The organism is Mycobacterium sp. IDUB_37, assembly GCF_055419245.1.
Map to the genome: position 1 here is coordinate 1 of NZ_JBVAXG010000016.1, position 56,726 is coordinate 56,726.

General features: G+C 64.4%; 54 protein-coding genes and 2 pseudogenes (1 of these 56 running past the window's edge). 32 read left to right on the top strand and 24 right to left on the bottom strand.

Annotation, left to right across the window (positions count from 1 at the left end):
• Positions 1-203 precede the first annotated feature (203 nt).
• Complete coding sequence (locus ACZY1I_RS31125) at positions 204-497, top strand: hypothetical protein (RefSeq protein ID WP_463761420.1); 294 nt, start codon at positions 204-206, stop codon at positions 495-497.
• A 6-nt stretch (positions 498-503) separates the two neighbouring features.
• On the opposite strand, the gene ACZY1I_RS31130 is transcribed toward ACZY1I_RS31125, so the two are convergent.
• Entirely contained in the window at positions 504-1,718 is a 1,215-nt protein-coding gene (locus tag ACZY1I_RS31130; protein WP_463761531.1) for a CaiB/BaiF CoA transferase family protein, read from the bottom strand.
• A 515-nt stretch (positions 1,719-2,233) separates the two neighbouring features.
• Between ACZY1I_RS31130 and ACZY1I_RS31135 the strand changes: the two genes are divergently transcribed.
• The 9 genes from ACZY1I_RS31135 (at position 2,234) to ACZY1I_RS31175 (ending at position 11,004) form a co-directional block, all read left to right on the top strand.
• Positions 2,234-3,091 (top strand): enoyl-CoA hydratase, encoded by an 858-nt coding sequence (locus ACZY1I_RS31135; protein ID WP_463761421.1) that lies wholly within the window; start codon positions 2,234-2,236, stop codon positions 3,089-3,091.
• Positions 3,088-4,299 carry an amidohydrolase family protein gene (locus ACZY1I_RS31140; protein ID WP_463761423.1) on the top strand — a complete coding sequence of 404 codons (1,212 nt, stop codon included), beginning with the start codon at positions 3,088-3,090 and terminating at the stop codon, positions 4,297-4,299. The genes ACZY1I_RS31135 and ACZY1I_RS31140 overlap by 4 nt, the downstream gene beginning before the upstream one ends.
• An 8-nt stretch (positions 4,300-4,307) precedes the next feature.
• Positions 4,308-5,936: an acyl-CoA synthetase gene (locus ACZY1I_RS31145; protein ID WP_463761424.1), complete on the top strand. Its 1,629-nt coding sequence runs from the start codon at positions 4,308-4,310 to the stop codon at positions 5,934-5,936.
• A complete protein-coding gene (locus tag ACZY1I_RS31150; RefSeq protein WP_463761426.1) occupies positions 5,936-6,772 on the top strand; it encodes an amidohydrolase family protein in 837 nt (278 codons plus the stop codon). The genes ACZY1I_RS31145 and ACZY1I_RS31150 overlap by 1 nt, the downstream gene beginning before the upstream one ends.
• On the top strand, positions 6,759-7,796 hold the full coding sequence (locus ACZY1I_RS31155; protein ID WP_463761427.1) for an acyl-CoA dehydrogenase family protein: 1,038 nt from the start codon (positions 6,759-6,761) through the stop codon (positions 7,794-7,796). Before ACZY1I_RS31150 ends, ACZY1I_RS31155 begins: the two co-directional genes overlap by 14 nt.
• A gap of 4 nt (positions 7,797-7,800) precedes the next feature.
• A complete protein-coding gene (locus tag ACZY1I_RS31160) occupies positions 7,801-8,994 on the top strand; it encodes an acyl-CoA dehydrogenase family protein (protein WP_463761429.1) in 1,194 nt (397 codons plus the stop codon).
• A 162-nt stretch (positions 8,995-9,156) separates the two neighbouring features.
• On the top strand, positions 9,157-9,720 hold the full coding sequence (locus ACZY1I_RS31165; RefSeq protein ID WP_463761430.1) for a hypothetical protein: 564 nt from the start codon (positions 9,157-9,159) through the stop codon (positions 9,718-9,720).
• Between the two features lie 72 nt (positions 9,721-9,792).
• Positions 9,793-9,987, top strand: coding sequence for a hypothetical protein (locus tag ACZY1I_RS31170; protein ID WP_463761532.1), 195 nt, complete (start codon positions 9,793-9,795; stop codon positions 9,985-9,987).
• Positions 9,988-10,197: 210 nt separating this feature from the next.
• Positions 10,198-11,004, top strand: coding sequence for a YoaK family protein (locus ACZY1I_RS31175; protein ID WP_463761431.1), 807 nt, complete (start codon positions 10,198-10,200; stop codon positions 11,002-11,004).
• On the opposite strand, the gene ACZY1I_RS31180 is transcribed toward ACZY1I_RS31175, so the two are convergent.
• The gene (locus tag ACZY1I_RS31180) at positions 10,959-12,104 is read right to left on the bottom strand and encodes a thiolase family protein (protein ID WP_463761432.1); all 1,146 of its coding nucleotides are present in this window, start codon (positions 12,102-12,104) and stop codon (positions 10,959-10,961) included. The two genes, ACZY1I_RS31175 and ACZY1I_RS31180, sit on opposite strands and share 46 nt — an antisense overlap.
• Before the next feature lie 185 nt (positions 12,105-12,289).
• On the opposite strand from ACZY1I_RS31180, the gene ACZY1I_RS31185 reads away from it, so the two are divergent.
• Positions 12,290-13,738: a coniferyl aldehyde dehydrogenase gene (locus ACZY1I_RS31185; protein ID WP_463761533.1), complete on the top strand. Its 1,449-nt coding sequence runs from the start codon at positions 12,290-12,292 to the stop codon at positions 13,736-13,738.
• Positions 13,735-14,940: a cytochrome P450 gene (locus ACZY1I_RS31190; protein ID WP_463761434.1), complete on the top strand. Its 1,206-nt coding sequence runs from the start codon at positions 13,735-13,737 to the stop codon at positions 14,938-14,940. Before ACZY1I_RS31185 ends, ACZY1I_RS31190 begins: the two co-directional genes overlap by 4 nt.
• Here ACZY1I_RS31190 and ACZY1I_RS31195 read toward each other — a convergent pair.
• On the bottom strand, positions 14,937-15,326 hold the full coding sequence (locus ACZY1I_RS31195) for a lipocalin-like domain-containing protein (RefSeq protein ID WP_463761435.1): 390 nt from the start codon (positions 15,324-15,326) through the stop codon (positions 14,937-14,939). The two genes, ACZY1I_RS31190 and ACZY1I_RS31195, sit on opposite strands and share 4 nt — an antisense overlap.
• Positions 15,327-15,369: 43 nt before the next feature.
• On the opposite strand from ACZY1I_RS31195, the gene ACZY1I_RS31200 reads away from it, so the two are divergent.
• On the top strand, positions 15,370-16,395 hold the full coding sequence (locus ACZY1I_RS31200; protein ID WP_463761436.1) for an LLM class F420-dependent oxidoreductase: 1,026 nt from the start codon (positions 15,370-15,372) through the stop codon (positions 16,393-16,395).
• Positions 16,396-16,455: 60 nt separating this feature from the next.
• Here ACZY1I_RS31200 and ACZY1I_RS31205 read toward each other — a convergent pair whose 3' ends face one another.
• The 3 genes from ACZY1I_RS31205 to ACZY1I_RS31215 all read right to left on the bottom strand — a co-directional run bounded on the left by ACZY1I_RS31205 (position 16,456) and on the right by ACZY1I_RS31215 (position 19,834).
• A complete protein-coding gene (locus ACZY1I_RS31205) occupies positions 16,456-18,099 on the bottom strand; it encodes an acyl-CoA synthetase (protein ID WP_463761437.1) in 1,644 nt (547 codons plus the stop codon).
• Positions 18,100-18,119: 20 nt separating this feature from the next.
• Entirely contained in the window at positions 18,120-18,746 is a 627-nt protein-coding gene (locus ACZY1I_RS31210) for a PaaI family thioesterase (protein WP_463761439.1), read from the bottom strand.
• A 77-nt stretch (positions 18,747-18,823) separates the two neighbouring features.
• A complete protein-coding gene (locus tag ACZY1I_RS31215) occupies positions 18,824-19,834 on the bottom strand; it encodes a Rieske 2Fe-2S domain-containing protein (RefSeq protein ID WP_463761441.1) in 1,011 nt (336 codons plus the stop codon).
• 132 nt (positions 19,835-19,966) lie between these two features.
• Between ACZY1I_RS31215 and ACZY1I_RS31220 the strand changes: the two are divergent.
• A pseudogene (locus tag ACZY1I_RS31220) lies at positions 19,967-20,077 on the top strand (nuclear transport factor 2 family protein); the annotation flags it as partial.
• 41 nt (positions 20,078-20,118) lie between these two features.
• Positions 20,119-21,267 carry an alpha/beta hydrolase gene (locus ACZY1I_RS31225; RefSeq protein WP_463761442.1) on the top strand — a complete coding sequence of 383 codons (1,149 nt, stop codon included), beginning with the start codon at positions 20,119-20,121 and terminating at the stop codon, positions 21,265-21,267.
• Here ACZY1I_RS31225 and ACZY1I_RS31230 read toward each other — a convergent pair.
• Positions 21,254-22,750: an acyl-CoA carboxylase subunit beta gene (locus ACZY1I_RS31230; RefSeq protein ID WP_463761443.1), complete on the bottom strand. Its 1,497-nt coding sequence runs from the start codon at positions 22,748-22,750 to the stop codon at positions 21,254-21,256. The genes ACZY1I_RS31225 and ACZY1I_RS31230 overlap by 14 nt on opposite strands.
• An 87-nt stretch (positions 22,751-22,837) precedes the next feature.
• Here ACZY1I_RS31230 and ACZY1I_RS31235 point away from each other — a divergent pair, with 87 nt between their 5' ends.
• From ACZY1I_RS31235 to ACZY1I_RS31245, 3 genes are read left to right on the top strand one after another with little or no spacing between them, the layout of a single operon-like run.
• Positions 22,838-23,881, top strand: coding sequence for an LLM class F420-dependent oxidoreductase (locus ACZY1I_RS31235; RefSeq protein WP_463761445.1), 1,044 nt, complete (start codon positions 22,838-22,840; stop codon positions 23,879-23,881).
• Positions 23,878-25,113: a cytochrome P450 gene (locus ACZY1I_RS31240; RefSeq protein ID WP_463761446.1), complete on the top strand. Its 1,236-nt coding sequence runs from the start codon at positions 23,878-23,880 to the stop codon at positions 25,111-25,113. Before ACZY1I_RS31235 ends, ACZY1I_RS31240 begins: the two co-directional genes overlap by 4 nt.
• 54 nt (positions 25,114-25,167) lie before the next feature.
• Positions 25,168-25,998, top strand: coding sequence for an SDR family NAD(P)-dependent oxidoreductase (locus tag ACZY1I_RS31245; protein ID WP_463761447.1), 831 nt, complete (start codon positions 25,168-25,170; stop codon positions 25,996-25,998).
• Here the strand turns inward: ACZY1I_RS31245 and pdxR are convergent.
• Entirely contained in the window at positions 25,995-27,425 is a 1,431-nt protein-coding gene (gene pdxR / locus ACZY1I_RS31250) for a MocR-like pyridoxine biosynthesis transcription factor PdxR (RefSeq protein ID WP_463761448.1), read from the bottom strand. The genes ACZY1I_RS31245 and pdxR overlap by 4 nt on opposite strands.
• Before the next feature lie 48 nt (positions 27,426-27,473).
• Here pdxR and ACZY1I_RS31255 point away from each other — a divergent pair, with 48 nt between their 5' ends.
• From ACZY1I_RS31255 to ACZY1I_RS31275, 5 genes are read left to right on the top strand one after another with little or no spacing between them, the layout of a single operon-like run.
• On the top strand, positions 27,474-27,944 hold the full coding sequence (locus ACZY1I_RS31255; RefSeq protein ID WP_463761449.1) for a carboxymuconolactone decarboxylase family protein: 471 nt from the start codon (positions 27,474-27,476) through the stop codon (positions 27,942-27,944).
• Positions 27,896-28,414 carry a VOC family protein gene (locus ACZY1I_RS31260; protein ID WP_463761450.1) on the top strand — a complete coding sequence of 173 codons (519 nt, stop codon included), beginning with the start codon at positions 27,896-27,898 and terminating at the stop codon, positions 28,412-28,414. Before ACZY1I_RS31255 ends, ACZY1I_RS31260 begins: the two co-directional genes overlap by 49 nt.
• Positions 28,411-29,196, top strand: a complete 786-nt coding sequence (locus ACZY1I_RS31265) for an SDR family NAD(P)-dependent oxidoreductase (RefSeq protein ID WP_463761451.1) — start codon at positions 28,411-28,413, stop codon at positions 29,194-29,196. Before ACZY1I_RS31260 ends, ACZY1I_RS31265 begins: the two co-directional genes overlap by 4 nt.
• Positions 29,196-29,663, top strand: coding sequence for a MarR family winged helix-turn-helix transcriptional regulator (locus ACZY1I_RS31270; RefSeq protein ID WP_463761453.1), 468 nt, complete (start codon positions 29,196-29,198; stop codon positions 29,661-29,663). Before ACZY1I_RS31265 ends, ACZY1I_RS31270 begins: the two co-directional genes overlap by 1 nt.
• Positions 29,664-29,712: 49 nt before the next feature.
• Positions 29,713-30,267, top strand: coding sequence for an NADPH-dependent FMN reductase (locus ACZY1I_RS31275; protein ID WP_463761455.1), 555 nt, complete (start codon positions 29,713-29,715; stop codon positions 30,265-30,267).
• On the opposite strand, the gene ACZY1I_RS31280 is transcribed toward ACZY1I_RS31275, so the two are convergent.
• Together ACZY1I_RS31280 and ACZY1I_RS31285 are read right to left on the bottom strand one after the other, a co-directional pair.
• The gene (locus ACZY1I_RS31280) at positions 30,264-31,421 is read right to left on the bottom strand and encodes a Zn-dependent alcohol dehydrogenase (protein ID WP_463761456.1); all 1,158 of its coding nucleotides are present in this window, start codon (positions 31,419-31,421) and stop codon (positions 30,264-30,266) included. The genes ACZY1I_RS31275 and ACZY1I_RS31280 overlap by 4 nt on opposite strands.
• Positions 31,418-32,644: a cytochrome P450 gene (locus ACZY1I_RS31285; protein ID WP_463761457.1), complete on the bottom strand. Its 1,227-nt coding sequence runs from the start codon at positions 32,642-32,644 to the stop codon at positions 31,418-31,420. Before ACZY1I_RS31285 ends, ACZY1I_RS31280 begins: the two co-directional genes overlap by 4 nt.
• A gap of 148 nt (positions 32,645-32,792) precedes the next feature.
• On the opposite strand from ACZY1I_RS31285, the gene ACZY1I_RS31290 reads away from it, so the two are divergent.
• From ACZY1I_RS31290 to ACZY1I_RS31310, 5 genes are read left to right on the top strand one after another with little or no spacing between them, the layout of a single operon-like run.
• Positions 32,793-33,134 carry a Rieske (2Fe-2S) protein gene (locus ACZY1I_RS31290; protein ID WP_463761459.1) on the top strand — a complete coding sequence of 114 codons (342 nt, stop codon included), beginning with the start codon at positions 32,793-32,795 and terminating at the stop codon, positions 33,132-33,134.
• Complete coding sequence (locus ACZY1I_RS31295; RefSeq protein ID WP_463761460.1) at positions 33,131-34,183, top strand: amidohydrolase family protein; 1,053 nt, start codon at positions 33,131-33,133, stop codon at positions 34,181-34,183. Before ACZY1I_RS31290 ends, ACZY1I_RS31295 begins: the two co-directional genes overlap by 4 nt.
• On the top strand, positions 34,180-35,352 hold the full coding sequence (locus ACZY1I_RS31300) for an amidohydrolase family protein (protein WP_463761461.1): 1,173 nt from the start codon (positions 34,180-34,182) through the stop codon (positions 35,350-35,352). The genes ACZY1I_RS31295 and ACZY1I_RS31300 overlap by 4 nt, the downstream gene beginning before the upstream one ends.
• Positions 35,333-35,782 (top strand): hypothetical protein, encoded by a 450-nt coding sequence (locus tag ACZY1I_RS31305; RefSeq protein ID WP_463761463.1) that lies wholly within the window; start codon positions 35,333-35,335, stop codon positions 35,780-35,782. Before ACZY1I_RS31300 ends, ACZY1I_RS31305 begins: the two co-directional genes overlap by 20 nt.
• Complete coding sequence (locus tag ACZY1I_RS31310) at positions 35,779-36,741, top strand: alpha/beta hydrolase (protein ID WP_463761465.1); 963 nt, start codon at positions 35,779-35,781, stop codon at positions 36,739-36,741. The genes ACZY1I_RS31305 and ACZY1I_RS31310 overlap by 4 nt, the downstream gene beginning before the upstream one ends.
• Before the next feature lie 32 nt (positions 36,742-36,773).
• Here the strand turns inward: ACZY1I_RS31310 and ACZY1I_RS31315 are convergent, their stop codons facing one another.
• Together ACZY1I_RS31315 and ACZY1I_RS31320 are read right to left on the bottom strand one after the other, a co-directional pair.
• Entirely contained in the window at positions 36,774-37,502 is a 729-nt protein-coding gene (locus tag ACZY1I_RS31315; RefSeq protein WP_463761466.1) for a hypothetical protein, read from the bottom strand.
• A complete protein-coding gene (locus ACZY1I_RS31320; protein WP_463761467.1) occupies positions 37,499-38,371 on the bottom strand; it encodes a hypothetical protein in 873 nt (290 codons plus the stop codon). The genes ACZY1I_RS31315 and ACZY1I_RS31320 overlap by 4 nt, the downstream gene beginning before the upstream one ends.
• 184 nt (positions 38,372-38,555) lie before the next feature.
• On the opposite strand from ACZY1I_RS31320, the gene ACZY1I_RS31325 reads away from it, so the two are divergent.
• Complete coding sequence (locus ACZY1I_RS31325) at positions 38,556-39,683, top strand: acyl-CoA dehydrogenase family protein (protein ID WP_463761534.1); 1,128 nt, start codon at positions 38,556-38,558, stop codon at positions 39,681-39,683.
• Positions 39,680-40,915 carry an acyl-CoA dehydrogenase family protein gene (locus ACZY1I_RS31330; RefSeq protein WP_463761469.1) on the top strand — a complete coding sequence of 412 codons (1,236 nt, stop codon included), beginning with the start codon at positions 39,680-39,682 and terminating at the stop codon, positions 40,913-40,915. Before ACZY1I_RS31325 ends, ACZY1I_RS31330 begins: the two co-directional genes overlap by 4 nt.
• A gap of 2 nt (positions 40,916-40,917) precedes the next feature.
• Here the strand turns inward: ACZY1I_RS31330 and ACZY1I_RS31335 are convergent, their stop codons facing one another.
• The 7 genes and pseudogenes from ACZY1I_RS31335 to ACZY1I_RS31365 form a co-directional block, all read right to left on the bottom strand.
• On the bottom strand, positions 40,918-42,885 hold the full coding sequence (locus tag ACZY1I_RS31335) for a SpoIIE family protein phosphatase (RefSeq protein WP_463761470.1): 1,968 nt from the start codon (positions 42,883-42,885) through the stop codon (positions 40,918-40,920).
• Between the two features lie 350 nt (positions 42,886-43,235).
• Positions 43,236-43,658 carry an anti-sigma factor antagonist gene (locus ACZY1I_RS31340; RefSeq protein ID WP_463761471.1) on the bottom strand — a complete coding sequence of 141 codons (423 nt, stop codon included), beginning with the start codon at positions 43,656-43,658 and terminating at the stop codon, positions 43,236-43,238.
• A 152-nt stretch (positions 43,659-43,810) separates the two neighbouring features.
• Positions 43,811-43,945, bottom strand: a pseudogene (locus tag ACZY1I_RS31345) (amidohydrolase family protein); the annotation flags it as partial.
• Positions 43,946-44,005: 60 nt separating this feature from the next.
• Entirely contained in the window at positions 44,006-45,052 is a 1,047-nt protein-coding gene (locus ACZY1I_RS31350; RefSeq protein WP_463761472.1) for a hotdog fold thioesterase, read from the bottom strand.
• 75 nt (positions 45,053-45,127) lie between these two features.
• On the bottom strand, positions 45,128-45,886 hold the full coding sequence (locus ACZY1I_RS31355) for an ESX secretion-associated protein EspG (protein ID WP_463761473.1): 759 nt from the start codon (positions 45,884-45,886) through the stop codon (positions 45,128-45,130).
• A 7-nt stretch (positions 45,887-45,893) separates the two neighbouring features.
• On the bottom strand, positions 45,894-47,432 hold the full coding sequence (locus tag ACZY1I_RS31360) for a hypothetical protein (RefSeq protein ID WP_463761474.1): 1,539 nt from the start codon (positions 47,430-47,432) through the stop codon (positions 45,894-45,896).
• Between the two features lie 26 nt (positions 47,433-47,458).
• Positions 47,459-47,818 carry a hypothetical protein gene (locus tag ACZY1I_RS31365; protein ID WP_463761475.1) on the bottom strand — a complete coding sequence of 120 codons (360 nt, stop codon included), beginning with the start codon at positions 47,816-47,818 and terminating at the stop codon, positions 47,459-47,461.
• 91 nt (positions 47,819-47,909) lie between these two features.
• Between ACZY1I_RS31365 and ACZY1I_RS31370 the strand changes: the two genes are divergently transcribed.
• Positions 47,910-49,355, top strand: a complete 1,446-nt coding sequence (locus ACZY1I_RS31370; protein WP_463761476.1) for a hypothetical protein — start codon at positions 47,910-47,912, stop codon at positions 49,353-49,355.
• A gap of 13 nt (positions 49,356-49,368) precedes the next feature.
• Here ACZY1I_RS31370 and ACZY1I_RS31375 read toward each other — a convergent pair whose 3' ends face one another.
• From ACZY1I_RS31375 to ACZY1I_RS31395, 5 genes are read right to left on the bottom strand one after another with little or no spacing between them, the layout of a single operon-like run.
• Positions 49,369-50,412: an Imm61 family immunity protein gene (locus tag ACZY1I_RS31375; protein ID WP_463761535.1), complete on the bottom strand. Its 1,044-nt coding sequence runs from the start codon at positions 50,410-50,412 to the stop codon at positions 49,369-49,371.
• Positions 50,402-54,832, bottom strand: a complete 4,431-nt coding sequence (locus ACZY1I_RS31380) for a toxin glutamine deamidase domain-containing protein (RefSeq protein ID WP_463761477.1) — start codon at positions 54,830-54,832, stop codon at positions 50,402-50,404. The genes ACZY1I_RS31375 and ACZY1I_RS31380 overlap by 11 nt, the downstream gene beginning before the upstream one ends.
• Before the next feature lie 47 nt (positions 54,833-54,879).
• Complete coding sequence (locus ACZY1I_RS31385; RefSeq protein ID WP_463761479.1) at positions 54,880-55,167, bottom strand: hypothetical protein; 288 nt, start codon at positions 55,165-55,167, stop codon at positions 54,880-54,882.
• A gap of 38 nt (positions 55,168-55,205) precedes the next feature.
• Positions 55,206-55,784, bottom strand: a complete 579-nt coding sequence (locus ACZY1I_RS31390; protein WP_463761481.1) for a YbaB/EbfC family nucleoid-associated protein — start codon at positions 55,782-55,784, stop codon at positions 55,206-55,208.
• 19 nt (positions 55,785-55,803) lie between these two features.
• Positions 55,804-56,121 (bottom strand): WhiB family transcriptional regulator, encoded by a 318-nt coding sequence (locus ACZY1I_RS31395; protein WP_463761482.1) that lies wholly within the window; start codon positions 56,119-56,121, stop codon positions 55,804-55,806.
• 351 nt (positions 56,122-56,472) lie between these two features.
• Between ACZY1I_RS31395 and ACZY1I_RS31400 the strand changes: the two genes are divergently transcribed.
• On the top strand, positions 56,473-56,726 hold the 5' portion of the coding sequence (locus ACZY1I_RS31400) for an FHA domain-containing protein (protein ID WP_463761484.1). The gene runs 880 nt beyond the window's last position; only the first 254 of its 1,134 coding nucleotides appear in the window; the start codon lies at positions 56,473-56,475; the stop codon falls past the right edge of the window.

The following is a 56,726-nucleotide window of genomic DNA, read 5'->3' on the forward strand; positions in this document are numbered from 1 at the left end:
ATCACCAACTGCGCCGCGGTGGCCTGATTCTCTAACCGCGCCGCCGCACGAATCCGCGCCTTCCGATCCGCGGGAAATAATTCTTCGAACATATGTTCGATTATGCCATGGCAGGCTGACAACTCTCGGACCTGCGCAGAAGCAAAAATTGTCCAAGAGGTTCAGTGCACGCTGTGGTCACCGACCAACAGAGGGACACCAACGTGAACCGACGAATCGCCGCCCTGGCAGCTGCCGTATTGACCACGAGCACAATGGGATTGGTGGCAGTGGAGCTTTCCGCGGGCGTCGCAAACGCCGGACTCCCGTCATGGTGCCCAGGCCAGCCTTTGCCGGATCCCGGTGTCACCTGGGACATGACGCTCTGCCACAACTACGAATTTCTCCCGGGCGGTGGAGTGCAGGTGCTCGGCACCTTCTTTCCGCCCGGGTACGAACGACCCCCGGTCGACCCAAACTGGTGCGCGAACAACCCGATTCCCTGCCACGCGCCGTGAGACGCGCTAAGCGATCGCGCCCGAATCTTTGAGTTCGGCGATGCGGTCCCAGTCCATGCCGAGTTCCATGAGAACGAGTTCGGTGTGCTCGGAGGCCTGCGGCGCTCGCGTCGTCTCCAGTGGTTCGTGATTGAACTGAACCGGTCCGCGCACCACCTTGAACGGTGCCCCGCCGCTGACCACCTCGACCTCGGCGATCATGTCGTTGGCAATCGCCTGTTCGTCGCTGGTCAAGTCGATGAGGCTCTGGAACGGTGCCCACTGCCCCTTGAGCGTCTTGAGGTGTTGACGCCAATACTCAAATGGCTTGCCGGCGAAAGCTTTCGTGATCAATTCACTTGCGGCGTTGGCGTTCTGGATCAGCGGCAGCACCTCGGCGAAACGGGGGTCGTCGGCCGCCTCGGGGATACCTAGGTGCTCGAAGGTGTCGCGGATCAGCCCGGTCGGGCTGATGATGCACAGGTTGATGGTGCCACCGTCGGACGTTGCGTAGTTACCCATGAACGGATTCACTGACGGAGCCAGGGAGCCTGGCATCGGCGTGCGCATAACCTCGCCCGTTTCCATGCCCTGTGTGACGCTTGCGCCCGCCGCCCACCAGGCGGTGCTCAGCAACGACACATCGAGCTCAAGCGCTTCGCCGGTGCGTTCGCGATGCAGCAGTGCGGCCGAGATGCCGCCGGCGATGAACATGCCGCCGATGGAGTCGCCGAACGCCGGAATTCCTTGTCCCAGTGCACCACCCAGTTCTTCTGGGGTGAACGCGTAGCCCACGCCACTGCGTGTCCAGAACGCGGTGCCGTCATAGCCGCCAGTATTGCGTTCGGGGCCCTTGTCGCCGTAGGCCGAACCGCGGGCGTAGACGATGTTGGGATTGGCGGCGCGAATGTGCTCGACGTCGAACTTATTCTTCTGCCGCTGCGCCGGCATGTAATTGGTGAGGAACACATCGGAGGATTTGGCCAGTTCATAGATCACTTCCTGACCGCCGGGTGTGGAGACGTCGATTCCGACGCTGCGCTTGCCCCGGTTCGGATGTTCCATCAATGGATGCCTGTCCGGATTGACCTGTATGCCGCCCATATTGAGGAAACCCCGCTGGGTGTCGCCGCGCACCGGGTGCTCGACCTTAATGACATCCGCGCCCCAGTCGGCGAGGATCGCACCCGCGGCAGGTACGAACGTGAACTGTGCAACCTCGAGGACCCGAATGCCCTCCATGACTCTGATCATCACATCGCCTTTGCGTCGAATGTCACCGGGATAGCGGTTAGCGAACCGAACGGGTGCACCGCCGAGTGCTCGCACTCGGGCCGGAATGCTTCGGGCACTCCCGGCGCTTCCGCGCGAAACACCGGTAAGGATCGCGCAGGTCAACGGCCTGCGCGACGGCGGCCTCGATGGTGGCGTTGTGAACCCGGCTGGTCACCTAAGTGAGCCTACTGTAATTACTACAGTAGAGAAACGTCCGGGCGGTCTCCGAGGCGTCGGGGCGCGTCGGCTCACAGACGCCGGCTGGCCGCAGGGCGCGCACCGCGGCATCGCAGGCCCTCGGGCCGGTCGTCATTGATGGAAAGCCTTCCCCAACAGTCAGTTTGGCGGGCCGCTCGACCCAGTCGCGATGCGCGCGGTCCGCATTGCAGAAAGCAGTACCGATAGGTATACAGTATGTACTACACGGCCCCGCTGAGGCGGTTGCCGCCCAAGGCTGTCACACGACGAGGGGACAGGGTTCGATGAGCACCGACGGCAGTGCGGTCGCCGAGCGGCCCACCGCATCGAGCGAGCCAGTGCTCTATCGAGTCTCTGAGGCCGGGGTAGCGCTGATAACCCTCAACCGCCCGGACCGCAGGAACGCCTGGGGCGGGGCGCTGACGTCGACGTTCTTCCGTCGGCTGGAGGCAGCCGAGGCCGATAGTCACGTGCGGGTCATCGTGATCACCGGCAGTGGCCGTGCATTCTGTGTGGGTGCGGACATGGGCGACCTCGGCACGATCTCGTCGACGACGGTTGAGTCCGCCAGCGAGACCGACGTGACTTCGCTGGTGGCGGAGAAGCATCCGTACTTCTTGACGCAGCTGCGCAAGCCGGTTATCGCCGCGATCAACGGGTCGATCGCGGGCATCGGGCTGTCGCTGGCATTGATGGCCGACATCCGCTTCGCGGCCGCCGGAGCAAAGTTCACCACGTCATTCGCCCGACGGGGACTCGTCGCCGAATATGGCATCTCCTGGATCCTGCCCCGCCTGGCCGGCTGGGGCGCCGCCGCTGACCTGCTGCTCTCCGGTCGCACCTTCCTCGCCGAGGAGGCATTCGACCTTGGTCTGGTGAAGCAGGTGCTGCCCGGCGACGAGCTGTTGGACCACACGCTGGCGTACGCCGAGGACATCGCGCGGAACTGCGCGCCGAGTTCGCTGGCCGTGATGAAGCGGCAGCTGTACGCCGATGCCGGACTCCCGATCGTCGAGACGAGCAGTAGGGCCGAAGAGCTGATGCACGAATCCATGACGCGATCCGATTTCATCGAAGGCATCACTGCGTTCTTCGAGAAGCGTCCACCAAAGTTTCCACCGCTGAGAGGAGGTCCACGATGACGACGCTGGGCTACCGGGCGATTGACGTCGACAACCACTACTACGAGCCGATCGATTCGTTCACTCGTTACCTGCCAAAGGAGTTCAAGCGCCGCGGCGTGCAGATGCTGCGTGACGGCAGGCGCACCTGGGCGGTGATCGGCGAGCGGATCAATCAGTTCATCCCGAACCCCACCTTCGACCCGATCATCGAACCGGGCTGCCTGGATCTGCTGTTCCGCGGCGAGATTCCCGAGGGCGTCGATCCGGCCTCGCTGATGAAGGTCGACCGGATGGAGAACCATCCCGAGTATCAGAATCGGGAAGCCCGGGTGAAGGTCATGGACACTCAAAATCTGGAGACGGTGTTCATGTTGCCGACCTTCGCCTGCGGCGTCGAGGAGGCCCTTAAACACGACATCGACGCCACGATGGTCTCGGTGCACGCCTTCAACGAATGGCTTGACGACGACTGGGGTTTCGACCGGCCCGACCACCGGATCATCGCGGCGCCGATCATCTCGTTGGCCGACCCGGACAGGGCGGTCGAGGAAGTCGAGTTCGTGCTCGGCAGGGGCGCCAAGATGGTGTTGGTTCGTCCGGCCCCGGTGCCCGGCAAGGTCAAGCCGCGCTCGCTGGGTGACCCGTTGCACGATCCGGTCTGGGCGCGACTTGCCGAAGCCGGTGTGCCCGTTGGGTTTCACCTCAGCGACAGCGGCTACCTGGCTATCAACGCGCTGTGGGGTGGCACGGACACCTTCCAGGGATTCGGTAAGAAGGATCCGCTAGACCAGGTCCTCCTCGACGACAGGGCGATCCACGACACGATGGCATCGATGATCGTGCATCAGGTCTTCACCCGTCACCCGAAGTTGAAGGTCGCCAGCATCGAGAACGGTTCGTATTTCGTCTACCGGTTGATCAAGCGGCTCAAGAAGGCCGCCAATACCGCGCCCTACCACTTCAAAGAGGACCCGGTCGAACAGCTGCGGAACCACGTCTGGATCGCGCCCTACTACGAGGACGACGTCAAGGTGCTTGCCGCGACAATCGGCGTGGACAAGATCCTGTTCGGCTCGGACTGGCCGCACGGCGAGGGTCTCGCCGATCCGATGTCTTTCACCGCCGACATTCCGCAATTCCCCGAGTTCAGTGCCGAAGACACCCGGAAAGTCATGCGGGACAACGCACTTGAGCTGCTCGGTGCAAACGTCACCGCGTCGGCCTAGTACGACCGATGAGCCAGTGGACGATCGGAGCGGTCCTGGATGCGGTCGCCGACGCCGTGCCTGACCGGGTGATGACGATCTGCGGTACCCGCCGCAGCACTTTCGCCGAGTCCGCGGACCGCACCCGCCGACTGGCTAACTATCTGGCGGACAAGGGTTTCGGGGCACACGACGAACGGCGTACGCTCGGCAACTGGGAGTGCGGCCAGGATCGTGTGGCGCTGATCATGTACAACGACCTGTATCCCGACATGGTCATCGCCTGCCTCAAGGCGCGGGTGGTGCCGGTCAACGTCAACCACTACTACACGCCGCGGGAAGTGGCCGACTTGCTGGCCTACGTCAAGCCGCGCGCCGTCGTCTACCACCGTTCTCTGGGCGCAAAATTCGCCGACATCCTGCCCTGTGAAGGCGCCGATTGCTTGATCTCGGTCGACGACGGCAGCGACCTTCCCGAGCTCCCGGGTGCTGTCACGCTCGAAGATGCTCTGGCGCAAGGCGAATCCGATCACGCCAACACCCCGTCGCCCGATGACTTGATAATGATCTGCACGGGTGGCACGACCGGGCGGCCCAAAGGCGTGCTGTGGCGCCAAGCCGACATGTATGTGGCGTCGATGAACGGCGACGACCACAGCAGCGTCGAGGAGATCCACCTGCGTGTGCAACATGCCGGTGCGCCCTGGTATGCCGTGTCACCGCTGATGCACGCCGCGGGCATGTGGACCGCGTTCTCCGCCATTCTGTCCGGACAGACGGCGGTGCTGTACAACACCCAGCAGAAATTCGACCCGCCGGCGGTGCTCGAGATCGCCGAACGTGAGAAGGTCGGCCTGATGACGATGGTGGGCGACGCTTATGCGGCGCCACTGGCGGACGAACTCGGTAGGCGCAAGTACGACCTGTCGGCATTGTTCGCGATCGGCACCGGTGGAGCGGCCACCAACGTCAAACACCAGCAGGCGCTGCTGAAGCACCTGCCCCACATCACGGTGATCAACGGCTACGGATCCTCGGAGACGGGCAACATGGGGTTCGGGCACAGCCGGCAGGGCACGCAGTCCGAAACCTTCACCTTTCGGGCCGGTGGCCTGGTGCTGTCGGAGGATTACAGCAGGTTCCTCGACCCGGGCGAATCCGAGGTCGGCTGGGTGGCCCGGACGGGACGTATTCCGTTGGGCTACTTCGAGGATGAGGCTGCCACCGCCAAGACGTTCCCGGTGGTGGACGGGCTGCGGGTGGTCATATCCGGCGACCGGGCCGCGGTGGATGCCGACGGTACGCTGCGGCTGTTCGGCCGGGATTCGTTGGTAGTCAACACCGGTGGGGAGAAGGTGTTCGTCGAAGAGGTCGAAGAGGTGTTGCGCGCACACCCGGCAATCCGCGATGCCCTGGTGGTTGGCCGGGACAGCGAGCGATGGGGACAGGAAGTCGTGGCGCTCATCGAACCGCGCGACGGTGCCGAACCAGACACCGAAGCCTTGCGGGTGCACTGCGCGGCCGAGTTGGCCAGGTTCAAGGTGCCCAAGGCGTTTATCGTGGTAGATCGGGTGCGTCGGTTGGGTAACGGCAAGGCCGACTATCGCTGGGCCAAGAGGGAAGCTGAAACGCTAAGTAGCGCAAGGACAACCGAGTAATGCGACGAGCCATCGACTGTCTGGTCAACGTGCACTTCGGGGAGACCGAGGCGCAACCCGAGTTCATGAAGCGAGTCCGCGACGATTACTTCAAGGGCCCCAAGTCGATGTTCGACGCGGTCGACCTCTCCGAACTGCTCGACGAGATGGACGAGCACGGGGTTCAGAAGGCGATCCTGATGGACAATCTGGTCAAGCCTTCTGTCACGGCACGCAAGTTCGTCGAGGCGCGGCCGGATCGATTCGCGCTGGCTGTGGGTGGCGTCAACCTGCTGCGCCCGGTGGCGGCGCTGCGGGAATTGGCCGCGACCGTCGCAGATCTACCGGTGGCCTACACCGCGGTCGGCCCGAGCTTTTGGGCTGACGGCATGTACCCGCCCAGCGACGCCGTGTACTACCCGCTATACGCCAAGTGCGCCGAGATCGAGCTGCCACTGTGCGTCAACACCGGCCTTCCCGGGCCGCCGATTCCCGGTGAGGTGCAGAACCCGATTCACCTGGACCGGGTGTGCGTGCGATTCCCGGAATTGAAGCTGTGCATGATTCACGGCGCAGATCCCTGGTGGGACATCGCGATCCGGATGCTGATCAAGTACCGCAACCTGCGCTTGATGACGTCGGCTTGGTCGCCGAAACGTTTGCCGGAGAGCCTGATTCACTATATGCGCACCCGCGGGCCCAAGAAGGTGATCTTCGCTTCGGACTGGCCGGTGCTGCGCCAGCATCGCGTGGTACCCGAGGCCAACGCACTCGACCTGCCGGCAGATGTCCTGGACAACTACCTCTACAACAATGCCAACGAGTTCTTTTTCGGGAGTGATGATGGATCGTTATGAGCTGCGCCGAGTCGACTACAGCCTGACCGAGGACCACAAAGCTCTGCAGGCCGCGTACCGCCAGCTGCTCGAGACCCACTGCTCGATCGAGATGGTATGGGCCGCACAGGAGACGGGGTTCGACAAGAGCCTATGGGAACGGTTGTGCGCCACCGGTGCAACCTCGATGGCGGTGGGGGAGCAGTCCGGAGGCGATGGGGCGACGCTGGTCGACCTGACACTGGTCGCCGAAGAACTCGGTCGGACGCTGGCTCCGGTGCCGTGGATCGACCATGTCTGTGCGGTGCGACTGGCTGAACGGCTGGGTGCCGTCGAGGCAGGGATGATCGATGGCAGTCGCATCATCGGACTGGAGATTGCACCGGAACCTGTTAGCGGACAGCGACTTATCCCCACCGCGGCGATCGCCGACGGCCTCGTTCTGCTGGACGGCGACGAGGTGGTGTTGCTGACGTTCGCCACCAATCCGGCGCGGATCCCCAACCTCGGACAGTTGCCGATGGCCTGGGTGGATCCCGATGCGGCCGAATCGCGGACGGTGTTGGGCTCTGGCCCGGAGGCCGTCGCGGCTTACCGTCGTGCAGTCGACGAATGGCGGGTGCTGACCGCCTCGGCGTTGACCGGACTCGTCGAGCAGACCATGACTATTGCGGCCGAATTCGCCAAATCCCGATACACACTCGGTGTTCCGATTGCCACACTGCAGGCTATTTCGCATCCGTTGGCCAACATGGCGATCGCGGTTCAGGGGGGTCGCAACCTTGCCCGGCGTGCCGCGTGGTTCGTCGACAACGAGCCCGATGAGCGACCGGAACTACCCGGCTGCGCATTCGTGTTCATGGCCGAAGAGGCGCCGAAAGCGGCGACCATGGCGGTGCATATCCAGGGTGGTCTCGGTGTGTCCGTCGAGGCGGCGGCGACGGCCTATCTCGTCCGGGCACGGGGCTGGGCGCTGGCCGGAGGTGATCCGGGCATCACGGCCAGGCACGTGGGCCGCCTGGTCGCCGAACGGGAAAGCGCATAGCACAATGGATTTCACGCTCGTCGAACTCGAGGCCGACGACCAGGAATTTCTGGCCGAGGTCCGTGCATTCCTTGCTGAGCACGTCACCGACGAGGTGCGTCGGCGCGATCGCGACACCGGCGACAACTTCGACGAGGGCGTACACCTGGCGATTGGCGCCAAGGGATTTCTGCATAAGGAGTGGACGCCCGGCGCCGACGGAGGCTTCACCCGGGTCCGTCGTCGCATCTGGGAGCTGGAGAAGCGCCGCGCGCATACGCCGTGGGTTACCTGGGGCACGACGGCGATGGTGGCGCGGGCCGTCGCCGCGTTCGGCAAGCCGGAACTCGTCGAAGACGTGATGCCCAAGGTCTTCACCGGAGAAGTACGGATGTGCCTGGGCTACACCGAACCCGAAGGCGGGTCAGACATCGCGACCTGCAAGACCCGCGCGGTCCGCGACGGTGACCAATGGGTGATCAACGGCTCGAAGATGTTCACCACCGGCGCACACAATTGCCAGTACGTCTTTCTCATCACCAACACCGATCCCGATGCGCGGAAACACAAGAGCCTGACCATGTTTCTGGTTCCGCTGGATCTGCCGGGAATCGAGATCCAGGGCCTGCGGACTGTGGACGGTGACCGCACCAACATCGTGTACTACAGCGACGTGCGGGTCGACGACAAGTATCTGCTCGGCGAGGTCAACGGCGGCTGGACCGTACTGCGGGGACCGCTGGACGCCGAGCACGGCGCCGTCTCCGCGGCCCCGGACGGGTTGCAGGACGTCGCGATCATGCAGCATCAGACCGGGTTCATGTCGGCCGCGGTAGATGCGGTGGCGGCGCGGGTGGCACAACCCGATCCGAACGGGGTGCGCCCAATCGACGACGGCGCGGTGGCATATCGGTTGGGCCGCAGTGCCGCTCGCTTAGAGGCGGCGTTGTCGAGCCCGAGCATCTTCGGTCGGGTGGCGCAAGCGCAGACCATGCGTGACATCGGACCCGACCTGATGGACATCGCCGGGCCCGCCTCGGTGTTGCCGATCGAGACTGACGGCGCCGCCGACAACGGGACTTCGGAATATCTCTATCGATTCGCCCCGCTCGCCGGGATTTATGGCGGGACGCTAGAGGTCTTCCGCAACATGATCGCCCAGCACGTACTGGGGCTGGGCAAGCCGGCGTATGCACCGCCGGCGAAAACTGCCTCCTGAACGCGCCACGTAGATCTCGTTGCATCGCAGGGGTTTCAGCTCGGCCGATGCGGTGTACTCAAGCCTCATAGCAGGCGTTCGACCAAGTAGCGCGGCTATTCCATTTTCTCAGTCGGGATCGGCCGATAGGCGCCCGAACGCGTTCTCAGTTAGGGAATTTTCATGTCATCACGTAATACCGTTGTGCGATCACTTCACGACCTCGGAGCGGCGGGCTGGTTCGGCGGCTCGTTAATGGGAGCCGTCGGTGTCAACGGGGCTGCCGCTGCCGTCCGCGACTCCAAGGATCGGGCCCGTGTTGCCGCGGTCGGGTGGGGCAAGTGGGCGCCCGTCAGCGCAGTTGCCATCGGTGCGCATCTAATCGGGGGCGGCGGCGTTTTGTACGCCAACCGGCATCGTGCAAAAAACCAGTCCGGCGTCACCAGCAACACCGTGGCGAAGATCGTGCTTACGGGTGCCGCACTGGGTGCCACCGCATACAGCGGCGTTCTGGGCGCAAAAACAAGCCAGGGTGACGGGCATGCCACGGAAGGTGCGACCGAGCCGTCGGCGTCGACCCCCGACGATGTCGCGGCTGCGCAGCAGCAGCTGCGTTACCTGCAGTGGGCGCTGCCGTTGCTCACCGGTGCCCTGGTGGTTCTCGGAGCTCAACAGGGAGAACAGCAACGACCCGGGCAGATTCTTGCCGGAGTCGGTAAAACGTTGGCGCATCGGGTACGCGACTAGGCCCAACACACGGTGTCGGAATGGAGGCGCGACGTGACGTATACCGACAAGATCAAGCACGTCTTTGGAGAATTGAAAGACAAAGTAACCCCCGACGGCGTGAAAGCCGAGTCCGACGTGGCCCCCGACTCTCATGTGGCAAGTTCCCGGGCCGGCAAAGACGGTGACGACGGATCGTATGTGGGCCGCACCGGCTCTGACTTCGATGCGGAGGTCGAGCAGAGTGGTGCCGAAGCACGCAGCGAACAAAAGAGGCTTGAGAAGTAGATCTCGCGCTGCTCAGGCAATGTCGCAACCGCGACAAAATTGCGAGCCAACTATCCGGCGCTCATTGCGAGCGTCGGATAGTTTACGCAGCTCGTCAGCGATCCAAGATTCGCGCAAGAATTCTGCAAGGCGGCTTGGCCAGCATTGGTTGTGGCTCGCCTGCCGACCCGGTGAGCCTCCAGCCAAGGCCGATAAGCCGGAGGTACGCGAATGCCCACCGATGTTGTCCCCGAAGTTCAGCTGCGCGGCTTCCGTTCCCTGAGTCCCCAGGGGCGCATGCTCGGTTACTGCGCGGCACTGGCGTTCAACGCGGGATTGGTGAACGCGGTCGCACTGCTGATCTTGGCCGTACCGGTCGGCAACCTCACGGGCATAACCACCCAACTCGGCATGGACGCTGCCGATCCGTGGCGATACGAAAGCCAAGTGCTGGTTGCCATCTTGTTCGGGTTCCTGATCGGAGCGGCTGCGGCCGGTGCGTTGCTCGCATCAACGCGAGCCCCACTGGGGGTGCGCCATGCCGCGGTGCTGATGCTCCAGGCGATACTGCTGTCGCTGGCCGCGCTCGGAGTGGAAACGGACACATTCGACCAGCAAATCGCGAGTTGGGGGATCGAAGACACCGCGGTGCAAGCGTTGTTAGCCGCGGCGGCGCTCGGTTTGCAGAATGGGCTGACCTCGAGCTTCCGCGGGATGACGGTCCGCACCACCCATTTTACGGGCACTGTCACCGACCTGGGTCTCATGCTCGGCCGAATCTGCAAGCACGGCATCGACAGGTGGAAGGCCGCGATCCTCACGGTGACGCTATTGCTGTTCCTCACCGGCGCTGTGGTGGGAATTCTCGCCGGCGCCCAGTTCGGTGGATTTGCGCTGCTCATTGCGGCGGCGATCTGCGTAATGGTGGGTGGTGCCTACCTACTGCAACACCGCGGCAGGCACGATCTACCGCCCGCTGCGGCGACGGATCCTCAGCTGGTCAACACGGTCGCGGCCGCAGTGCCCGGCGCCCCATAAAGCTGAGTGAAACCCACCTTGGGCGAACCCGGCACCTGCCGGTCACCGGCTTGGCCGCGCAATTGCCGCACGATCTCATGGATTTGGCGCAGACCCGACGCGCCGATCGGCTCGCCATTGGCGATCAGGCCACCGTCGGTGTTGACCGGCATCGCGCCGCCGATCTCGGTAGCGCCGTCGGCCAACAGCTTTTCCTGGTCTCCGTCGGCGCAGAACCCGCATTCGGCCATGTGGATGATCTCCGCGCCGGCGTCGGTGTCTTGCAACTGAATGACATCGACATCGTCTGGGCCGATACCCGCTTTCTCGAACGCGGCGCGGGCCGCATAGACAGTGGGCGCGACATCCTCCTCTACCGCCGCGAAGGTGGTGTTCACCTCGTAGGCGCCGTACTTACGGGTACGCACCTCCACCGCCTTCAAGTAGACCGGCTTGTCGGTGTAGCGGTGCGCGATATCGGCCCGGCACATCACCGCTGCGGCAGCACCCTCGTCGGGAGCGCAGAACATGTACTGGGTCAGCGGATAGTTGAGCATCGCTGAGTTGAGGATGTCGTCCTCCGGTATCGGCTTGCGCCGAAAGGCATTTGGATTCAGCGCGCCATTGCGGAAGTTCTTGGCCGCGACCTTGGCCAGCGTTCGCTGGGATATGCCGTGGTCATACAGGTAGCGGTTGGCCTTCATGCCGAAGAACTGGGTGGTCAGGTACTGGCCGTTCTCGGCGTACCAGCGCGGCATCCCGACCAGCGCGGGGTCCTCGGTGAACGCGCCGCGGGGATGCTTGTCGAGTCCGATCGCGATTCCGATGTCGTAGTCTCCCAGCCGAATTCCATCGGCGCAGGCCTTTACCGCACTGGCTGCGGTAGCGCACGCGTTGAAGACGTTGGTGAACGGTAGTCCGGATAGCCCGACCATGCCCACGATCGCGTCCGGGTTGGCCACCGTCCAACTGCCGCCGGTGGCGGCCTGGATGTCGGCCCACTGCACGCCAGCGTCGGCCACCGCGGCGAAGATCGCGTCCACGCCCATCTGCATCGCGGATTTGCCTTCGAATCGGCCGAATGGATGGAGGCCCACGCCGATGATGGCCACGTCATTCATGATGCGCCTCCCGCTGTTCAGCCCGAAATACCTGTCTATAATACTGTAACCATTACCGTTGATCGTGCCGGATGGGCGTCACTGGAGCTCGAGTCCGAATCAGGGAGGGGTTGCGCCCCGTGGGCAAGTTGTATGAGTTGCCGGTCGATAATGCGGTCGGGGATCGGCGCGATGAGTTGCAGGCCATGCTCATACGACAGCGCCAGGCGTTTGTCGCCGACGGCCCTCCCGATCTGCGGGCCCGATTGCATCGAATCGACCGGTTGCTTGCGTTGGTCCTCGACAACACCGACGCATTCGTCGACGCGATGGGCGCCGACTTCGGTACCCGGTCGCGGGCCGCTTCCCTCTTTACCGAATTCGTCGGCATGATTCCGGTGATCGAGCACACCAGAAGCCATGTCGCACAATGGATGGAGACCGACACGTTGATGCGGGCGGCGCGGCTGGGCGGATTGAACGCGCAGGTGCAGCCCACGCCGCTCGGGGTGGTGGGCATCATCGGACCCTGGAACTTTCCGCTGAACCTCGTCGTGCTGCCCGCTGTGTCGGCGTTCGCGGCAGGCAACCGGGTGATGATCAAGATGTCCGAGATCACCCTCCGCACGGCCGCGGTCATGGCGGAGCTGGCACCGAGCTATTTCGACCCCGCCGAATTGGCGGTGGTGACGGGCGGACGTGACGTCGCGGCATCCTTCGCGGCGCTGCCGTTCGACCATCTGTTCTTCACCGGGTCGCCCGAAGTCGGAGCCCTGGTTCAGCGAGCGGCGGCACAGAACCTCGTTCCCGTCACCCTGGAACTCGGCGGCAAGAACCCGGTCGTGATTGCTCCGAACGCCGATATCGACACGGCGGCAACACGTGTCGCGTCGGCCCGGATGGTTAACGGCGGGCAGGTCTGCGTCTGTCCTGATTATGTGCTGGTACCCGAGGCGCAGCTGAATGCCTTTGTAGGCAGAGCCCGCCGTGAGTTTCGGCGGATGTTCTCGTCGATCGTGGACAACGCCGACTACTGCTCGTCGGTGAACGAACCGAACTTCGATCGGGTGCTAGGGCTGCTCGCGGATGCCCGGGCAAAGGGTGCCTCGGTCGAAATCATTGCGCCGCAGGGGGAAATCCTGCCGAATCGGGCAGCCCGCAAGATCGCCCCGACGATCGTGCGCGGCGTAAACAGTCACATGCGAATCGCAAGTGAAGAGATCTTCGGCCCGGTGCTGGTCGTCATGAGCTATCCGCGACTGCAGGACGCGATCGACTACATCAACGACCGACCGGCCCCCCTGGTCGCGTATTGGTACGGACCGGACGGCGACGACTTCCAGCATTTCGTGCGCAGCACGCACAGCGGCGGGGTGGCCCGCAACGACTTCGCCGCACAGATGATTCCCTCGGCGGCGCCATTCGGCGGCGTCGGTCGCAGTGGCATGGGGGCCTACCACGGTAAGGCCGGTTTCGACGCTTTCACCCACTATCGGACGGTGGTCGGCTCGGACTTGCCGTTCAGCATCACCGGGACGGCGGCGCCCCCGTTCCGAAAGTCGATGAAGCTCTACGCTTCCGCGCAGCTTTGGTTGGCCCGCAACAGAACTCATCGTCGCATCGGCAGACTGAGTCCAAAAGGAGCGAGTTCATGACCACTGCCACGGTGGTATTCGATCCGTTCTCCGAAGAATTCTTCAACAACCCTTACGAGACGTACCGAAAGATGCGTGCGGAAGCTCCGGTCTACTACAGCGAGGAGTACGACTTCTACGCACTGACCCGGCACGAAGACGTGGCGGCGGCGTTCAAGGACTACGAGACCTACTCGTCGGCGTACGGAGTGGATCTGGCCCAGGTGGCCAAAGGCGAGGTGACCAAGCACGGTTCGATCATCGCGATGGATCCACCCGTGCACCGCCGGATGCGCGGACTGCTCAACAAGGTGTTCACTCCACGCGCCATCCAGGCTTTGCGACCGATTGTGACGGAGGTGGTCGACAAGTACCTGTCGGCGGTGAATCCGGAGGGTTTCGACTTCGTCCAGGACTTCTCGGCGCTGTTTCCGGTTGACGTGATGACGACTTTGCAGGGCGTGCCCGAGCAGGATCGCCAGCAGATCCGGCTGTGGATCGACGACCTCCTGCACCGCGGGCCCGGTGAGGTCGAGATGGGCGAGGTGGGCCAGAAGTCGGCCGTCGACATGGCCATCTACTACTACCGACTGACCAAGCAACGGCGCGAGAATCTTGGCGACGACTTGCTCAGCAAGCTGATCACTGCGGAGATCGAGCGGGACAACGGTGAGATGGCGCCGTTGGACAACATCGAGATCACTGAATTCGCAACGTTGTTGGGTGGTGCCGGGGCCGAGACGGTGACCAAGCTGATCGGCAACGCCGCGGTGGTGTTCGGCCAGAACCCCGACCAATGGCAGAAACTGCTCGACGACAGGAGCAAGGTGCCGCTCGCAGTCGAGGAACTGCTGCGCTACGAGGCGCCCGCGCAGTACAACGTGCGGCGCTCGACCCGCGACATCACGCTGCATGGGTTGACCATCCCGGCAGGCAAACCGGTCTTTCTGGTCGGCGCTTCGGCGAATCGAGATTCGTTGGCGTGGAACGATCCTGATCGATTCGACATCGACCGCGATCGCACCCAGGCGCAGAACCTGGGACTCGGCTACGGCATCCACAGCTGTCTCGGCGCGGCCCTGGCACGGCTGGAGAGCACTATTGCGCTGGACCAGATGCTGGATTTCATGCCGCGCTATGAGGTCCACTGGCCCGGTTGCAAGCGGGTCAACATGCAGAACGTCGCGGGTTGGAGCAACGTGCCGGTGCGGGTGCTGCCCTAGCTCCCGGGGTCGCGGCGCCAGACCAGGGTGCTGTGTGTGGTCGTACCGTCGGCGGAAATCACGCTGGCCGACAGCGTCAACCGCTCACCCGCGACGTGTGCATGGCGAATCTGGGGCTGCAGCAATAAGTCCGGCATCGTCGATATGCGCACTTCGTGCGTCACTGTCGAGGCCGATTCGTCGACGTGGAATCGTCCTCCGTAGGAGATGAATTGGCGGCCCGGTCCAGGTGTCAACTGCGCAGACATGTGGCCATCGTCGGTGTAGAGGATCAGGCCGGCGGGGCGCTCACCAAAGGGATATCGAACTTCGCCCGCTTCATCATCGCGGGAGGCGAAAGATTCCAGGAACCAGCCACCCAGCAGCGCCGCACGCAGATCAGTCATCGTGGTTGACCCTACCGAATTAGTTACAGTAACGTCCACGACCATGAGCGCGGCATGCGCCGGAATCAAGGTGGACGGGGGCATTCCCCTCGAGTTGCGACGGGTACCCGGCGTGGCCGCCGAACTGGAACGCCGGGGCTACGACGGCTGCTGGACCGGCGAGATCAACCACGACCCCTTCCTGCCCATGCTGCTTGCGGCCGAACACACCTCGAGGATCGAACTGGGCACCAGCATCGCGGTGGCCTTCGCGCGCAATCCGATGACCGTTGCCAACGTCGCCTGGGATCTGCAGTCCTACTCGGGCGGTCGCTTCATTCTGGGGCTGGGCACCCAGGTGCAGGCACACGTCGAGAAGCGCTTCAGTATGCCGTGGAGTCGACCGGTGCCGCGGATGCGCGAGTTCATCGAGGCGCTGCGAGCGATCTGGGGCTGTTGGCGGGACGGAACCCGGTTGAGCTTCGAGGGTGACTTCTATACGCACCGACTGATGACGCCGATGTTCACCCCCGAACCCCTGTCGTCGGCAGTGCCAGAGGTTTTCGTGGCTGCGGTGGGTGAAGCGATGACCGAGATGTGTGGTGAGGTTGCCGATGGTTTGATTGCCCACGCATTCACCACCCGGCGGTACATGGACGAAGTGACCCTTCCGGCGTTGCGGCGTGGGCTCGATCGATCCGGCCGCGATCGTGGCGAAGTCGCGGTGACCTGCCCGCTGTTCGTGGTGACCGGGCGTACGGAGGCCGAGATGGCCAGTGCCGCAGCACCAATCAGGAAGCAAATCGCATTTTACGGATCAACGCCGGCATACCTGAAAGTGCTTGACTTGCACGGTTGGGCCGACCTGCATATCGAGTTGCACCGGTTGTCGCGCCGCGGCGAGTGGGACGCCATGGGCGCACTGATCGACGACGACGTGCTGGAAGCGTTTGCCGTCGTTGCGCCCGTCGACAAGGTGGCGGTCGCGCTGAAGGCGCGATGCGCGGAGGTGGTCGACCGCGTGCTGCCGGGATTCCCGGCCGGTCTCGCCTCGACTGATCTCGCGGCCATCCTGGAACAGTTGCGTTAGAGAGGTCCAGCGATGGACAAGATCAGGGCACTGCCGACAAACAGTTCCCGGGTGCCCCGGTCACCGCCCGTCAGCTTCAGCTTGCGCTTTCGCCCAGCGGTAGTCGGCCTTGCCGGACGGACTGCGCTGGATGACCGGGCGAAACACGATCGCTTTGGGCAGCTTGTAGCGGGCCAACGACTCGGCGGCGTGCGCAACCAACTCCTCGGGTTCGGCGTGTGCCCCGTCGGCGAGCGCGACGACGGCGACCACTTCCTGTCCCCAGCGCTCGCTGGGCCGCCCGGCGACCACCACGTCGAAAACCGCGGGGTGCGATGCCAGCGCGGTCTCGACCTCCTCGGCGAAGATCTTCTCGCCACCGGAATTGATCGTCACCGAGTCGCGTCCCAGTAGCTCGATGTGGCCTGCCTCGTGATGGCGGGCCCGGTCGCCGGGAACCGCGTAGCGCACGCCTTCGATGACCGGAAATGTCTTGGCTGTCTTGGCCGCATCGCCCTTGTAGCCGAGCGGAACGTAGCCGCGTTGAGCCAGCCAGCCGATGCCCTCGTGGCCCGGTGCCAGGATAGTGGCCAAGTCCTCGGCGGCCACAAAGGTGTCCGGGCCTGCGTTGAAATTGCCGGTCGAGACAGCTCCGGACATGGACATGTGGTGCATCTGGGCGCCCGTCTCCGAGCTGCCCACGCCGTCGACGACCATGCCGTTGGGTAGCGCATCGATCAAGCGCTGCTTGACATATGGGGTCAGCAGAGCGCCGCCGTTGGCGACGACGAACAAGGACGAGACAGCGGCCGGGTTCTTCTCAATCGCGGCGAGCAACGGGCGCGCGATTGCGTCACCCACGACCGTCACCACGGACACGCCCTCCCGCTCGATGGCGCGCACCACGTCGTCGGCGTCCAGATGATCGACCACCGAGGGGAAGACAACGGTCTGCCCGGTGGTCAGTGCCATCATCACCGACCATTGAGCGGCGCCGTGGATCAGCGGCGGCAATATCAACAGCTTGGTGCCCGGGCCGGCGGTCACCCGCGCCACGATCTCCTCGACGGAACTGACGAACTGGCCGGTCATCAGATCGCGACCGCCGAAGGACGTCATGAAGATGTCGTGCTGGCGCCACAGCACGCCTTTCGGCATGCCGGTCGTGCCACCGGTGTAGAGCACATACAGGTCATCGGGTGAATGCTGAACCGGTGGTGCATCGCTGGGGGCCGACACGATGCTCTCGTAATCCACTGCGCCAGGTAGCAATTCGTTGCCGGAGCCGTCGGCGATCTGGATCAGCACGCGCAGTTTCGGCAGGTCCGGCAGCACCTCCGCCACCCGCGGCGCGAACACCGCGTGATAGAGCAGCGCGGTTGCCCCGGAGTCCGCCAACAGGTACTGCAACTCGTTCTTCACGTAGCGGAAGTTGACGTTGAACGGCGCGACCCGAGCCGCGAAGCTGCCGAACAGGGCCTCAACGAACTCGTTTCCGTTGTAGGCGTACAGGCCGAGGAGATCCTGACCCACCTCGTGGCCGTCGATATCGGCGCGCTCGGTGTGGCAGCCCAATCCTTGCGAGTTCAGGAAGGCGGCCAGGCGGTTGGATCGGTCGATGATCTGCGCGTAGGTAAAGCGCTTGTCACCCTGGACGACCAGTTCGCGGTCGGGTATCGCGGCGGCGACCGCTGCCGCGACAGCGGGCACAGTGAACTCGGGCACGTTTGGTCCTTCCCGCGGCATCAAGGTTGGTGGGGGAGCAGACGGACCATCAGTCCGCTCGCCTCGGTGAGCAGCGCGCCATCCGAGCTTGTCATAGTGGCCTTGATGAAAACCTTCCGGCCCTCGATTCGGTCGATGCCACCCTGTGCGGTCAACGGCTCATCGATCGGGGTGATCTTGCGGTAGTCGACGTGCAGGTACGCCGTGCGGGTGGGACGAATATCCGCGCCCGTGACGACCATGCCGAGCAGCCAGTCATAGAACAACGGGATCATCCCGCCGTGCACCGCGTGGTTGCCACCGACGTGGGACTGGGTGAAGCGGCCGTGCATGGTGACGCCGTCGGGTCCGGCTTCGCTAAGGGTCCACGGCGGCATCAGAGGATGGCCCAGGCCGGGCAACTCCAGGACGCGGCCGGCCGGTACCTCCAGATCCGGCACTCGATGCGATTCCAGTAATGCACAAGCCTTTTCGATGTGGTCGGTCGCGGCGTCCCAGGCCGTCACGTCGGGTTTGGTGGAGACGGTGAGGTCCTGCAGGCGCCGCAGTGCGTTGATGTACCGCTCCAGCCCGGGTGGCGCGTCCAGCGGTCTGACGTCGGGAAATCCGCCCTGCCTCGCAGCAGCCCTCTCGGCCGTGTCGGTCATGACTTCCCTTCAGCCCATGCTTCGAGCAGTTTGTCGGTGCTGGTGATGGTGGGCAACGGCGACAGCGAGTTGGGGTTTCATGCGGAGGCGCTGACTTCCGGTGGCACGTCGTAGAAGTTCTGCGCCCATTTCCGCAGCGCCATATAACCTTTCGCATCCACCTTGGACAACGCCGGACGTTCTACGTATTTCTGATATCGCCAGATTTCCAGATCGTCGAAGACGGTAGACAAAAACTGCCGCTCGATGAGGTCACGCAACTTGCCCTCGGGTACGTCAGCGGTGTCGCCCGGGATCCGTGGCCACCAGATCGAGTAGAACAGGTCCGAACACTCATCGTCGACGGGCGTGCAGGTGAAGATCAGTCGGTGGTTCTGCGCGCCCTCGAAGACGCTGATCGCTCCGCCGAGACCGAACAGGTGGCTGTGGAACCGCAGCGCGAGATCGTCGGGGTTGTCGCTGCGCGCATCCGGCCAACCCGCGGTGAATTGCCATTCGGGTCCGACGATATTCCAGTCCAGCACCCTCGGCGTGACCGTGGCGTGGTGGACGTACTCGAAATGTGCACTGTCGGGCGCATTTTCGGCGACGATCTGTGGGTGCACGGGTTCGCGCTGCGCACGCCGGGAGAACTCCGGATACGCCCGGTAATAGCCCGCCGGGTCGGTCTCGAACTGCGGGAATTTCAGGAAGATATCCGGCATCTCCCACTGCGGTTCCTTGCCGTCGGGGTGATGCCAGGCGAACACGCAGTCGTACTGCTCCATCACCGGGTACGTCTTGAGCCTCAGCGCGCGGTTCGGCCGGTCAGGCTGGTAGGGGATGTACCGGTTGGTGCCGTCCGGGCCCCAGCGCCAGCCGTGAAACGGGCACTGCACACAATCGCCGACCACTATGCCGCCGTGGCCGATGTGCGCGCCGAGGTGCTTGCAGTGCGCTTCCAGGACATGGAGTTCACCGGACTCGTCGCGATAGGCGACCAAGTCTTCGCCGAAATAGTGCAGAGGACGGACCTCGCCCACCGGAAACTCGGGGGACCACCCGATCATGAACCACCCGGTGACCTTCCAGGTGAACGGAACCTTCACGCGGTCGCCTTCCGACTAGCGGCTGATACTTAATCCATTACAGTATAGATTTCAGCAGGTCGGCAAAATTTCGTCCAGCGCGGCAGGGGAGCGAGATGACTCAGGCGGCTCAAGAGGGCACCGCCGATCGAAGGCGTAGAAGGGGTTGCCACGATGCATCACTGCCACACCCTGGAGCTCATGCTCACGTCAGACACCACCGCGACTGGCAACTGGGCGATGGAAGACCTGCTGATATTCCCCGGCGCACGACGGCCAAGCGAGTGATAGGTAGGTGATTGGTGATGTCGTTGGCAACGCGCGGGCTAGGCATAACTCGTGAACTGGGTATGGTGCTGCCACGCACAATTTCTGGTTTGAACGCCGCAATCGGCGAGGCGGCTGCGACGGTCCCTGCCTCCCGCCGCGGTGTGCGCGAGTTCGGCGAGGTTTTCCTGGACGAGCTTGTGCTGACCGGCTTTTCGGTGTTGAACAATGGAATCCCGCCGATGGTGCGGACATTGGGCGGCTGCATCCCGGCGGCCGAGGAGTTGTCGGCCCTCGGCATCGACGGCGCGCATGCCGATCCGGCCCCGCTGCGGGTGCGCGACATCACGCGACGCCGGACTGCCAACTTCAAATACGAGAAGATGACGTTCGAGCACGATCCCGCGCTGCCGAAAGTGCTCGCGGACGAGGGATTTGGCGGCCCGTCGCGCGCGGCGGTGCACCTGTGCCGGCATCGTTCGCCCGGCCCGGATGGCCCGCGGCCCTGGTTGGTCTGGATTCACGGCGCCGGTCAAGGCAGGCCGGAAGACATGCTGATGTCGCGGATCGACCGGATCTATCACAAGCTGGGCTTCAACGTGGCGATGACCATTCAGCCCGGCCACGGTAGTCGGCGCGGGCATTGGCCGACGTACCCGGACATGGATCCGCTGGGCAATGTGGCGGGCATGATGCGGTCGGTGTCCGAGGCTCGCACCGTGGTGCGCTGGGCCCGCAAACAGGCCAGTGCCGTTGTCGTACTCGGTGTTTCGATGGGCAGTCCCGTTGCCGCATTGGTGTCGCACCTCGAGCGGAACATCGACGGGGTCGCGCTGTTGACGCCGATCCTAGGTCTCAACTCGATGATCGCCCGGCACCTGGACCGATCGGGTTCGTCGAAAAGCGAGTACCGCACACTGCTGCAGTCTGAGGTGGTTTCGCAACTGACCACGGTGATCGACCCGCTGCTGGCCGACCCGGCGCCGCCACCGCATCGCCGTCTGATCGTCGCCGCCCGGCACGACCGGATGGCGATGCTCGAACCGGCACTCGGCTTGCAGGAGAGGTGGAATGGCCAGCTGTACTGGTACGCCGGTGGCCACGTCAGCCATGTGATGTCCGGCCAGGTGCGTCAGGTCACCGAGCGCTTCCTGCGCGAGGTCGCGGGAGAAACTAGGGCAGGATGACCGTCCGGGTCACCGGTTCAGCGACGGCCTGCCGGCTGGACAGACTGCGCCGCAGCGAGGACAGCAGCGCGTCACGGGTCTCGCGGGGGTCGATGAGTTCGTCGAATCCCATACCTTCGGCCGACCGGTAAGAGGCTTGCAGCTCGGCGTTGCGCAGCTTGTCCGACAGATCCTCACCCGCGTGCGAGGCGCGACTGAGTGCCGCGGCACTCATGGCGCCCATGGTGGCGCCCGGGTAGGCAAAGGTCGCTGACTGGTGGTCGAAGCCGAGCAGCGACATCACCATGGAGCCGAAGCCGTACGCCTTGCGCAGCGTCACGTGCAGCTTGATCGTCGTCGCGGCGGTCTGGGCGGCGAACATCCGTCCGCCGCTGCGCAGCACGCCGCGGCGCTCTGACCGACTGCCCGGCAGCATGCCCGGGTTGTCGGCGAAGAAGACGATCGGCAAGTGGAAGGAATCGGCCACCAGGATGAAATGTGCTGCCTTGTCGGCGGCGTCGGCATCGATGGACCCGGCCAGCACCTGCGGCTGATTGGCGACGACGGCGACGGGATGACCGCCGAGGTGTGCCAGCGCGCAGATGATCGCCCGGCCGAACGTCGGCTGGACTTCGAACCAGTCCGGCCGGTCGAAGACCACGTCGAGCACCGCGCGCATGTCGTAGACCCGGCGGTTGTCGCGGGAGACGATGTTGAGCAGTTCCGGCGTGGGTCTCGGTTCGGACATCTCATCCGGCTCCAGCGAGGGTGGGTATGACCACGCACTGGGCGGAAAGTACGAGAGATAGCGGCGGATGTCGTCGATCACCGATTCGTCGTCCTCGGCGACGTTGTGGATCACCCCGCTGGGTAGCGCAACGTCGGGTCCGCCCAGATCTTCTTTCGAAATGTCTTCGCCTGTCGACTCTTTGACGACGGGCGGGCCCGCGGTGAAGATGGTGCCGTTTCGGCTCATGATCCGGAAGTCACACACCGGGGCAACGAGCGCGCCATGCCCGGCCGACGGCCCGAGTACCGCGGCTACGGTCGGCACCCGTCCCGAGCACTGGGTCTGGGCGAGCAGGTCGGTCGGCGAGCGACCGTAGTGTCCGCCGGTCGGCCGAAAGCCCGCGCCGTCCAACAGCATCACCAGCGGAACCCGGTCGCGCACTGCCAGTTCGGCGATCCGATACCGCTTGGAATTGCCCCCCGGGCCGATACTTCCGGCCAACGTGGTGAAGTCCTCCGCGCCGACCAGCACCGGTACGCCGTTGATCAAGCCCGAACCGGTGACGATCGCGTCGGCCGGGACCTCGCCGCCGACCAGGGTGCCCATTTCCCGGAAGGTCCCCGGGTCCAGCAGGCGGTCTATCCGGGCACGCGCATCCAATTTGCCCTTGGCGCGGTGCTTGTCGAGGCGTTCGGGTCCCCCCATGCCCACCGCGTGCTGACGGCGCCGGTCGAGATCCTCGAGCGTCTCCTGCCAGTCCTCGGATTTGGCCATGCCAGTCGTCCTCCCTCGCTGCCGGGCGGTCGCTACATCGTACGTGACGTTGACCCTACCGAATCGCTTACTGTAGCTTTTCCGTTTATGGTGCACGGGGGCTCGGAGCTGGCATCGGTACCGGGTCTGAAGATCGATGGCGGCATTCCCAACCGGCTGGATCGGGTGGTCGAGGCGGCCCGCGACCTCGAAGATCAGGGCTACGACGGCGGCTGGACGGCCGAGACCAGCCACGACCCGTTCCTGCCGCTGCTGCTGGCCGCCGAACATACGTCGCGCATCGACCTGGGCACCAATATTGCCGTGGCGTTCGCACGTAACCCGATGGTCGTGGCCAACCTGGGCTGGGACTTGCAGGCCTATTCGCAGGGCCGGTTCATCCTCGGGCTGGGCACCCAGATCCAGGCCCACATCGAGAAGCGTTTCAGCATGCCCTGGAGCCACCCCGCCCGACGGATGCGGGAGTTCGTGGCTGCGCTGCAGGCGATCTGGTCGACGTGGCAGGACGGCACCAAGCTGCGTTTCGAGGGGGAGTTCTACACCCACAAGATCATGACCCCGATGTTCACGCCCGAAGCCCATCCGCACGGTGTGCCAAAGGTGTTTCTGGCGGCGGTCGGCGAAGTGATGACGGAACTGTGTGGCGAAGTCGCCGACGGTCATCTCGGTCACCCGATGGTCTCGAAGCGCTACCTCACCGACGTGACGATGCCGATATTGCTGCGTGGCCTGGCTCGCTCCGGTCGTGACCGCGCCGACTTCGAAGTATCTGCCGAGGTGATGGTGGCAACCGGCACCGACGACGACGAACTGGCCACCGCCAAAGCGGCCACCCGCAAACAGATCGCCTTCTACGGCTCCACGCCGGCGTACCGCAAGGTACTCGAACTGCATGGCTGGGGCGACCTGCACGAAGAGTTGCATGGCCTCTCCAAGCAGGGCGAGTGGGACGCCATGGGGTCGCTCATCGACGACGAGATCCTGGGCACATTCGCGGTCGTCGGCCCGGTCGCCGAAGTCGGTGCCGCCCTGCGCAGCAGGTGTGAGGGCGTGGTCGACCGCGTGCTGCCGATCTTCTACTCAGCCTCGCGTGAGTGTATTCGCGCCGCACTGACGGAGTTTCGACCATGAGCGCGCCGACCAAGGATGAAGCCGCCAGGGTGCTGGCTGATCCTCAGGCCTACACCGACGAGCGGCGCCTGCATGCGGCATTGACCCACCTGCGCGCCACCGCGCCGGTGTCGTGGGTGGAAGTGCCGAATTTCCGGCCGTTCTGGGCGATCACCAAATACTCCGACGTCATGGACATCGAGCGCGCCAACACGCTGTTCACCAACTGGCCGCGGCCAGTGTTGGCGACCATCGAGGGCGACGAGATGCAGGCCGCCGCGGGCGTGCGCACCCTGATCCATCTGGACGACCCGCAGCACCGGGTGGTGCGTGCCATCGGTTCCGACTGGTTTAGGCCAAAAGCGATGCGGGCGTTGAAGGTTCGTATCGACGAGCTGGCCAAGAGCTACGTCGACAAGATGCTGGAAGTCGGGCCGGAATGCGACTTCGTCCAGGAGGTCGCGGTCAATTTCCCGCTCTACGTCATCATGACGCTGCTCGGCATCCCGGAAGCCGACTTCCCGCGCATGCTCAAGCTGACCCAGGAACTGTTCGGCGCCGATGACAGCGAATACAAGCGCGGCACCACCACCGAAGAGCAGCTACCGGCGCTGCTGGACATGTTCGGCTACTTCAACGGGGTCACCACCTCCCGGCGGGAGAAACCGACCGAGGATCTGGCATCGGCGATCGCCAACGCGCGCATCGACGGCGAGCCACTGTCGGATCTCGAGACGGTGTCCTATTACTTGATCGTGGCCACCGCCGGTCACGACACCACCAGCGCCACCATCTCCGGCGGGTTGCACGCGCTGATCGAGAACCCGGATCAGTTGCGGCGACTACGGGACGACCTCGGCCTGATGCCTCGGGCAACCGAGGAGATGATTCGCTGGGTCACCCCGGTCAGACACTTCATGCGCACTGCCACCGCCGACACCGTCGTGCGAGGAGTGCCCATCGCCGCGGGCGAATCCGTGCTGTTGTCGTACGTGTCCGCCAATCGGGATGAGGACGTATTCGACGACCCGTTCCGCTTCGACATCGAGCGTGCGGTCAACAAGCACGTGGCCTTCGGTTACGGAGTGCACTTCTGTATGGGTGCGGCGCTCGCCCGCATGGAAGTCGGCAGCTTCTTCGCCGAGTTACTGCCCAGGCTGAAATCCATTGAATTGAACGGTGATCCAGAATATGTCGCCGCGACATTCGTCGGTGGCCTCAAACACTTACCGGTGCGTTACTCGTTCGCCTGAGCCTGGCCATTAACCTTAAGCCTGGTTAAATTTCCGGTGGAGGTCACCAGTGATATGACGTCAAGGACGATTGTCATTACCGGCGCCAGCGATGGCATCGGAGCAGCGGCCGCGCGCCGCCTGCGCCAAAGCGGCGACAACATCGTTGTGATCGGCCGTTCGCAGCCCAAGACCGCGGCCGTCGCCGCGGAGTTGGACGCCGACCATTTCGTCGTCGACTTCGCCGACCTGGCCCAGGCGCGGGCGTTGGCGGACAAGCTCAAATCCGCGTACCCGCGTATCGACGTGCTGATCAACAACGCCGGCGCCATGGGAACCAAGATCCACCTGACTCCCGACGGTTACGAGCACACCTACCAGGTCAATTATCTGGCGCCGTTTCTGCTGACCACCCAACTCATGGACGTGCTGGTCGATTCCCGCGCCACCGTCGTCAATACGACCAGCTCGTCGCACCTGCTGGTGCTGCGGGCGTCCGTCGACGACCTGGAGAACACCGCGAGTCGACGTCCCAGCACTGCCTATGCACTGTCCAAGCTGGCCATCGTGCTGTTCACCAAGGAAATGCACCGGCGCTACGAACGCGGCGGACTGTCCGTGGCGACCGTGCACCCCGGCTACGTCAACTCCAACTTCGGGCCGGCCTCGGGATCGCGGTTCCTGGCGTTCATGGACAGGTACACACCGACCGAGCGGTTCACCGCGTCGTCGGAGGAGGGCGCCGAGCAGTTGATCTGGCTGGCATCGAGCCGGCCCGGCGTGGATTGGGCTGCGGGCGAATATTATTCGCGGCACAAGATCGCCAGAGCCAACCGCTTGGCCAGGAATCCCCAGCTGGCCGGCGAGCTCTGGGAACGCACGCTGGCCACGGTCGCAAAGCATTAGCGGGCCAGCCCGCTGGCGCGCAGCACCGCGCACAGCGCGTCCACCGCGGCGCCGAACGCGTGCTCTGCCGGCGTACCGAAGTTGACGACGATGCCGTCCTCGGGCGCATCCCGGCCCGTGGCGTCGGAATCAGCCGCCGGATGACGGAACCAGGACAGCCCGGCCAGCGCCACCCCCGCACCTGCCGCCCGGCGCAGCACATTGTGCTCGGCTCCGTCCGGCAGCGTCAGCAGCAGGTGCAGTCCGGCGGGTAGTCCGGCGACGCCGACGTCGAATCCCTGCAGCGCTTCGAACAGCACTTCGCGCCGGCGCCGATATACGGCCCGCATCCGGCGGATGTGCTTGTCGTACTGCCCGCAGGTGATGAAGTCGGCCATCGTCAGCTGATCGATCCCGTTCACGTAGAACTGCTGACCGCCGCCCGCGGCGACGACGTCGTCGACCAACTCGTCGGGTAGAACCATCCATCCCAACCGCAGCACCGGCGCCAGAGTCTTGCTGACCGACCCCAGATAGGCCACCCGGTTGGGATCAAGCCCCTGCAGCGCACCGACGGGCTGTCGGTCATAGCGGAACTCGCCGTCGTAGTCGTCTTCGATCACGTATCCGCGTGTTCGTCGTGCCCACGTCAGCACTGCGGTGCGCCGCGAAGGGGCCAGAAAGACACCGTGCGGGAACTGGTGGGCTGCGGTGATCAGTGCCGCCGGTGTATCCAGGCTATCGAGTTCGGAGACCTTCGCGCCGAGTTCGTCGACACCGATCGGGGCGGTTGTCCCGCCCAACGCCGCGATGGCTTCCCGGAAAACGAAGAGGCCGTCCACCTCGACGGCGATCGGTCGCGGCCCACTGAACACCCGGGTCAGCAGTTCGACGCCGTGGCGGGTACCGGCACAGATCACGATGGAATCGGGCGACGTGCGCACCCCGCGCGCACGGCCCAGGTACTCGGTGAGCGCCTCGCGCAGCAGCGGGTGGCCGCGTGGATCACCATGAGCCAGAGCCGAATTGGGCGCCTCGGTCAGGGCTCGTCGGGCCGACGCCAGCCATTGGGTCCGCGGGAAGGCGGATACATCCGGGGTGCCGGGCATCAGGTTGTGCCGGGACACGCCGGCGGTGCCCCGGGGACGTACCGGTTCGGCCGGCCGCCCGGCATTGACCACCCAGGTCCCTGAACCCTGCCGCGAAGCCAGCCAGCCTTCGGCGACCAACTCGGCGTACGCCTCGGCCACGGTGTTTCGGGCCAGGCCCAGATCAGCGGCAAGCGTTCGGGCCGGGGGAAGCACGGTGTTCACCGCCAACTGACCCGACCGAACGGCGTCGCGCAGCGCGCCGATCAGCATTTCGCGCACGCCTCGGGCGCCGGGGCGGACCGCCTCGCGCAGGTTCAGATGCAGGTCGCGCCCGCCTGAATTGGCCCACGAAGTCACGTCAATATTGCACCATGAACTTGGGCTTTTGCCGAATAGCATCGAAGTATGACCAACACACTGGAACACCAGACCGAAGACCGCGTGAAGATGTACCGGGTATCGCCGGAGGTCTATAAGGCAATGCTGGAACTGACCAACGCGGCGTCGCAAGACGTCGATCCCGACCTGCACGAGCTGATCAAAATCCGTGCCTCACAGCTGAACGGCTGTGCCTTCTGCCTCGACATGCATACCCACGACGCACGCAAGCGCGGCGTCAGCGAACAGAAGCTCACCCTGGTTTCTGTCTGGGAGGACACCGGAGATTTGTTCAGCGAGCAGGAGCAGGCCGCACTGGCGCTGACCGAGGAGATCACCGAACTCACCGGGCGCGGCCATGTCTCCGACGCGGTCTACAACCGGGCCGCGACCGCGTTCTCCGAGCGCGAGCTCAGCCAGGTGATCGCGGCAGTCATGACGATCAATGCGTGGAACCGGATTGGGGTCGCTACCCGGCTCTCACCACCGAGGCGGTAATACTGGATGCGGTACCGGAAGGGGAATTCGTGCTGGGTGTTCATCACGCCGCAATCTGTACTGCCGACATCGGACAGGCTCTTCGCTTCTGGCGAGACGGGCTGGGTTTGACCGAGTTGTTCGACCACACCTTCACCGGTGACTGGCCAGAACTGTTCGGAGCCAAGACAGATCAGCTGAGATCGATCTTTCTCGGCGATCCCCAGGCGCCCGACGGCGGCATCGTCGAGTTGGTGGAGTTCTTCGGCGCCGGCGAAGCGGCGGCGACGAAGACCGAGCCCCGGCACGGATTCTTTCTGCTGTCACTCGAGCGCGACGTCGACACCACCCTGTCCGCACTGGCCGACCTGGGGTTCACCGATGGTGTCCGCCAGATCACCATGCCGGCTCCGGCCGGAAAGACCGTTCCCATGGCCGTGATCACCGCGCCGGACGGCGTACTGGTCGAACTGATCGGACCCGCGGCATGAGCGCCACGACAGCTCTGGTGACCGGCGGTGGCTCCGGAATTGGGAAGGCCACTGCAGCGCTGCTGCGCGAGGCCGGCTACGACGTCGTGACGTGGGACCTCAAGGACGGCGATATCGATTGCGATATCAGCGATTCCGACGCCGTCGCGGCGGCAATGGAACAAACCATCCAACAGCACGGCGTGCCCACGCGGGTCGTTGCGTGCGCGGGCATCGGGTCATCGGGCCTGCTGCTGAATCTGCCACTCAAAGAGTGGGATCGGGTGCTGTCGGTCAACCTCACCGGCACCTTCTACACGATCCGGGCGGCCGCGCAAGCCATGATCGGCGCGGAACTGGAAGGCTCGATCGTGGTGGTCTCGAGCATCAGCGGCACCGTGGCCGATCGCGATATGGGCGCCTACTGCGTATCGAAGGCCGGCCTGGACATGCTGATCAAGGTGGCGGCTGCGGAGTGGGGTATCAGCGGCATCCGGGTCAACGCGCTTGGGCCCGGTGTTACCCGGACGCCGATGCTGCCCAACGCCGAGGGGTGGCCGTCCGGCTGGGTCGACGGCATCGCCAAGCGGACGGCGTTGCGTCGCCTGGGTGAGCCCGAGGACGTGGCCGAAGCCATCGTGGGTGTTCTTGAAATGTCTTGGGTGACTGGGCAAGTGGTGCACGCCGACGGTGGTCTTGCCCTGCACAGTCCGATCGATTCGTACGGGCAGGTCGAGAAGCTGATGAGGTTGAAGAAGCTGAAGGAACTCCACGAGCAGAGGCAAAAAGCTCAAGAGGCTTAGTGGCAATTGGCGAAGGTGGCAGAGGCGACGACCTTGGGGTGATGGCGGGTCGTTTGCTCTTCTCGGTGCAAGGCGAACTCTTTCAGCGTTTGCGCGACGAGGGCTTCAATGACATCGTGCCGCGCCATGGCGTGGTGTTGGCGTATCTGCGGCCTGAGGGCATCCGCGGCACCGAGCTGGCGCGTCTGTCCGGCCAACTGAAGCAAGTCGTGGGCGTCATCGTCGATGACCTCGAAAAGCTGGGTTACGTCGAACGAACGCCCGATCCGGAAGACCGTCGAGCCAAGCTGATCGTGCCGACCGCGCGCGGACGCAAGCAGATGTCGGCTGCCGACTCCATCATGGCCGATATCATGAAACGGCACTCGCGCAACCTCGGCGCGGCGAACTTCCGGCAGTTTCTTGCTGATTTCCGCACCGTCATCGCACATCAGCGCGCCTTTGACACACCGGCCTCCGGCGAGTAGTAAGTTATTTTGATAGTAAGTTTTGTTTACTACTTTGTGGAGGGGCATCTTGAAGATCGGCATCGTCGTTGGATCAATCCGGCAGGGTCGTAAAGGGGCGGACGTCGCCGACTGGGTGGCCACGCGTGCGGCCGAAGTCGCGGACGCAACATTCGAGGTGCTCGATCTCAAAGAGTTCGATCTGCCGTTCATGACGTCGTCGACGTTGCCTGCCATGGCGAATCGGCAGTACGAATCGGACGAAGTGACGCGCTGGAGCAAGGCCGTGGACGCCTGCGACGGCTTCATTTTTGTCAGCCCGGAATACAACTATGGCCTTCCGGGTGCTTTCAAGAACGCCGTCGACTCGCTTGGGCCGGAATGGAATCAGAAGACGGTAGGTTTCGTCGCATACGGCGCCGACGGTGGCAGTCGGGCCATCGCGCAGTGGCGCCAGGTCGTCGCCAATTTCGAGATGCTCGACGTACGCGCGGCCGTGGGCCTTTCGATTTTCCGCGAGTTCGACGAGACCGGTTTCGTTCCGGAGCAGCGTCGCGCCGATGAACTGAAGGTGCTTCTGGGTCAACTCATTTCGCTGACGGGGAAGGTCCGTGGGCCGCGCTAGTCGAGACCGTAATCGATTACGCCCCGGACGATTTCACCGTTGAGCAGGTCGGCGTAGGCGTCATTGATCTCATCGAGGCGGTAGCGCCGGGTGATCATCTCGTCCAACTGCAACTGCCCGGTCTGATACAGCCTGGCCAGGCGGGCTACGTCGGCTTTGGCGTTGCAGGAGCCGAAGATGGTGCCGGCCAACGTCTTGTTCATCAGGATGAAGTCCTGCAGATCGATGTTCACCTTGTGCGTCAGTTGGGACGTCATTCCGGTCAGCACACAGGTGCCACCCTTGCGGGTGAGCTTCACCGCGTCGCGGACGTCGTCGGCGGTGATCAGTGAAGGCGACACCACCACGGAATCGGCCATCACCCCATAGGTCAAGTCGCGTACCAGGTCCAGGGCCTCGCCCACCGATGCGACGCTGTGCGTGGCGCCGAACTGCAACGCCGACTTCTGTTTGAACTCCACCGGGTCGACGGCGACGATCTGCGCCGCGCCGTTGATTCGGGCGCCCTGGATGGCGCCCGTGCCGATGCCGCCGGCGCCGATGACGACCACGACGTCGCCGCCACGGACGTTGGCCCGATTCGCCGCCGACCCGTAACCGGTCGGGATTGCACAGGAGAGCAGCGCGCTCGGCACCAGCGGCAGGTGCTGCTCGATCTTCACCAGCGAATTCACCGACACCACAGTGTATTCGGCGAAGGCACCGACTTTGGCCAGGTGGCCCAGTGGGCGTCCGTCGGAGGTGTGATGGCGGAACGTTCCATCGGTAGGCATGCCCGGGACCATGGTGCCAATACCCTTGTCGCACAGGTACTCCATGCCGGTCGCACACCACCGGCATTGTCCGCAGACGGCGACGAATGTCATCACCACGTGGTCGCCGACCGCGAAATCGGTTACACCGTCGCCAATTTCGCGCACGATTCCCGAGCCCTCGTGCCCGCCGATCATCGGAAACATGGTGGGTAGCCCAAGCGATGCCAGCACTTCGTTGGGTGCGGACATGTCGCCCTTGAGGATGTGGTCGTCGGAGTGGCACAACCCGGCGGCCGCGACCTGGATCAGGGCCTCGCCGGCACGCGGCGCATCGAGCTCGAACTCTTCGACCGACCACGGCCCGCCGACGTCGTGCAGGATCGCGCCCCGGCTTTTCATGCGAGAGGGGTGAAGGTGACGGGCAGCTTGTTGGGGGAGCGGAAGATGAGCCCGACGATCTTGGACTCCTCGCCGGTTCCGTCGTCGGATTGCAGGGCCAGGTTCTCCACCCGGTCGAACAGGCTGTTCAGCATCACCCGCGTCTCCATCCGGGCCAGGTGCATGCCGAGGCACATGTGGATCCCGCCGGCGAAGGCGATGTGGGCCTGGCGCTTGCGCCGAATGTCGAAGGTGTCGGCATTGGGCCAACGGGTCTCGTCGCGGTTGGCCGACCCCATGCACATGTCGACCTGCGCTCCGGCCGGGATGGTCTTGCCGCCCATTTCGATTTCTTCGGTGGTGGTCCGCATGACCATGGTCAGCGGAGTTTCGTAGCGCAGGCCCTCCTCCATGGCCGCCGGTATCAGGGACCGATCCTCGTAGACCATCTGCAGTTGCTCGGGGTGGGTCAGCAGCGCGTAGAGCAGGTTGCCCGACGAGCGGTACGTGGTTTCCAGGCCGGCGGGCAACAGCAGGCGCAGGAACGCGATGATGGCTTCATCGGTGAGCCTCTCGCCGTCGATCTCGGCAGTGCACAGGTCGCCGATGATGTCGTTGGTGGGCTTGCGGCGACGTTGTTCGACCTGGTTTTGGAAGTACCCGTGCAACTCTGCCGCTGCGGTCAGCCCCGCCATGATGTCGGTCGGGATCGAGATGATGTCGAGCGAGAGACGTCGAAACAGGTCGAGATCCTCGGGTGGCAATCCGAGCAGTTCGGAGATGATTCGGGTGGGAAACTCGAACGTCAGCGCCTTGACCAGGTCGGCGTGGCCGTCGTTCTTGATCTCGTCGATCAGCTGGTCGCAGACCGGCCCGATCACCGAGGGTTCCCAGCGTTCCAGCGCTGTAGCCCGGAATGCCTTGGCCACCAGGCTGCGATGGTCGTGGTGCTCCTTGCCGCCCATCGCCAAGATGGTGTGGCCCATGACCAGACCAATGGTTTTGTCGTACTCGGCCGAGGTGAAGATGCGGTCATCCCGAAAGCCTTGGAACACGCCGTCGTAGCCGAACAACACCCACTCGTCGCTCGGCCGCAGTTCCTCCGGCATTTGCTCGGAGTCCATGAAAGAGCCATGCCAGACCGGGTCGGTGTGCCGCATCTGCTCGAAGAATGGATACGGGCTGGTTTCCCCGGTCATGTCGAGGGTGATGGGCGCGCCGCCCGGGTCAGTGCTGAGCGTCATCAGCGCTCCTCTCTGAGCAACCGAGTTAGCCCGTGCACGCGGGCCGGATGACGGATTGTCGCTATCATAATATAAATAGCAACTAAGCCCAACGACGGGCGGTCGTAGTACAGCGGGAGGCGGTGACCGGGTGCCGCAGCGTCAACTTGTGTGTTCCCTGGACGAGCTACCACCTGGGACAATGAAGCTGGTAGACGTCGGAAAATTCGGAGTGGGCGTGTACAACGTGGCCGGTTCGCTATACGCAATCGTGAACTACTGTTCGCACGAGGGCGCGCCGCTGTGTCTCGGACTGGTGGGCGGCACCAACGAATTCGCCCCTGGCGAAGTCGACCGGCTACGTCGCGTCCGTGACGGCCAGATCGTCCGATGTCCTTGGCACAATTGGGAATTCGATATCACGACGGGCCGTAACGTCGCCGACCCGAGCAGGCGCATCCGCACCTATCAGGTGGACGTCACTGACGGGGAGGTGTACGTCACCGCATGATCAGCCCGATCATCGATACGAATGTGCAGCCGCACTTCCGCTACAACGCCGAGATTCGGCGATATCTCCCGGCGCCGCACAAGCTGAGGTCGATCCCCGATGTGGAACAGCAGTGGTACCAGGCGCCCGGGGGCGATTACCGCGAGGATCTCTATGGCGACGGGTACCCGGGCTCTGATCCCGACACCGTTGTTCGGCATCTGTTCGACGAAGCCGGGGCGAGTTACGCGATTCTGAACCCGCTCACCCGCGGCAACATTGCCGACTATCTGCTGAACAGCCGGATCTGTGCCGCGGTGAACGACTGGCTGCTGGATCGGTGGCTGGATGCCGACACGCGGTTCCTGGGGTCGATCCGGGTCAATCCGGAAGACCCCAGGGGAGCCGTCGCCGAGATCGAACGCCTGGCCGGCCACCCGAAGTTCGTCCAGGTCGGCGTGCCGATGCAGTCACGGGAGCCCTATGGCAAACCGATGTTCGAGCCGATCTGGGAGGCCGCCGCCGCGCACGGGTTACCGGTGGCGGTGCACATCAACGGCGGCAACGGTGTCGACCACGCACCCACGTTCGCCGGGCACGCCCACACCTACCCGGGCTACGCGGCGTTCATGCCGCTCAACTACTTCGTCCACTTGGCCACCCTGATCGTCGAGGGCACCTTCGGCCGGCATCCGGATTTGAAGTTCGTGTTCGCCGACGGCGGCTACGACATCCTGACGCCGCTGATGTGGCGGCTGGACACGTTCTGGTTGTCGATGCGCGATCAGACCCCGTGGGTGGACCGTTATCCCAGCGAATATCTGCCGGGCCACGTGCGATTCTGTTCCTCGGCGTTTGACGGTGCCACCGATCCAGGGCAGATGCAGCGCTGGATGGAGTTCTCCGGCAAGGCCGATCTGGTGATGTACGGATCGGGCTACCCGCACTGGTCGACGACGGTGCCCGAGGTGGCGGCCGGCGGGCTGGATGCCGAGCAACGCGCAAAAGTGTTGTGGCAGAACGCCAGTGAGTTGTATGGATTGACAGTAAGTGAAGGAAGTGCGCCATGACGATCGTTGAACCCCTGGACGTCCGAGCCGACCAGCAAGAGATTGCAGTGGCCGTCGTCGACACCGATGTGCACCCGCTGCCAGTTTCGGGCGAGGTGCTCAAGGCCTACGCTCCGGCCGAATGGGTGGACAAGATCTGGCCGAGGGGCAACGCGGTTTCGGCGGTGCCGCATTTCTACGACACCCCGGATTCCTACAAGACCATGTCGTTGCGAATGGACTCGCACCCGCCGAACGGTGGTGTCGCCGGCAGCGACCCGGACTTCGCGGCACAGCAGCTGCTCGTCGACGCCGGCGTGCACATCGCATCCCTGGAGCCGATGTGCGACGCCCAGTTGCCGCAGGCCGAGCATGTGCTGAAGTCGACCTACAACGACTGGCTGGCCGACGTCTGGCTGGACAAGCACAACGCGCACGGACGCTGGCGTGGCTCGATCAGCGTGAGCGCGCAGACACCCGAGGAGTCCGCACGCGAGGTCGAGCGCTGGGCGGGCCATCCGTATATGCACCAGGTGCTGATGACCCCGCAGACTCGCGGAATCCCGTTCGGCAACCCGCATTTCGATCCGCTGTACGCTGCGGCGGCACGCAACGGCCTGCCGATCGCCACCCATCTGATGGGGCAGACACCGTTCGAACTGATCCCGCTGTACCCGGTCGGCAACCCGGCGCACTGGCACGACTTCTTCGCGGCCTGGCCGCTGCTGTACGTGTCGCATCTGATGAGCCTGGTATTCGACGGCGCGTTCGACCGTCATCCCGACCTGCGGGTGGTGTTCATCGAGGGCGGGTTCACCTGGGCCATGCCCGTGATGACCCGAATGGACCGGATCTGGGAAGCGCGACGCGGCGATCTGCCGCATGTGCGGCGCCCTCCGTCGGAGTACGTCCGCGAACACGTTCGGTTCACCACTCAGCCGCTCGAGGACGCCGACACCGTGCAGTTCCGCGAATACCTGCAAATGATGGACCTGGCCGACTGCGTCATGTTCTCGACGGACTATCCGCACTGGAGCTACGACTCGCCGATGTATGCGATCAACCGGTTCCCCCGCGACCAACGGGAGCGGATCATGTGCGGCAACGCGATCGCGCTGTACGGACTGCCGTCGACCGTCAAGGCCCTGCCCGGAGAACGTGTTGGCGGCGGTGGCGCGATCACCGCTTGAAACCCTCATCCGCGAATACGACGAAAAGTGGTCGACGCTGGATTTCGCCGGCGTGGCCGATCTGTGGGTACGCGAGGACCCGCCGCCGGTCTACATCGGTGACGAATACCCGGCTCCGCTGGTCGGCGCCGACCAACTCGACCGGCACTGGGCGCGAGTCGGTAGCCGCCTACGGTCGGCGTCGGTGGCATCCGAACTCTGGTCGGTCGACGTGCTGGCCGGGGGATGGGCGCGCTGCGTTCTGTTGAGCCGATGGAGCTTCACCGGACTCGAATCCGACACTCCAAGGGACGGAACCAGCTGGATCACCTGGCTGCTCGCGACCCGAGACGCGAGGTACCGCATCTTCCACCACATGGAGTCGCAGGTCTACTTTGTAGAGGGTTTACACCCGAGCCGGAACGTCGAGCCGGAAGATAAGAGGGCATGACAGAAACGAATCTGACACGGCCGCAGGGCCTTAGCCGACTCGATCCGTCGGTGCGCGAGACCGCTGCGGAACTGGGCGTCGTCGAATTCAGCGCTGAGTCCCTGGCTGGCGAGCGAGAGCACGCCAACCGACTGGCCGCCGAGCGCGCTGCCTCCGTCGCCACGGACGGGGTGATCGTCGAATCGCGGTCCATCGCGGGACCGGACGGCGGGCAGCTGGGCATCCGGCTCTATCAGGGCGACACCGAGTCGGATGCACCCGTCGTGCTGTACGCCCATGGCGGCGGTTTTGTCACCGGGAATCTGGACACCGACCACGCGCATTGCGTGGATCTGGCGCGTGACGCGAATTGCCTGGTGGTGTCGGTGGACTACCGGCTCGCACCGGAAAACCCGTGTCCCGCAGCGCTCGACGACGTCGACACGGCGCTGCGATGGGTGGTCGACAACAGCGTCGAACTGAACGTGGATGCAACCCGCCTCGCGGTCATGGGCCGTGACGCCGGCGCCGCTCTGGTCGCGTGCCTGGCGCAACGGATGTTCGACAGCGAAGGTCCCGCGATTCTGATGCAGATCCTGCACCAGCCGATGCTCGATGCCGACGCGACGCCCTCACGCCGTGAATTCCAGCGCACACCCGGTCTCAACGGTCCGGCGGTGAGCCGGGCGTGGGGCCACTACCTGGGCCACACCACCACTCCCAGCAGCAACCACGTCCCGGCCCAACGCACGAATCTGGAGGGGCTGCCGCCCACCTACATCAGCTGCTCTGAGATCGATCCCTGCCGGGACGAAGCCATCGACTACGCGAATCGTCTGCTGCATGCCTTCGTGCACACCGAATTGCGCGTTGTGGCGGCCACGTTCAATGGCTTCGATTCGGCGGTGCCGGATTGGATCGTTTCGCAGGAGAACCGGGCTGTGCACGCGCAGTCGTTGCGCCGCGTGTTCACGGTGTAACTAGCGGTAGCAAGCGGGTTGACCGCCTCCTGCTAGATCGGCGTGAACTTGGTGATCAACCATTTCCCGTCGACCAGTGCCATATTCACCAGCACACTGCTGGCTGACATCGAGGGATCTGGGCTGTCCTTGGTGGTGGTGCTCTGGTCGACAAAAATCAGGACGACGGCCGAGGTGGGGTGCAGCTCCTGAACCGCGGCACGCATCACGTGAGCCGAGGTCTTCAGGTTCTTCTGCTTGGCCGCCGGTGCCACGATCTGCTTGGTGAACTGGTCGTAGTAGGACAGGAAGTCTCCGGACAGGTGTGCCCGGGCGGTCGCGAAGTCCTTGTCGAGCGAGTCCGCTGAGTACGACAGCAGCGCGACCGTTCCGTCGGAGGCCGCACCGATCGCCGCGCGGGCGACGGCGGGGCTGGTCTCCTGGTCCGGCTCGTGGTACTGGAAGTACAGCCACAGCGCCACACCGCCGCTGATCACCGCAAGCACGATCAGAATCACCGGAATCGGCTTGACGCTGATCTGCCGTTGCCAGATGTTGCGGATGTTCGGCTTGGGCTTGGCTGGTTCCTTATCGGCGTCGGCCGCCTTGACCTTTGTCGTGACGCTTTCGTCCGGGTCGACTTCGGCTTTGGGTTCGGGGTCGACGTTCTCCGCGTCGGAGTTCACGGAAGGGTCATCGGTCGCGGTGGCGATCACGGTAGTTTGAGATTCGTCGGGGACGTCTTCCTTGGTCAAGTCGACGTCGCGCACGTTATCGCTCACGGTACGAACTCAACTTTCGACATCTTGTACTGTCCGTCCTCTTCGGTCACGGTCACTCGGAGCCGCCAGGTACGCGGTTCGTCCTTGGCGCCCGTCGAATTGGTGACGCGCGAGCTCGCCGCGACCAACACCTGCGCCGTATGGCCGTCCATGGATTCGACGGCGGCGGCATTCACGGTTCCTTCGGTGACCACCTTGGACTGCTCGACCACCTTGGTGAAATCGGTCGCGCGCTGTTGGAAGTCGTCGCGAAATTCGCCGGTGGAACTGTCGATCACCCGCTGGACGTCGTCCTTGGCCTTCTTGTAATCCAGCGAGGTCATGTTGACTACGCCCTGCTTGGCTCCGGCGATGAAGGCCGCGGATTTGTCTTGCCGCTCGGAGGCGTCCTGGTGCTGCCAAACGAAGAAGCAGCTGATGCCGATGAAAACGCAGATCAACAGGGCCGCGGCGATCTGAGCGATCGTGGTGAGATTCGGGACTCGCAGCGACTTGCGCAGCCTGTCCACCCGAGACAACGGCTGCGGGGGTCCCGAAGGCTTGGCTTCGCTGTAGTTCTCCGACTCGTCGTAGTTCTGGGACTCGTCGTAGTCAGCCGACTCGTCGTACTCGGCCGACTCGTCGTACTCCTCCGCGTCGTCGTCGTAGTACTCGTACTCGTCGTCCGACTCGTCTTCGTAGTACTCGGCCTCTTCCAGTTCCTGGGCTGCTGCCGCCGCGGCGAGCGCTTCACGGCGCAACCGGGCTGCCCGGGCCTTGGCGCGGGCCGCAGCCGCGAGTGCCTCGGCCTCGGCCGCCTCGGCCTCGACCTCGGCCAACTCCAGTTCGTCGACGCTCGAAATTGCCGCGTCGTCGTTCGTGTCAGCCATTGCGGCCACCGCTCGTCATTATCGACTGAACTCCCGTATCTCTTACGGTATTGCCCATTGCTAATATCGGAGTCGCCAGCGAATTCCGACAAGGACCGATCAGGCGGATGAAAAGCCACCCAAACTTGCCCCGTTACTTCCTTCGCACCAGCGGAGGAAGCCCATGGGACGTCCGGCCGGCATCATGACCGCTGTCGACTCTCCCGAAAAGATACTCTTTACCTCCACCAGCGAAGCATTTCTGGCCAAACAAGCGTCACTGCGTCATGTGCGGGAACTGCACGCGGCGGGCTCATCATTCGATCCGGCGTGGTGGCGGCGGGCCACTGAACTCGGGTGGACCGGGCTACTGGTCCCCGAGGAACTGGGTGGGGGCAGCGTCTCAGGCGACGGAGTCTCGGATCTGGCCATGATTGCCGAACTGCTCGGCAAAACAGTTGCGCCTGGACCGCTGTACCCGGTCAGCACCGTGCTCGCCGCCCTGGTGGGTTGCTCCGAACGCGATGCGCATTCGGAGTTGATCGACGCGCTGATGTCTGGTGAGAAGGTGGCCTCGTGGGCGGTTTCGGAGCCGAAGCGCGGGTGGGCGCCGCTGGAGCCGACGGTCACGGCGAGCCAAACCGACTCTGGTTTCCGCATTGACGGCACGAAGGACAGAGTCGAAGCCGGCGCTCAGAGCGCGGTGCTGTTGGTGGTGGCGCGTTGCGACGAAGGCGTCCGCCAATTTCTGGTTCCAGCGGATGCGCCCGGAGTGCGAATTTTGCCCCAGCAGTCGATCGACTTGGTCAAGCAGTATGCGCGGGTGGAGTTCGACGGAGTGGTGGTGCAAGCCGCTGCTGCTGTCGGCAGCGCGGCCGAGACCGCCGCTCTGATCGACCGGCAAAGCCAGATCGCCCAGGTGCTGCAGTGCGCCGAGGTGGTCGGTGTGCTGGAAACCGTCTTCGACTTCACCGTCCAGTGGGCCTTCGATCGGCACAGCTTCGGCCGTCCGCTGGCGTCCTACCAGGCGCTCAAACACGGGTTCGCGGATATGAAGATGTGGCTCGAGGCTTGCCGCGCCACAACCGCTGCCGCCGTCGCTGACGTCGCCGCCGGTGCGCCCGACGCGGGCCTTTCGGCGAGCATCGCGAAGTCTTATGTCGGTGAAATGGCCGGCCAGATCGTGCAGCAGTGCGTGCAGATGCATGGCGGCATCGGTGTCACCTGGGAGCACGACCTGCACCTGTATTTGAGGCGAATCACGTTGTACCGGGCCATGTTCGGCACCCCCGAAGAGCACAACATCCGGGTGTTTCAGGCGTCGCTCCGATGACCGCTGCTGAATCGGTCGCTGAGTTCGCCGCCCGGGCTCGCGCCTGGTTGGCGGACAACATGCCGGGCATCGATCCCGAAACTCCGCCGGCGATGCCGCGTGACGCGGAACGATCCTGGCAACGAGCCCGAGACTTGCAAAAGCGCCTCTACGCAGGCGGATTCGCGGGCATCTGCTTCCCGCGTGAGTACGGCGGCCTGGGCTTGGACTATGAGTATCAGCGGGCATTCGACGTGGAATCCCTCAACTACGAGATGCCGCTGATCCTCAACGTCCCGACCTTCGCCATCTGTTGTGCCACCTTGCTCGACACCGGCAACGAAGAGCAGAAGAAGCAGCGCATCGGCGCTGCGTTGCGTGGCGACGAAGTCCTGGTGCAGTTGTTGTCGGAACCCAGCGGTGGATCGGATCTCGCCGGCGTCATCACCAAGGCCGAGCGCGACGGCGACCGGTGGGTGATCAATGGCGCCAAGACCTGGAGCACCAGCGCGTTCGCCGCCGACTATGGATTGTGCCTGGCCCGCACCAAATGGGACGTGCCCAAACACGATGGCCTCACCATGTTCCTGGTGCCCATCAACCACCCGGGAATCACGCTGCGGCGCATCACTCAGGTGAACGGCGGATCGGAGTTCTGCGAGGAGTTCCTCGACGGGGTGGACGTCGGCGATGACGCCGTAGTCGGCGAGGTGAACGGCGGCTGGGCGGTGGCGTCGCGGCAGCTGTACCACGAACGTCGTGCGGTGGGTCAGGGTTCGGAATTCGCCAGCGGGTCCGGCCACGAGGGCGGGCACACCACGCCGGTGGATTATGCCGAACTCGCGGCCAAGACCGGCCAGGCCGACAGCGAGCGAGTGCAGGAGTTGGCCGGCCGCGTGCTGGTGCGCCGCGCCGTCGCCGAGCAATTGATCAGCCACGTCTCGCGTAGCGTCCGGGACGGCACCTTGCCGCCCGCCGGCGGGACGCTGATCCGGCTGTTCCACGCCGAGACCGTGATGTTGGACATGGATGCCGCGCTGGCGATCGGGGGCGCGGCCGGTGTTGTCGGGGACGTCGATAACGGGCTGCAGACCGGGTTGCGGTACCTGTCGCGGCAGTCGGTCGCCATCGGCGGCGGCACCACCGAGATGGCTCGCAACGTAATCGGCGAGCGGGTGCTCAACTTCCCTCGCGAACACGCCGCGGATCGGGGAGTGCCGTTCAACCAGGTGCGGCACGGCCGAGCGCGCTGAGGTCAGTCCTCGACGAACAGGTTGTCCTCCGACGCGCCGCTGGTGACGGGTATCTGAACCAGGGACAAGACGTGATGCGCCGGGCTGCCCGGCGGTGCCACCAGGACACAGTCGCCGCCCTTTTTGCGGGCACGGTCGCGTGCGGCGGCCAGCGCGCTGACCCCGGCCGATCCCAGGTGGGTGACCGCACTCAAATCGATCGTCAAAGATGCTATGCCCGAACGACTTTCGACCGCAATCTGGCGATCCAGGGTAGAAGCGGTGTGTGAGTCGACCTCGCCGCGCACCACGATGTGGCCGGCGTCGGCGACGAGTGAGATGAATTCGCTGTCCATCGTCCGCTGATGGCTGGCTCTGCCGATCACAGTGTCGGTGACGAAGTGCGCCGGGCGGGTGAGGCGGTGAGTAATCGTGGCGGTGGTGCCGTCGGGGCCGTGGGCGACGTGCGATTCGGTCACCAGCGCATCGGCCATCGCAAGGCCGCGTCCGCGACCCTGCTCCCCGGCGCGGTGGTCCTTCCAGCGACCGTGGTCGCGCACGGTCGCCCGTAGTTTGCCGTCACCGCCCAACTCCGCTTCGACCACCACACCACCGGAAACCTCTGTGCTGTAACCGTGTTCGACCGAGTTCTCCACGAACTCCGAAATTGCGTGCACGATGTCGGAGATGTCAACGGCGTCAGCGCCGATCTCGGCGAGCCAGGTCCGTAACCGGGATCGGATTGCCCGCGCGGCGTGGATAGTGGCATCCGAGGTGATGTGCAGCGGCGGTGTCGGAGCGCGACGCTGTGCCGCGAGTAGCGTGACGTCGTCGCTGTAACCGGTTGAGCGCAATAGCAATTCGAGCGTCTCCGAGCAGAGGCGGTCGATGCGTCGGGTGGGCGAATCGATCACGAAGCCGCCGGTGCCGGCCGAGATGCTGGCTGCCAACTCGGCAAATTCTGTGGTGCTCGCGCCCAGCGGTCGTCCCGGGCGTTCGATCAGGCCGTCGCTGTAGAGCAGGACGGTGTCGCCGATGTCGAGAACCTCGCGGCGCACCGGGTAACCGGTTCCGCTCCCGACCGGGCCGCCGCCGGAGGGTTCTACATACCGTGACTCGGCGGTGGCCGTCACCACCAACGGCGGTGGGTGTCCGGCCGTGCAGTAGAGCAATTCGCCGGTGCTGAAGTTCAGTGAGGCGATACAGATGGTCGCCGACTTCGATCCAGTCACCTGCTCGTGGAAGCGGTCGACCGCCTCGAGGGCCTCGCTGATCGTCTGCCCTGCCGTGATCTGCATCCGCAGGGCGGTGCGCAGCTGTGACATCACCGCCGCGGCTTCGACACCGTGACCCACCACGTCGCCGACGACGAGCACCAGGCTGTCCCCGAGAGGAATTGCATCGAACCAGTCGCCGCCGGCAGCGGTGTCCTCGGCCGCGACGAGATACTCAGCGGCGACGTCGGCGCCGGGAACGATCGGGACCGTGGCAGCCAACAGGGCCTGCTGCATGACGGTCGCGGAATCGCGAACGTTGCGGTAGCGCTCCGACAGTTCCTCGACGCGTGCTTCGGCGGCCAGTCGCGTCTTCACTCGGTTGGTGACGTCGTCGAAGACGATTTGCACGCCCTCGATGGACCGGTCGGCAGCACGTCGTGACGTCACCAGAAAATCGAAGTAACGTTCCTCGACCCCGGTGCCTTGCAAGTCGATCTGCAGGCGCCACTCGGACCCGGTCTGTGGCTCGCCGGTTTCGTACACCCGGTCGAACATCTCGTAGATCAGCTGGCCCACCAGCTCCGGGTAGACCTCCCGGGCGGTCTTGCCGACGGTGTTGAGCTGCGGATTGAAGGCACGGAAGGCCGCGTTGACCGCGATGAACCGGTGGTCGGGACCCTGTAGGCCGACCACCATGGCGGGGACGTTCTCGAAGGTGCGCCGGACGTCCTCGGCCGCGCCCACCGTGTTATCCCAGTCCATTTCGGCGACCATTCTGGCCGTACCTCCCGCGGACCGCTGTAGTAAACAAGTCGGTGCCTTGACGTGGCCGTCAAGCAACACTAACTAGATTAGCAATCCGCGGGAGAAGCTGAACGCACTAAATTACGCCGGTATAGAAGCGTGACCAGGCCAGTGGCGATCGCAAGGCCGGCGTAGCCGGTCGCAGCGGTTCGACACCATTAGGCCAGTGGCGATCGCAAGGCCGGCGTCGCCGGTCGCAGCGGGTCGACACCATCAGGCCAGTGGCGATCGCAAGGCCGGCGTAGCCGGTCGCAGCGGGTCGACACCATCAGGCCAGTGGCGATCGCAAGGCCGGCGCAGCCGGTCGCAGCGGGTCGGTACTAGGCCGCGAGCGCGGATTCAGTCGTCGGGTGGACGTGCAGCACGGTATCGAAGTTGCACGCACCGACGATGCGGGCGACGCCGGGGTCGGCACTGACCACGTGCAGCGCGACACCCCGACGGCGGCTCCGCTCGGCCTCGTTGGCCAGCACCGTGAATGCGCAGCAGCCCATAAAGTCCAGGCCACTGACGTCGACGATGATCGATCCGGGATTGAGGGCGGCCGCGGCCGCCTCCGAAACGAGGTCACGCCAGACAACCTCGTTCGAGGCGTCGATCTCCCCGAATGCGCGGACGAGCACTGCCGAACCGCGACGGACGGTGGTCGCCCGCAACGTCCCGGTCGGCTCATGGAGTTCGGCAACCAGTTGGCTGCTCAACGGTACCGGGATGGAAAACGACTCTGCTGGACCCAAATTCATGAAGATTCCCCCGATTCGGTAGCGCCGGGCGAACCCCCCCGGGTGCCCCGTATGCGCCAAAAAGACGAACGTATGCCTTTTGTATAGCAGATATACAAGCCTCGCCTGGGCGAAATGAAGAGATCCGCTGAGGTTCAGGCAGAGATCGGTTGCTATGCCGATTTGGCAGCCGGTCGGGAGATAATCATCAGCTGCATCAGGTTGCCGCCCATGATCTTTTCGACGTCTTCCTGGTCGAAATCAGCCAGCTCGTCGACAAAGGTGATCGGGTCCTTCAACCCTTGAGGCCTCTCCTGGACACTTCGTCAGAAGGTTAATCTCTTGGGCTGGTAACGAAATTACCACTTTCAGCCCTCGGCGGCGGAAGCATTCTGATCGTTCGGGCGGTCGATGATGGCGAAGTTCACGGTCGCGATCGCAGCGAGGTCGGTGTCGCTGTCGCCGTAGATGTCGATCTGCATCACCAAGGAGCGACGCCCGGCGCGCAACACTTTCGGCACGGCCAACGCGGAGCCCTGCCTGATGGGCCGCAGGTAGCGGATCGCCAGGTCGGACGTCGTCATCGCGGTGCCGGGTTTCAGATACTCCAGCCCCAGCTGCCCCCCGGCCACATCGGCGAGCGTGGCGATCAGACCGCCCTGCAGGGCGCCGGAGGTATTCACCACCTGCGGGCTGACCGGCATGGTCATCGCGAATTCACCATCTGACCGGCCGTTATGAAAGCTGGCCGGCCGCAGGCCGATTTGCGCGAAAAGCTCGGCCAGTGAGGGGTCGGATGCGTCGGCGTCGGTGTCGCGGATCCCGAGGGCCCGGCTGCAGAAGTCGTACAGCTGGCCGGCGTCTACCGGGGTGCCGTTCAGCTCGGCGCCCAGCCAGCGCAATCGCTGCGCTCCGATGACCGTCTGCATCACGATCGCCGCGGCCGCTCCGACATCGAGTCCGGCGTCGAAGAGACCCTCCGTTATGCCCTGCCCGACGATGTCGCGGATCAGTCGGTGCAGGGGAGACAACACCCGGGCGTACTCGCGAGGCCGGGTCTCGGCCAGGTGCTGGTTGTAGAGGCTGAGTGCGCGGTTCAGGCTGTCCTGCGTGGTGGATTCCGGTTGGGCGCTGATGCGGTCGAGCACCAGCTTGAGGGCCGCGGTGCTGTCGAGGCCGTTAGTTTCCTCCCGCCATATCTGGGCGGCTTGCGCCATGGTTCTGTCGAACAGCGCAAGTAGCAGTTCGTCCTTGCTACTGAAGTGCTGATAGAACGCGCGTAGTGAGGTTTTGGACCGGGCGACGACTTCCTGCACGGTGAAGTCGGTGCGTCCAGTCTCGCCGAGGATTTCCACCGCGGTTTTGATGAACCGGTCGGCACGGGTGACTTCAACCTGCTCGTTGGGGCCGACCATGGGCGGATTCTCCTCTGCGAGAGCGCTGCGGCAAAGCTTTGAGAATGAGGTTACCGCGCTAGGCCGACGGGACGATCACACGTCCCGGGATTGACGCAGCACTGCAACGTCGGCGGCGATCAGCTGATCGATCCGGTCCCTGAGTAGCTGCCGAGTCATCGGTTTGGCAGATTCGTAGCCCGCGGCATAGAGGTAGTCGCCGTCGTCGGCTACTTGCACCCACACCACCGCGTCCTTCTCCTGATCGACACCCCAATCCCGGGCGGGCCGCCAATGACTCTGCACCGTCGCGTACGCCCGTACCTCGGCTTTGGGCACCGAGACCGGCGGTGTCGACTCAGGGTGCTCGTCGGCGCCGCCGCGCAGGGAGAGCGGTACGTACTCCGGGATCACGACGGCGTCGCGGGTACCCGGATTCGTCAACTCCACCGAAGCGGCGATCGCGGGGCCCAGATCGTAAGGCGACAGGGTGAAGATCTCGACGACGTCGTCGGGTCGCTGAATCGCCAGGAATCCGAGTTGGTCGCAGCGGTGCGCGAGCATCCGCTCGGACGGGGTGTCGCCGCCGACGAACTGCACGCGGCATTCCACCCGCAAGTCTGCGTCGGAAAAGGTAGCGAACCACTTCTTGAAGACCATCAGATCGCCGTGATTGAACCGATCGGGTACGGAGGTGGCGTGGGCGGTGTACTCGTCGAAGTAGGTGAACCGGTTGGGCAACGTGGGAACCAGTGGGAACGGCAGAAATTCGCGGCCCAGAAATTCGTTGATGATGTTCAGGTCCAACAGGTCGATGCGGCCGAGTCGCTTCAAATCCACTGTGGTCGTGGGCATTGGGGCGCTACGAATTACGGTCGGTGGGATTTGGCCGGCGGGGTTCCTCGCCGATCACTGAGGTGACGGCGTCGGCCTCGTCCATCAGTTCTTCACCGTTCTTCGCCACCCGCAAGGCCTTAATCGGCTTGTGCGTCTTGTCGCCGGCGGCTCCGCGGTGCCCTGCGGCCGGTGCACCGGCGCCTCCTGAGGCACCGGCACCGCTTACTCCGGCGCGGGAAGCCGCCGCCGCGGCGCTCGCCACCTTGGCCGCCTGCCCTCCGGTGCCGGCCAGCTTCGCCGGGGTTTTGACGGCCGCCGGATCCCGCCCGCCTCGTCCACCTGTGCCGCTGCCGGTCTTGGACGCGCCTTGCAAGCCTTTCGGGCCGAGTCCCAGCACGCCCTCGGGTAGGCCGCTGCCCTTCTGGGCTCCGGCCAGAGCGTCCAGCGCTTTCTGTCCCGCGTTGCCGGCCTGGCTCCCGGCTTTCTGAGCCTGGTCGCCGGCCTGTTTGGCCGCGTCAGCCGCGCCGTTCGCTGCATCGGTGGGCATCGACGGCATCGACGGCGCCTTGGACGAATCCGCCTGCGTCGCGTCCGGCATCGTGGGAATTCCGGAGCTCAGTCCATTCATCGGCAGTCTGACCGGGCTGCCGCCTCCCGGACCGCCGGGCAATCCACTGCCCGGACGGGCCGGACCGGGCGAACCTACGCCGGGGAGGGCGCTGGAAATGCTGGGATGGCTTGACGCGATCGTGTCGATCGGCGGACGGTACTGCGCCATGATCGGGCCGACCAGCGCGTTCAGCTGATTCAGTGTCTCCTTGTTGTTGGGCTCGTCTGGGTCCAGCATTGCCTGTCGGTACAGCTCCCAATTTTTTGCGAAGTTTCCCTTGGTCGTGGCGAGATCGTTGAAGAAAGCCTCGATGAGGGTCTCCATGGTTCGCGCGTGGGTGCTCAGATCGTCGAGCACGGCGAAAGATTGCTCCAGGTTGGCGCGGAGTGCCTTGCCGAATTCCCCTTCGATTCCCCCGTCGAGCGTCTTCAGCCCGCGTTTGAGCCGGTCCCGAATTCCGTTGATCGTCGAATCCCAGCCGGTGTTGCCGGGACCACTCTCGGTGACGTCCTGGGTGGCCTTGTACCCGTCGAAGTACGTGGGAATCGGGTCGTGCGGAACGGATTTCGAGGCCTTGGAGTGAAGGCCTCTGAGCTTGTCCAGGTCGTTCTGTGGCGCGGCCACGGTTCTGTCGACGGGTGTTCCGGGTGGGGGACCGGGGATGTTCGCAGGTGGTGACGCTAAGGAGTTCGGCGAGGGCAAGTTGGGCGCGCCGGCCGGCGCGTTGACCAGTTGGCCGCTGGGTGTGAACGAACCTGGAGGAGCGAGTTGACGCAACGCTTGAAATGCCGAGTCGCCCACTTCGGCCTGTGGAGCGTGTGGTCGTTGCAGGAAAGACTGCAGGCCCTGCGCAAACAGAGCGTCTTTCGCGTCGGCCGGATACAGCGGATCCCACCCGGGATGGGCTTGACGGATCGCGTCGATTGCGGCTTGTAAGTCTTCGTAGGTGGCCATAGGTAATCGCCTGCGCAATGTCGCAACTAGCTGGGCGGAGTGTCCAGAGCCTGGATGTTCTTGCGACCGGCGTCAGCGGTGGCATGGACCGCATTGAGGTACTTGTTGAATCCCTGCAGCGCGGTCACGAATTCGAGGACATCCTCCTGCAGGTGACTGCGGGTGGCAGTGGCCGACTCGAACGTCCCGACGCTTGCGCTCGAGAGAAACGCATGAAGACCCTCGGCGCCGTTGAGTTGAGCCTTCAAGTCGTCCTGAGCCCGGTCGATCTCCCCTAAGAAAGCCGTCACCAGGGCGTCATTCAAATGAAGTTGAGTGGCATTGGCCGAACGCCAACCACTCATCTGTGTTGTCAAGTCGCCGAGACCGCGACCGTCGTCCCCCATAAATGTCAGCGTAAGCCATCCCCGTCGGCAATTCCGCGGCAAATCGGACCGCCACCTGCAGGTCACTGCTTATGGCTAGCCTGGTCGACGAGTGGGGGAGGTGTCAGCGTTGTCGGGTACGGGTCGCAGATGGTCGTGGGTCGCAGCGGCAGCCTTGATCGTGACGGTGCTGGCCGGTGCCGGGATCTGGGTGTACCGATCGAAAGCGGCAGACATCCCGGGTGGCCAGGGGTCGGCTGAGCATTCTGCGCCGCCGAACGGTACGCCACAGGATCCGTTGATTTCGTTTGCGTTGGGTCGCCGGCCGGTGGCGGGCTGGCAGGTCAAAGGCACCGACCTGGGCCTGCCCGACTACGCGCCCCTCGGCGAGCTGTTTGCCAACACCGGGGACAAGGCGTATTTCCTGTCGCAGTTCGTCGACCTGCACTGCGCCGGCAACTGCAGACCCCAGGCCGCCTGGGTCTACGGCGTTGACACGAGTACCGGTGCCCGGTTGTTCGATCCCGTACCGCTGCCCAACTTCCGCTTCGCCGTCACGTGTTTCGGCAACGGTCCGGCGGTAGCGGTGTGCCTGAAGGCGGACCAGCCGCTGACGGCGTGGGTGATCGACCTCGGTAAAGGGACATTGACCTATACCGGGCCGACCGACATTGCCTACAGCGCGCGCGGCGAGCAACCTGAAGCGCACCCGATCGGCACTCGCGCCGGACAGAGTCGGTTGCTCGCGACGGTGCGCGGCCAGGGTGTCTACGGGGTCGGCTCGCACGCCGAGCGCACCTGGTTCGTCCCGGGCAATGGGTTCGCAATGCCGAGTGACGATCTGGTCGCCGACGACATGCCGGCGCCCATGATCGCGGTGTCGCCCGGTCGCGGCAACGAACCCGACCGAGTGTTTTCCGTCGTCGACGGCAAGGAGTTGACTCCCGCTGCGCCCGCGGGCACCGCGCTGAGCCGCGCCGTCGTGTACAACGGCGGCTTCGCCTACGTCTATAAAAACTCCGATACCCGGGTGGGTGGAGTGTTGTTCTACGACGTCAAGGGCAAGCTGATCACCGACCATTCGTTCGGCACGGTGTTCGTGAAGTTGCTGAATAGCCCTGCCATGCCGATCATTTCGGCCGATGGCGCCTGGCAGGTGTATTCCGCGGCCGGTAAGCAACTGAGCCAGTTCCAGGCCCCGGAGGTCGCCCCTGATCTGCGCACCATTGACACCAAGCTGTACGTGAACCTCGGCAAACCGAGCGAAAAACGTTGGCAACAATGGGATTTGCTCACCGGGCAGGCCGGCGCCACGTGCACGGGGTGGCAGCTCAAAGGCACCAGCCCGGCCGGCGCCGGTACCTACGTGGCCTCTGACGGGGCCGTGCTGCTGACCGAGACGGAGGAACTCTCCGGACAATTCCAGGCCACTGACGTAGCGACTTGCCAAGTTCTGTGGCAGACCGCTCCTGATGCCAAGCTGTATGTCTGGAAAGTTGGCACCGGGCTACTGCAGACGGACCAGAACAGCAATGTGATGAGCTGGCTAAGACCCTAGTTTCGCCGATCGCTCATCGAGTAGTTCCGGCGCTCAATGTGAGCCCCTGCGCGGCGATTCGGTCCGTGTTATTCGGCGTCAGGTGCCAGTTCTCGGCGTCATCGCCGTAGAAGAAGTGCGCATCTCCGCTGCCAGTGGCGCGGTCGTAGACGACCGCCGCCGCGTTCCACCGCTGCGCGATCGGCAAATTCCCGGCCGCGCGAATGCGGGCCAGCACTTCCTGTAGTCGCTTTTCGGTGTCCTCGGACACCCCGTGTGGGACGGGTTGACCGGCCGTGTAGCGGAATCCGGAACTCTCCGTGAGGCCTCGGCCGATGTAGAGGAAGTACAGGTAGTGGTCCCAGGTGTCATCGCGGCGGATTGGTTGCGTGGCCTTGAAGGGGTATGCGCGTCGATGGGCACGCGCGTCCTCGGCAACCCCGTTGACGTACTCATCGTCGCCGATCAAACGCACCAGTTCGGCCACGTCCGGTGCGTTCGGTCGTGCCCCCGCTCGGTTCTTCTCGCGCTGCAGGGTGAATAGTGGCCGCCCGTCGGCACTTTGGAACGACTCCTTGATGTCGGCAACCGCCGAGTTCAAGTACAGCGAGAGTTCGGCCAACCGCAGGGTGCCGGTCAGTTCATCACCGGCAGCGACCGCGATCGTTTCCCCTTCGGGATTGGTCAGCCCGAAGCGGCTGCGGCCGCCGAAGTCAACCGTTGCGATGTGGAACCCGTCGTATACGTCCGCCGCGGTGCGCGGGCGTACCAGTCGCGGCGGGCGACGCCCGTCGACGCGGCGCATACTCCTGATGTCGTCGCCGAAATCTCCGAAGAAGAAGCGTTCGATGACGAACAGTGACGTGCCGGCGAGTTCGAATTGCTCCTCGCCGAGTCGTTCTGAGCTTGTGACGACGAACCAACCGTCTTGAAACCTGATGAGGAATCGGGTTTCTCCGCCCCGGTTCCAGAACGTCGCGCACCCGTCCTCCGACGACCAGGGTGTCAGGTTGAATCCCGCAGCAGCCGCCCAGTCGATGAGCTCTGCGGAGAACTGGATGTCGCCGCTAATCGAAATCGCCTCCCTCGTCCAGTATCTGGAGTTTCACAAGCTCTTTGACGGGCTTCACGTGGCCCGAACTGTCGATGATTCTGACTTGAATGCCGCCGCCGGGATGTCCGCATCCCGGTGCGATATGGGAGACCTCGATCTTCCATCCGGCCGGGAGCTCTTGCAGCGCAAAGATGCTGAACGGTTCACGCAAAGAATCGACGTGCATCGCGCGTTGTTCCCAGATGGCTGGCTCGCCGCGCTCCATCAAGCCCAGATACTTTCCGGAGTCATTGCCGATGCGGTCCAGCATAGGCCCGTAGTGCTCGACAAACTGCTCGAGCGAGGTGTAGAGCGCCTTTGTGCCGGGCACCGCCCCGTCGTTGCCGGGGAAGTTGACGTATTGCTTGCCATCCGCCGTCAACAGGTCGAATCGCTCCTCGTATTGCGCCTGGGTGTAGGCGTTCCCGTCCGCATCCCGGCCGTACGGCGCGGCTTTGTCCTGCCGCAGGTCCTGGAGTTCGGCCGTGATGTACGTCGGGTCGAGCGGATCGTCGGGATGGCTCCAGTGCGCCGGCAGCGGGTCGCCGTAATGCGGGTCGATGTTGTGTCTGTCTTGAATCTTGAACCAGCCATCGCCCAGCGTCTCCTGACTTCGGGCTGGATCGATGGTCGGACGCAGCGTGCCTTCGGCGATTCGCTGTGATGTCGCCAGCCGCTCCCGGATATCTCGGGTGGATACCCGCTCGAAGATGTCCTGAGCCGAGTTCGCGAACTCCGTTCGCTTGTAATAGATCTGATTTCCATGACGATCGTCGAAGACGTCGTAGTTGACGGTCATGCGCCCGGTTTGCGGATCGAGATCGAGAACGACTTCGACTCGGGCGCCCTCTCGTGCCCAGGTGGCCCACTCGTTTTCCATGGTGCGGTAGGCGGAGCTGTTGAAGTGCGGGTCCTGCCGGAACATGTTGAGCTCGCCCTGATCCAGCATGAAGCGGAAGTCCACGATGCGGCCGCCGACAAGTCCGTCGCCGCTGAGCGCGCTGCGAATCGTCTCGTCGGCGTGGAGCGGTCGGATACCGTCGAAGCTTTCGCGCAGCACGAGATTCACTCGCGTTGTCGCACCACCGGTTTGGATGAACTCGGCCTCGTTGCGCCCGACCGTTCGGGTGATCTCCCGCACATCTCCCGGAAGGTCGACGGTATGGGAGGTGCGTGGCACTTGCACTTCGTGACCGGCGAGTGCGGGATCGGTTGCGCGCAGTACCGCGGGCCCATCTGGGCCCTCAGAGAACAACTTCCACTTCGGGCCCCGATCGCCTAGCGCAGTGCGGTCGTCTCCTCGGGCCACACTCCCTGGTTCTGCTGACTGATCCACACGGCCCGCGACATCGCGACCCTCGACAGGGCGTCCCTCGGCTCGTGAATGTACGTCTGCTTGTTGATGGTCAGCAGGTGGTCCTGCGTGGGTTCCGGCGGGTCTTTGAGGGAGACCGCCGTGATCTGGTAATCGATGGTCTCGGGGTCCTCCCTGATGCGCCGGAGGGTGATCTGCCACTGGTGCGGGTAGATCTGATTTCCCGTCGGCCGGCCGGACCGCTTGGCTGTCGTGTAGGTCCGTGCCACCACGTTGGTCGGCAGGCTGGAATGGGTGGTCACGATCCCGGTCTCCGAGTCGATCACCAGCTTCGACTGACCGATCGCCTTGCCGGTGTTGCTCTCCTCCGGGGAGAGGATCGCCGACCCGACCCACCCCATCTCGAACGGGGTCACCCGGAAGGTGCGGTCGGGGAAGATCTGAGCCAGGTAGGCCTGCGCTTGTTCCGTGGTTTCCAGCGGCACCATGCTGGCCTCCTTGCTGGGGGTTGGGTCCGAAGTGATCGGCTGCGATGGGGGTGGACCATAAGTAGGCGGAATCGTCGACCAGCATCGCTGGCGGGTGGTCGCTGGTGAGGCTGTGCTGGGGGTCCCACCACACCGGGCCGGACGCATCGTGCGGATAGACGACGACCGTCGCGTGCGCACCCTCAAGTACGGGTGTTCCGTCTTGGTGGTACATCGGCTTGCCCGCGCCGTCGCGTGCATGCCATTCGTTGACGACCAGTGCCGAGGAACCGGGTCCCAGCTGTGAAATCTGTTGGTGCAGCGCGGCGAACTGCTCGTGAACCGACAGGCTCTGGTCGGCCAGATGCATGTGGTCTCCGAGCCAGGCTTCGGCTCGGTCCAGGCCGTTCGCCTCCCCGCTCGTCATGTCAATCGTGCCGTCGGGGAGCTGATCGAGGAAACGGGGGACCGCTACGGTCGGTTCGCCATAGAACGACGCGAGTGCCGCCAGCGAGTTGTCCAGGCAGTTGTTGGCGCGCCCGTCTACCGTCGGTCCGCCGTCGTTGACGAGGTCGCCATATGCATTGGTGCGTGGGTCGGCGCCGACCAGATAATCACCGCTTGGATCGCGCAAGGCATCTTCGAGCCGCGTCTGGTGGACGGGATCCTCAAGCGGTGCAAGCTCATCCGGTCCGTAGATGCGGTGGTTTGCGGGATTGTCGAATCCGGTCGGGTCGACGGGGCCCGGGCCGGGCGGCGGCGGGTCGTCACCGCCGGGCGGGTCATCACCGCCGTGCCGATCATTGGAGTCCGGTCGGTGATGCGTCGGGTCGTTGCGTGAATCCTGCCGTCCGCCAACGTGATCCGGCCGGTATGTGGTGTCGGCTACCGACGATCGAGGGTGGCCGGCGTCGGGCACGACGGGGGCGACGACGACAGATGGTGTCGCGTCGGCATCGTGCGGTGTGGATGCGTCGGGGTGAGATCCCGAACCAGGTTGTTCGGCAGGATGTTTGGTGGGTTGTGCCGGGGATTCGGCACCCCCGGCCGTGTGGGCGTGCGCATCCTCGCTGAGTCGGCTTTCGTAACCCACCGGACGCGACCTACGGGTCGGATCGCGCGCCGGTTGGGCGTCCGAAGGCCGGACTTCGCGTGCTGGCAGCGCATCGCGCGGGGGTGTGGCGTCGCGTGTCAGGGAAGCGTCCCGGGATGGCAGAACGTCTCGTGATTGCGCGGCTTCCCTTGCCATTTGGTGGTCGCGCGGCAATGAACTCTCACGCAGCGGCACCTCCGCGTCGCGCACCGGGTGCGGGCCCACGGCGGCATCGGCAACACCGGCGCGGGCGGCCGGAACCTGCGGACTGCCCGTAGAAGGCGATGCGTGTCCCGCCGTCGGAGCGTGGCTCGCTGTCGGGGCCGAGCCCGTCGGGGCGTAGGCAGCGGCATGGTTGCCGGGAGGCGCCGCGACCGACGATGATCCCGTCGTCGGGGCGTCGGTGGTGACGCCAGGATGAGGGCCGGCAAGCGCGGTGGGCGCCACAATGGCGTCGGGCTCGCGAGGCCCGAGATTGAAGGGCAGGTCCACATTGCTCTGTGCTGCAACACCTTCGGGTGAGTGGCCGGCAGCGGTCACGGATGGCTCGACCGGTGGCGTTTGTGAATGCAGGTTCGGCGGTAGCGGTTCCACCAGCGGCGCCCCGGGTCGGTCGCCTGTCAGCGCCGTCATGTCCGAGGTGGCGCCGGTGTGCACGCCGGGACTTCGCATCCCGTCCACACCGCCGAACACCAGACCGGCGCCCATGGCGTCGGCAAAATTCATCTGCCCGGTCATGGCCTGCTGAGCCGCCAATGTCCCGCCCGCATTGCCGACGAACGAGGCGCCGAAATTCTTGGCGCGATTCCCGAGTGCCGAGCCGGCGTCAAAATCGTGGGCGCCGCGAAGGATCGGGCCCATCACCGCGCCTGATATGGCACCGGATTCGACGTCGTTGAGCAACGACCGGGAGTCGAACTCGTGCCGATTGCCCTGCAGTATCTGTTGGCCCTGAATGCCGGCATTCAGAGCGCCGGACATGGCGGCGTTCACCACTGCGCCCTCGAGCGCCCGCATCACGACCTGGGCGATGATGCGTGCGATGGCTTCGGAGGCCACCTTCGATACGGCGGCACGAATGACCTGACTGATGGCCGCTTCGGCCACCGCGACCGCAGCGGCGATTTCCGCCGGAGCCGTCCAGTTGATCCATGCTGTCGCGATCAGCGCAGTGACTGCAGCAGCCAGCAACACCAGGTTCGCGATGAACATTTCCTTCGCGAACTCGATCTCGGTCGCCACGCCGTCGACCGCCTCACCCAACTGGCGGAACTGGCCGGCGATCTGATCGACGGACGACCCGTAGGGCTTGAGCAGTTGATCGAGTTGCTCATGAATTGCGCCGGCGCCGAACCCGGACAGCGTCGTCTGCGTGGCGGTGTCCAGGTCATCTTTGAGCCCGCCCAGCTGATCGGCCAGATGGCGCCACCGATCTGCCTGGCGGCGACACGCAGTCTCGTCACCCTCGGGAAAGGGCTCCCCGATCATGTCGCCGACCCACCGCAGCCAGCCGGGAAGCTCTATCCCCATTTAAAGCCCACTTGTCACGTCCAGCGCTCGGTGATTCCCGGCGGTCGCTAGCCGGCGCCGCCGCCGTCTTGGGCAAGGATGTGGTCGGCCGTTGCGGCCAGAGTCGGTGAGACGCTGTGGATCGCATTCTTCAGACCGCCGGCATTCTCGATCACCTTGGAACGATCGCCGTCGAACTTGCCGGCGAAACTGGAGCCGATTTTGTCGTGGGACCACGGCGAGTCCCCGGCTAGTTCCTGCACGCCGTCCATCAGGGAGCCGAGGGTGGCTCCGAGTTCGTCGAACTGCGTGATCGCCGCTCGCGCGGTCCCGTCGGTGTATTCGAATTCGGCCATGGTGTTCTCCTTAACGCTTTGACCAATGTCGTTGCGAATCAGTCGGTGTCGCGAATAGTCAGTCGCCACTCTTGCGGGTCTGCATCGCCGCGATCGACGCCGGCCTCGTGCCCGAGCTTTTCGGCGAATCCGCGGCGCTCCCGCGAATTCGGCTCCGACAGCGGGACATCGGGCCGAATTGCCTTGAGTTCGTCGGTCTCGTTGAGTGGCTGCCCGCCGAAACGGGCCACCTGTTGCCACAGGCCGGCCTGAAATTCGTCCGTCTTCGCGCGCATTTTCGCCGCGGCCGCCTGCGTGGCTTGTACAACGGCGGCGCCGGCCTCCGCCCCGGTGGCCTCGGCCAGCAACGTCTCGTTGAACTCGACTTGCACCACGACGCCTTGGGCGTTCACCCAGACCTGGACCAGGTCGTCCTTTGACCTCGCTTCCGCCGTCTCGATTGCCATCCGCTGCGCGGACCGCGCTGCCGCGCCTTGAAACTCCTGCAAGTTGGCCAACAACTGATCCAGGCCGAGTCCCTCGGAATTTGCGCCCTCGAAAAGGCCGCCGAGATCGCCCACCGATTCCCCCACATGAAGATTCCGCTCAAAAACGATCTGCTGTCGTTGTGTCGTCATTTTACGGTGCGTTCGGGCATCAATTTCGGGAACCGCGGGGGCGTCCGCGGCGACGCGGCACAACTTGGTAGCCGCCGCGTTCGGCGAGGGCCCGCAAGCGGCGCAACGCGAATTCACGCGCACGTCCGGATTCGGGGATCACCACGCCCGCCCACAGGCCTTCCACGCCAGTGATGTGGTAGGCCTCGCTGGCGCACAGCCAACGGCGCGGGCAGGACATACACAGCGCCTTGGCTTCTTCGTCAGGCTCACTGGTCGTCCAACGATCGGGATCCGCGGTGCACACCGGAACGTACTCGTTTAGCGGCGTGGACAACGGGATTACCGCTGCAGTCATCGCTTTCCTCCTGGTTCTGGCGCTTGTACGCCGTCGATGCGACGACATAACCACAAATCTAGCATCGGTGCAACATATAAACCGTAGCAGCTACAACTTTGTCTAACTTGGATCGTTGTTGGGCACATGTACTACAGTTGATCTGTGGCAGATGTTCTGTCCGGATTATTGCGAAGTTGCCGAGGGTCGCGTGAGGAAAACGGCATATTGGCTGTTCGGGGCGATGTCAGGACAGTTGGGTATGCCAGAGCCGGGATGTCAGCCGCGGATATGTAGCGGGAAAGATGTAGCATCTACCCACGCAATGCCGGAGATTATGGTGTGGCGGCTGCCACGCCGGGGAGAAGCGCAGTGACGTCTGACCATGGCGTGTCGATATCGCCACCGGCCCTCGTGGTCCGCCTCGGCAATGAAACCCACACTCTTGACCCGACTGCGGGTGTCGCCGTCATCGGCAGAGACGCCTCCGCCACGGTTCGGCTTCCTGACGAGCGCGTTTCCCGCTGGCACGTGCGGCTCGAGCCTCATCGCGAAGGCTGGCAGGCCATCGATACCAGCACCAACGGCATGTACGTCGACGGTGTGCGGCGTAGCTCGGTGCTGGT

Coding starts and splice junctions, on each gene's coding strand:
- ACZY1I_RS31320 (WP_463761467.1), bottom strand. CDS start 38,371: ATGGCTGACACGAACGACGACGCGGCAATTTCGAGCGTCGACGAACTG.
- ACZY1I_RS31285 (WP_463761457.1), bottom strand. CDS start 32,644: ATGACGCTCAGCACTGACCCGGGCGGCGCGCCCATCACCCTCGACATG.
- ACZY1I_RS31300 (WP_463761461.1), top strand. CDS start 34,180: ATGACGATCGTTGAACCCCTGGACGTCCGAGCCGACCAGCAAGAGATT.
- ACZY1I_RS31165 (WP_463761430.1), top strand. CDS start 9,157: ATGTCATCACGTAATACCGTTGTGCGATCACTTCACGACCTCGGAGCG.
- ACZY1I_RS31350 (WP_463761472.1), bottom strand. CDS start 45,052: ATGGTCGGCCCCAACGAGCAGGTTGAAGTCACCCGTGCCGACCGGTTC.
- ACZY1I_RS31295 (WP_463761460.1), top strand. CDS start 33,131: ATGATCAGCCCGATCATCGATACGAATGTGCAGCCGCACTTCCGCTAC.
- ACZY1I_RS31140 (WP_463761423.1), top strand. CDS start 3,088: ATGACGACGCTGGGCTACCGGGCGATTGACGTCGACAACCACTACTAC.
- ACZY1I_RS31255 (WP_463761449.1), top strand. CDS start 27,474: ATGACCAACACACTGGAACACCAGACCGAAGACCGCGTGAAGATGTAC.
- ACZY1I_RS31200 (WP_463761436.1), top strand. CDS start 15,370: ATGAGCGCGGCATGCGCCGGAATCAAGGTGGACGGGGGCATTCCCCTC.
- ACZY1I_RS31245 (WP_463761447.1), top strand. CDS start 25,168: ATGACGTCAAGGACGATTGTCATTACCGGCGCCAGCGATGGCATCGGA.
- ACZY1I_RS31190 (WP_463761434.1), top strand. CDS start 13,735: ATGACCACTGCCACGGTGGTATTCGATCCGTTCTCCGAAGAATTCTTC.
- ACZY1I_RS31210 (WP_463761439.1), bottom strand. CDS start 18,746: ATGACCGACACGGCCGAGAGGGCTGCTGCGAGGCAGGGCGGATTTCCC.
- ACZY1I_RS31385 (WP_463761479.1), bottom strand. CDS start 55,167: ATGGCCGAATTCGAATACACCGACGGGACCGCGCGAGCGGCGATCACG.
- ACZY1I_RS31180 (WP_463761432.1), bottom strand. CDS start 12,104: ATGAATGACGTGGCCATCATCGGCGTGGGCCTCCATCCATTCGGCCGA.
- ACZY1I_RS31340 (WP_463761471.1), bottom strand. CDS start 43,658: ATGAATTTGGGTCCAGCAGAGTCGTTTTCCATCCCGGTACCGTTGAGC.
- ACZY1I_RS31310 (WP_463761465.1), top strand. CDS start 35,779: ATGACAGAAACGAATCTGACACGGCCGCAGGGCCTTAGCCGACTCGAT.
- ACZY1I_RS31185 (WP_463761533.1), top strand. CDS start 12,290: ATGCTCATACGACAGCGCCAGGCGTTTGTCGCCGACGGCCCTCCCGAT.
- ACZY1I_RS31390 (WP_463761481.1), bottom strand. CDS start 55,784: ATGACGACACAACGACAGCAGATCGTTTTTGAGCGGAATCTTCATGTG.
- ACZY1I_RS31360 (WP_463761474.1), bottom strand. CDS start 47,432: ATGGCCACCTACGAAGACTTACAAGCCGCAATCGACGCGATCCGTCAA.
- ACZY1I_RS31355 (WP_463761473.1), bottom strand. CDS start 45,886: ATGCCCACGACCACAGTGGATTTGAAGCGACTCGGCCGCATCGACCTG.
- ACZY1I_RS31335 (WP_463761470.1), bottom strand. CDS start 42,885: ATGGTCGCCGAAATGGACTGGGATAACACGGTGGGCGCGGCCGAGGAC.
- ACZY1I_RS31135 (WP_463761421.1), top strand. CDS start 2,234: ATGAGCACCGACGGCAGTGCGGTCGCCGAGCGGCCCACCGCATCGAGC.
- ACZY1I_RS31235 (WP_463761445.1), top strand. CDS start 22,838: ATGGTGCACGGGGGCTCGGAGCTGGCATCGGTACCGGGTCTGAAGATC.
- ACZY1I_RS31145 (WP_463761424.1), top strand. CDS start 4,308: ATGAGCCAGTGGACGATCGGAGCGGTCCTGGATGCGGTCGCCGACGCC.
- ACZY1I_RS31230 (WP_463761443.1), bottom strand. CDS start 22,750: ATGGCCAAATCCGAGGACTGGCAGGAGACGCTCGAGGATCTCGACCGG.
- ACZY1I_RS31380 (WP_463761477.1), bottom strand. CDS start 54,832: ATGGGGATAGAGCTTCCCGGCTGGCTGCGGTGGGTCGGCGACATGATC.
- ACZY1I_RS31325 (WP_463761534.1), top strand. CDS start 38,556: ATGACCGCTGTCGACTCTCCCGAAAAGATACTCTTTACCTCCACCAGC.
- ACZY1I_RS31150 (WP_463761426.1), top strand. CDS start 5,936: ATGCGACGAGCCATCGACTGTCTGGTCAACGTGCACTTCGGGGAGACC.
- ACZY1I_RS31240 (WP_463761446.1), top strand. CDS start 23,878: ATGAGCGCGCCGACCAAGGATGAAGCCGCCAGGGTGCTGGCTGATCCT.
- ACZY1I_RS31195 (WP_463761435.1), bottom strand. CDS start 15,326: ATGACTGATCTGCGTGCGGCGCTGCTGGGTGGCTGGTTCCTGGAATCT.
- ACZY1I_RS31365 (WP_463761475.1), bottom strand. CDS start 47,818: ATGGGGGACGACGGTCGCGGTCTCGGCGACTTGACAACACAGATGAGT.
- ACZY1I_RS31280 (WP_463761456.1), bottom strand. CDS start 31,421: ATGAAAAGCCGGGGCGCGATCCTGCACGACGTCGGCGGGCCGTGGTCG.
- ACZY1I_RS31265 (WP_463761451.1), top strand. CDS start 28,411: ATGAGCGCCACGACAGCTCTGGTGACCGGCGGTGGCTCCGGAATTGGG.
- ACZY1I_RS31155 (WP_463761427.1), top strand. CDS start 6,759: ATGGATCGTTATGAGCTGCGCCGAGTCGACTACAGCCTGACCGAGGAC.
- ACZY1I_RS31225 (WP_463761442.1), top strand. CDS start 20,119: ATGTCGTTGGCAACGCGCGGGCTAGGCATAACTCGTGAACTGGGTATG.
- ACZY1I_RS31175 (WP_463761431.1), top strand. CDS start 10,198: ATGCCCACCGATGTTGTCCCCGAAGTTCAGCTGCGCGGCTTCCGTTCC.
- ACZY1I_RS31395 (WP_463761482.1), bottom strand. CDS start 56,121: ATGACTGCAGCGGTAATCCCGTTGTCCACGCCGCTAAACGAGTACGTT.
- ACZY1I_RS31160 (WP_463761429.1), top strand. CDS start 7,801: ATGGATTTCACGCTCGTCGAACTCGAGGCCGACGACCAGGAATTTCTG.
- ACZY1I_RS31330 (WP_463761469.1), top strand. CDS start 39,680: ATGACCGCTGCTGAATCGGTCGCTGAGTTCGCCGCCCGGGCTCGCGCC.
- ACZY1I_RS31130 (WP_463761531.1), bottom strand. CDS start 1,718: ATGGAGGGCATTCGGGTCCTCGAGGTTGCACAGTTCACGTTCGTACCT.